General features: G+C 61.1%; 44 protein-coding genes (2 of these 44 only partly in view). 22 read left to right on the top strand and 22 right to left on the bottom strand.

Features of this window, described 5'->3' with window-relative positions:
- The 12 genes from M0814_RS14415 to M0814_RS29085 form a co-directional block, all read right to left on the bottom strand.
- A protein-coding gene (locus tag M0814_RS14415) for a carbamoyltransferase (RefSeq protein ID WP_003221021.1) crosses the window boundary here: on the bottom strand, positions 1–480 show its start. The gene continues 1278 nt to the left of window position 1, outside the view; only the first 480 of its 1758 coding nucleotides appear in the window; the start codon lies at positions 478–480; its stop codon lies off the left edge, out of view.
- Between the two features lie 224 nt (positions 481–704).
- On the bottom strand, positions 705–1559 hold the full coding sequence (locus M0814_RS14410; protein WP_003221019.1) for a DUF3800 domain-containing protein: 855 nt from the start codon (positions 1557–1559) through the stop codon (positions 705–707).
- Positions 1560–1564: 5 nt separating this feature from the next.
- A complete protein-coding gene (locus tag M0814_RS14405) occupies positions 1565–1900 on the bottom strand; it encodes a YceK/YidQ family lipoprotein (RefSeq protein ID WP_103485545.1) in 336 nt (111 codons plus the stop codon).
- Positions 1901–2113: 213 nt separating this feature from the next.
- Positions 2114–3565, bottom strand: coding sequence for a lipopolysaccharide kinase InaA family protein (locus M0814_RS14400; protein WP_103485546.1), 1452 nt, complete (start codon positions 3563–3565; stop codon positions 2114–2116).
- Positions 3565–4317 (bottom strand): lipopolysaccharide kinase InaA family protein, encoded by a 753-nt coding sequence (locus tag M0814_RS14395; protein WP_003221013.1) that lies wholly within the window; start codon positions 4315–4317, stop codon positions 3565–3567. The genes M0814_RS14400 and M0814_RS14395 overlap by 1 nt, the downstream gene beginning before the upstream one ends.
- Positions 4314–5048: a lipopolysaccharide kinase InaA family protein gene (locus M0814_RS14390; protein ID WP_003221011.1), complete on the bottom strand. Its 735-nt coding sequence runs from the start codon at positions 5046–5048 to the stop codon at positions 4314–4316. The genes M0814_RS14395 and M0814_RS14390 overlap by 4 nt, the downstream gene beginning before the upstream one ends.
- Positions 5048–5854, bottom strand: a complete 807-nt coding sequence (gene rfaP, locus M0814_RS14385; RefSeq protein ID WP_103485547.1) for a lipopolysaccharide core heptose(I) kinase RfaP — start codon at positions 5852–5854, stop codon at positions 5048–5050. Before rfaP ends, M0814_RS14390 begins: the two co-directional genes overlap by 1 nt.
- A complete protein-coding gene (locus tag M0814_RS14380) occupies positions 5855–6976 on the bottom strand; it encodes a glycosyltransferase family 4 protein (protein WP_103485548.1) in 1122 nt (373 codons plus the stop codon).
- The gene (waaC, locus tag M0814_RS14375; protein ID WP_103485549.1) at positions 6976–8037 is read right to left on the bottom strand and encodes a lipopolysaccharide heptosyltransferase I; all 1062 of its coding nucleotides are present in this window, start codon (positions 8035–8037) and stop codon (positions 6976–6978) included. Before waaC ends, M0814_RS14380 begins: the two co-directional genes overlap by 1 nt.
- Before the next feature lies 1 nt (position 8038).
- Positions 8039–9073, bottom strand: coding sequence for a lipopolysaccharide heptosyltransferase II (waaF, locus tag M0814_RS14370; RefSeq protein ID WP_103485550.1), 1035 nt, complete (start codon positions 9071–9073; stop codon positions 8039–8041).
- Positions 9074–9403: 330 nt separating this feature from the next.
- Positions 9404–12343, bottom strand: coding sequence for a bifunctional [glutamate--ammonia ligase]-adenylyl-L-tyrosine phosphorylase/[glutamate--ammonia-ligase] adenylyltransferase (gene glnE / locus M0814_RS14365; protein ID WP_103485551.1), 2940 nt, complete (start codon positions 12341–12343; stop codon positions 9404–9406).
- Complete coding sequence (locus M0814_RS29085) at positions 12340–12465, bottom strand: hypothetical protein (protein WP_256198919.1); 126 nt, start codon at positions 12463–12465, stop codon at positions 12340–12342. Before M0814_RS29085 ends, glnE begins: the two co-directional genes overlap by 4 nt.
- Before the next feature lie 262 nt (positions 12466–12727).
- Between M0814_RS29085 and aceE the strand changes: the two genes are divergently transcribed.
- From aceE to msrA, 5 genes are all read left to right on the top strand, one after another.
- On the top strand, positions 12728–15373 hold the full coding sequence (gene aceE, locus M0814_RS14360; RefSeq protein ID WP_003220999.1) for a pyruvate dehydrogenase (acetyl-transferring), homodimeric type: 2646 nt from the start codon (positions 12728–12730) through the stop codon (positions 15371–15373).
- A gap of 11 nt (positions 15374–15384) precedes the next feature.
- On the top strand, positions 15385–17340 hold the full coding sequence (gene aceF, locus M0814_RS14355; protein WP_103485552.1) for a dihydrolipoyllysine-residue acetyltransferase: 1956 nt from the start codon (positions 15385–15387) through the stop codon (positions 17338–17340).
- 274 nt (positions 17341–17614) lie between these two features.
- A complete protein-coding gene (locus M0814_RS14350; protein WP_103485553.1) occupies positions 17615–19012 on the top strand; it encodes an alkaline phosphatase D family protein in 1398 nt (465 codons plus the stop codon).
- Between the two features lie 239 nt (positions 19013–19251).
- The gene (locus M0814_RS14345) at positions 19252–21948 is read left to right on the top strand and encodes a GGDEF and EAL domain-containing protein (protein ID WP_003220992.1); all 2697 of its coding nucleotides are present in this window, start codon (positions 19252–19254) and stop codon (positions 21946–21948) included.
- A gap of 205 nt (positions 21949–22153) precedes the next feature.
- Positions 22154–22819 carry a peptide-methionine (S)-S-oxide reductase MsrA gene (gene msrA, locus M0814_RS14340; protein ID WP_103485554.1) on the top strand — a complete coding sequence of 222 codons (666 nt, stop codon included), beginning with the start codon at positions 22154–22156 and terminating at the stop codon, positions 22817–22819.
- Between the two features lie 126 nt (positions 22820–22945).
- Here the strand turns inward: msrA and rlmJ are convergent, their stop codons facing one another.
- The gene (gene rlmJ, locus M0814_RS14335; RefSeq protein ID WP_003220988.1) at positions 22946–23785 is read right to left on the bottom strand and encodes a 23S rRNA (adenine(2030)-N(6))-methyltransferase RlmJ; all 840 of its coding nucleotides are present in this window, start codon (positions 23783–23785) and stop codon (positions 22946–22948) included.
- 330 nt (positions 23786–24115) lie between these two features.
- Between rlmJ and M0814_RS14330 the strand changes: the two genes are divergently transcribed.
- Positions 24116–24529 carry a hypothetical protein gene (locus tag M0814_RS14330; protein WP_003220987.1) on the top strand — a complete coding sequence of 138 codons (414 nt, stop codon included), beginning with the start codon at positions 24116–24118 and terminating at the stop codon, positions 24527–24529.
- 97 nt (positions 24530–24626) lie between these two features.
- On the opposite strand, the gene M0814_RS14325 is transcribed toward M0814_RS14330, so the two are convergent.
- The 4 genes from M0814_RS14325 to putP all read right to left on the bottom strand — a co-directional run bounded on the left by M0814_RS14325 (position 24627) and on the right by putP (position 29827).
- Positions 24627–24947 carry a hypothetical protein gene (locus M0814_RS14325; RefSeq protein ID WP_103485556.1) on the bottom strand — a complete coding sequence of 107 codons (321 nt, stop codon included), beginning with the start codon at positions 24945–24947 and terminating at the stop codon, positions 24627–24629.
- A 331-nt stretch (positions 24948–25278) separates the two neighbouring features.
- Positions 25279–25983 carry a DUF4123 domain-containing protein gene (locus M0814_RS14320; RefSeq protein ID WP_103485557.1) on the bottom strand — a complete coding sequence of 235 codons (705 nt, stop codon included), beginning with the start codon at positions 25981–25983 and terminating at the stop codon, positions 25279–25281.
- Positions 25973–27988, bottom strand: coding sequence for a type VI secretion system tip protein VgrG (locus M0814_RS14315; RefSeq protein ID WP_103485558.1), 2016 nt, complete (start codon positions 27986–27988; stop codon positions 25973–25975). Before M0814_RS14315 ends, M0814_RS14320 begins: the two co-directional genes overlap by 11 nt.
- Positions 27989–28342: 354 nt before the next feature.
- A complete protein-coding gene (gene putP / locus M0814_RS14310) occupies positions 28343–29827 on the bottom strand; it encodes a sodium/proline symporter PutP (protein WP_103485560.1) in 1485 nt (494 codons plus the stop codon).
- A 457-nt stretch (positions 29828–30284) separates the two neighbouring features.
- On the opposite strand from putP, the gene putA reads away from it, so the two are divergent.
- Positions 30285–34238, top strand: a complete 3954-nt coding sequence (gene putA, locus M0814_RS14305) for a trifunctional transcriptional regulator/proline dehydrogenase/L-glutamate gamma-semialdehyde dehydrogenase (protein ID WP_103485561.1) — start codon at positions 30285–30287, stop codon at positions 34236–34238.
- A 260-nt stretch (positions 34239–34498) separates the two neighbouring features.
- Positions 34499–36301 (top strand): acyl-CoA dehydrogenase, encoded by a 1803-nt coding sequence (locus tag M0814_RS14300; protein ID WP_103485562.1) that lies wholly within the window; start codon positions 34499–34501, stop codon positions 36299–36301.
- 142 nt (positions 36302–36443) lie between these two features.
- On the opposite strand, the gene M0814_RS14295 is transcribed toward M0814_RS14300, so the two are convergent.
- The 3 genes from M0814_RS14295 to M0814_RS14285 form a co-directional block, all read right to left on the bottom strand.
- Positions 36444–38381 (bottom strand): methyl-accepting chemotaxis protein, encoded by a 1938-nt coding sequence (locus M0814_RS14295; RefSeq protein WP_103485563.1) that lies wholly within the window; start codon positions 38379–38381, stop codon positions 36444–36446.
- Positions 38382–38480: 99 nt separating this feature from the next.
- Positions 38481–38783, bottom strand: a complete 303-nt coding sequence (locus tag M0814_RS14290) for a cell division protein ZapA (RefSeq protein WP_003220971.1) — start codon at positions 38781–38783, stop codon at positions 38481–38483.
- A complete protein-coding gene (locus tag M0814_RS14285) occupies positions 38780–39010 on the bottom strand; it encodes a hypothetical protein (protein WP_003220969.1) in 231 nt (76 codons plus the stop codon). Before M0814_RS14285 ends, M0814_RS14290 begins: the two co-directional genes overlap by 4 nt.
- Positions 39011–39287: 277 nt before the next feature.
- Between M0814_RS14285 and M0814_RS14280 the strand changes: the two genes are divergently transcribed.
- The 4 genes from M0814_RS14280 to selO all read left to right on the top strand — a co-directional run bounded on the left by M0814_RS14280 (position 39288) and on the right by selO (position 47878).
- The gene (locus M0814_RS14280; RefSeq protein ID WP_103485564.1) at positions 39288–40913 is read left to right on the top strand and encodes a methyl-accepting chemotaxis protein; all 1626 of its coding nucleotides are present in this window, start codon (positions 39288–39290) and stop codon (positions 40911–40913) included.
- A 322-nt stretch (positions 40914–41235) separates the two neighbouring features.
- On the top strand, positions 41236–42978 hold the full coding sequence (locus M0814_RS14275; RefSeq protein WP_003220963.1) for a potassium/proton antiporter: 1743 nt from the start codon (positions 41236–41238) through the stop codon (positions 42976–42978).
- A 34-nt stretch (positions 42979–43012) separates the two neighbouring features.
- Entirely contained in the window at positions 43013–46366 is a 3354-nt protein-coding gene (gene mscK / locus M0814_RS14270; RefSeq protein WP_103485565.1) for a mechanosensitive channel MscK, read from the top strand.
- A gap of 48 nt (positions 46367–46414) precedes the next feature.
- Positions 46415–47878: a protein adenylyltransferase SelO gene (gene selO / locus M0814_RS14265; RefSeq protein WP_103485566.1), complete on the top strand. Its 1464-nt coding sequence runs from the start codon at positions 46415–46417 to the stop codon at positions 47876–47878.
- Positions 47879–47884: 6 nt separating this feature from the next.
- Here selO and M0814_RS14260 read toward each other — a convergent pair whose 3' ends face one another.
- Positions 47885–48232: a transcriptional regulator gene (locus M0814_RS14260; RefSeq protein WP_177434720.1), complete on the bottom strand. Its 348-nt coding sequence runs from the start codon at positions 48230–48232 to the stop codon at positions 47885–47887.
- Between the two features lie 372 nt (positions 48233–48604).
- Between M0814_RS14260 and trxC the strand changes: the two genes are divergently transcribed.
- Positions 48605–49039, top strand: coding sequence for a thioredoxin TrxC (trxC, locus tag M0814_RS14255; protein WP_103485567.1), 435 nt, complete (start codon positions 48605–48607; stop codon positions 49037–49039).
- A 113-nt stretch (positions 49040–49152) separates the two neighbouring features.
- On the opposite strand, the gene M0814_RS14250 is transcribed toward trxC, so the two are convergent.
- The gene (locus M0814_RS14250) at positions 49153–49923 is read right to left on the bottom strand and encodes a ParA family protein (protein ID WP_103485568.1); all 771 of its coding nucleotides are present in this window, start codon (positions 49921–49923) and stop codon (positions 49153–49155) included.
- 351 nt (positions 49924–50274) lie between these two features.
- Between M0814_RS14250 and M0814_RS14245 the strand changes: the two genes are divergently transcribed.
- The 9 genes from M0814_RS14245 to M0814_RS14205 form a co-directional block, all read left to right on the top strand.
- Positions 50275–51003, top strand: a complete 729-nt coding sequence (locus M0814_RS14245; RefSeq protein ID WP_103485569.1) for a beta-ketoacyl synthase chain length factor — start codon at positions 50275–50277, stop codon at positions 51001–51003.
- Positions 50979–51785 carry a lysophospholipid acyltransferase family protein gene (locus tag M0814_RS14240; RefSeq protein ID WP_103485570.1) on the top strand — a complete coding sequence of 269 codons (807 nt, stop codon included), beginning with the start codon at positions 50979–50981 and terminating at the stop codon, positions 51783–51785. The genes M0814_RS14245 and M0814_RS14240 overlap by 25 nt, the downstream gene beginning before the upstream one ends.
- The gene (locus tag M0814_RS14235; RefSeq protein WP_003220949.1) at positions 51769–52044 is read left to right on the top strand and encodes a phosphopantetheine-binding protein; all 276 of its coding nucleotides are present in this window, start codon (positions 51769–51771) and stop codon (positions 52042–52044) included. Before M0814_RS14240 ends, M0814_RS14235 begins: the two co-directional genes overlap by 17 nt.
- Before the next feature lie 9 nt (positions 52045–52053).
- Positions 52054–52308: an acyl carrier protein gene (locus M0814_RS14230; protein WP_003220947.1), complete on the top strand. Its 255-nt coding sequence runs from the start codon at positions 52054–52056 to the stop codon at positions 52306–52308.
- A complete protein-coding gene (locus M0814_RS14225; protein ID WP_103485571.1) occupies positions 52305–52850 on the top strand; it encodes a hypothetical protein in 546 nt (181 codons plus the stop codon). Before M0814_RS14230 ends, M0814_RS14225 begins: the two co-directional genes overlap by 4 nt.
- The gene (locus M0814_RS14220) at positions 52847–54526 is read left to right on the top strand and encodes an acyl-CoA synthetase family protein (protein WP_103485572.1); all 1680 of its coding nucleotides are present in this window, start codon (positions 52847–52849) and stop codon (positions 54524–54526) included. Before M0814_RS14225 ends, M0814_RS14220 begins: the two co-directional genes overlap by 4 nt.
- A 128-nt stretch (positions 54527–54654) precedes the next feature.
- Entirely contained in the window at positions 54655–55389 is a 735-nt protein-coding gene (locus M0814_RS14215) for a glycosyltransferase family 2 protein (protein ID WP_103485573.1), read from the top strand.
- Positions 55386–56333 carry a glycosyl transferase gene (locus tag M0814_RS14210; protein ID WP_103485574.1) on the top strand — a complete coding sequence of 316 codons (948 nt, stop codon included), beginning with the start codon at positions 55386–55388 and terminating at the stop codon, positions 56331–56333. The genes M0814_RS14215 and M0814_RS14210 overlap by 4 nt, the downstream gene beginning before the upstream one ends.
- Positions 56314–57671, top strand: partial view of an aromatic amino acid ammonia-lyase gene (locus M0814_RS14205; protein ID WP_103485575.1) — the 5' portion only. The gene runs 193 nt beyond the window's last position; only the first 1358 of its 1551 coding nucleotides appear in the window; it begins with the start codon at positions 56314–56316; the stop codon falls past the right edge of the window. Before M0814_RS14210 ends, M0814_RS14205 begins: the two co-directional genes overlap by 20 nt.

The following is a 57671-nucleotide window of genomic DNA, read 5'->3' as shown; positions in this document are numbered from 1 at the left end:
CTTGCCGTCGATGCCGAGGATCGCGGTTTTCTCTTTGAAACCCGAGCAGTGGTAGGCGCTGGAGGCGTGAGCCAGGTGATGCTCGACCGGCTCGATCTTGATCTTCTTCGGATCAAAACCCAGTTGCTCCAGGCACCAGACGATCTTGTTGCGATAGCGCTTGTAGCGACGGTTGCCCATCAGGATCGCATCGAGGGCGCGATCCGGCGCGTACCAGTAGCGCTTGGCGTAGTGCCAGCGGGCCTTGCCGAACAGGCTGATCGGGGCGAACGGAATCGCCACCACGTCAACGTCGGACGGCTTGATACCGGCCTGTTCCAGGCAGAACTTCGCCGATTCGTAGGGCATGCGGTTCTTTGCATGCTTATCGCGGACGAAGCGCTCTTCTTCAGCCGCCGCCACCAGCTTGCCGTCGATGTACAAGGCGGCTGAAGGGTCATGGCTAAGGGCGCCGGACAGGCCAAGAATCGTCAATGCCACAGGGTCTAGCCTCTTTAGTCTGCATTCAGGCGCGATGCGCCTTGAAAATTGATGTGCCCTCGCACCGGGCGAGAGACAGCTAAAGGGCGGGATTATAGCGTAAAAGCGCCGACAAGCCTCTAGCGGAACTGGCCGCCTTTGCGTTGACACTCCCGAGCCTCTCAACATAGACTTCCGTGCAAATGGGCTGGGGGATCCCGGTCGGCGCTAATGCCTCGGTGAGATCACCGGGGCTTTTCGCTTTCTGGGGGAGGGAAAACCTTCAACCCCCAGTTCTCGAAACCTTTCCCAACTTTATTCCGCCCACCACTGCAATAGAACTTGCGCCTTAGCACGTCAAAGGCTCGATTTTCCTGACCCGCCCTCAAAACACTCATGCCGATGGGCCTTGCAACAAGATCAGCCAGCTGCAATCCGGTGGAATTGACTTGTTTTGTGGCGAAGACGATGTCAAACGGCAGTTGAACCCCCAGTCGGTTAGACCCGCCACAAACCCTGCGAAACTCCAACTCAAGCTCGTTATCCTCCCGCTTGCCTCGCCGCTCGAAAATCACATGCGTTAACACCTTATGTTGATGCTTTTCCTGCAAAAACTCATGCAGCGTTTCCAGACAAAAACCGAGAGCCAAGTGGTAGGGGTTGTCAGCAGATGCCTGCTTTTCACGCAGCAAGACCTTGTCGATGACGCAACTGATAAGGACGAAATTGATGGCCTCGATAATGCCGGTCAATTCGTCGAGAAAGGCATGCTTGTGCACTCTCGAAGTGAACAGGCTGGAGAACGCTCCTTTTTCTTTTCGAATCTCGAGCTCATGCAGCACGATCAGATCGTGCCCCATATGGTTGAACTTGAATTTCTGGACAGCCGGAATGACCTTTTCGCAGTAATGCCTTTTGTGAAAGACGCAAAAAGCAAGCACGAATATCGGGTAATAGGGATCCAGCTTCTGCATCCCTTGATCACCGCTTTCATCAACATAGACGATGTAGTCGCTGTATCTCCCGGACGGATACAAGAGCGCTGCCGCTTCTAGAATCGTTTGCGACTCGCTCTGGTTTTCAAAAAGAGAAAACTGCAAAACAGCTACCCGCGATCCGATCGCCAATAGATGCCGATATTGCCATCCACGACCTGTTGATAAATCGTATACGGCAACACCACCGTATCCAGCACCCCGGACAACGGCAGGTCCAGCAGCACGAACGGCACCAGCACGCCGGAGGGGTCAGGGGGCGCGTGGAGTACGCAGAAGTCGAACGCCAGACCGCTGTAGATTCGCGGAATCGATTGGCAGTAGGTTTTCTGTTTGCGCATGTCGCGGGCGACGTCGGCGTCCATTTGCATTACCGAGGCGGCGGTGCCGCAGCCGGATAAAAGCCATGCGCAGGTGCTCAGTGTTACGGCGTTTTTGATGGTCAAGGTTTGCCCTCCGAAGTGGTCAGGGCAAGCTAGCATCGGGGCTGGAGCGGGCACAGTTCATGGCTTCTGGAGAAGCTGTAGGACAAGTCAGTGGAGTTTGTCCGTCATTGCTCAAGGGCAGTTTTTTGAGGTTTTAAAGCCTTATCGCGAGCAGGCTCACTCCTACAAGGGAATGCATTTCCATGTGGGAGTGAGCTTGCTGGCGAAGGCGGCTCAGGCCGCGCTGGAGATTTCTTTGGGCAACCGCTGATCGATCACCCGATACAACGCGCTGCTCTCGGGCCAGTTGCGCATGAACCGCGCCCGATCTCGCGCATAGGCCGGCGCGAAACTGCTGACAGAGGTGTGCTGACACATTGAGTCCAGATCGATCAACGCCCAGCGATCCTCCTGCCAGAACAGGTTATGCCCCTTGAAGTCGCCATGACTGATGCGTTCGGCGATCAACCGTGCGAACAGCTGATCCAGGGCCTGCAACTCGGACTCCGGCGCCGCACCGCTTTCAACATACGGCGCGAAGCGCTCGATGATGTCCGGGCCCGGCAGAAACTCGGTCACCAGATAGGCGCGGCTGCGCAGCCACAGAAAACGCTTTTCCAGCACCGCCAGCGGCTTCGGCGTAGCGATGCCGAGGAACGCCAGGCGATTGCCTTCGCGCCATGAATGCCAGGCGCGGCTCGGGCGCCAGAAACGCTTGAGCCAGTGCGCAAAGCCCTTGATGTTGTAGCGTTTGATCACCAGCGTGCGCCCGGCCACCTCGACCTTGCCGACGCTTGCCGCACCACCGGTCTTGTACAGATGCCCCTGATCAAGCAGCTCATCAGCCTGCTCCAGCACCGGCAGCATCGCCGCCTCTTCCTCGCGACGAATAGCCCGCAGGCCAAATGCTCCGCGCTGCACACTGAACAACGTGCACTCGCGGCCTACCTTGATCAGGTAATCCTTCAGGCGCCAGGCGCGCACCTTGGCGATCTGTTTCTGCAGGGCTTCCAGCGGCAACGCATGCTCGCTGTTGCTCAGCAGGTAATACACCAGCAATTCTTCGGTGAACGGCTCCAGTGATTTGGGCAACTGGGCGAAAAACACCCCGAGGTTTTCCAGTACTTTCTGCCGCGACAACGGCTGGCCCGCGGTCTCGGCGCAGATCCCGGCGCCATCGATCAGGTACAGCTGACTGCCATGGCGCAGCAGGTTGTCCAGGTGCAGGTCTTCCTGCCACAGGCCTTTGCCATGCAGTTGACCGATAGCGCCCAGCGCTTCGGCCAGAACCGCCGATTGCTCGTCCGCCAGCAGCGGCAGTGATTCGACTTGCTGCCAGGCATCACCGAGGCTTACGGCGCCTTCGAGGAATTCGAACAGCAGCCAGCCGCCCTCGCCGTCCTTCAGCCCATCGGCCAGCAGCAGCGGCGTGGTCAGGCCCTGTTCGGCGAGCAACTTGACGCCCGCCAACTCGCGCTGAAAATGCCGCGCAGCCTTGCTGCCCACCAGCAATTTGGCCAGCACCGGCCGGCCGCGCCACACCCCGGCACCGACATAACGCTGCCCCGGCAAAACCCGCAGCAGGCTCAGCAACTGCAAATCTGCAGGACCGGCGGCATCGGCCAGCGTGATCGTCAGCGGCAGACTCGGCGTGCGCCCGGCATTTTTCAGTTCGGACAACTGCATCAACGGGCCTCCTTGCGACTGCGCCGCGCGGTCAGTCGCGAAACCCAACTGTCGACCAGCGAACTGTCCAGCGGCTGATCGAGATACGCCGCGAGCAACTCGCGCAGTTGCGCCTCGCTCCATTCAGGCGCACGACGCAGCAGCGGCTCCAGATCCTTGACCCGATCACGCATGCCGAACAGCAGTGGTCGGGTCTTTTCCAGGTCGATCAACTGCGCCCGGTAGGCGTCGCCATCAGCCTGCAAAAAAATGTGTTTTGGATAAAAGCAGCCGTGCACCTGACGCACGCCGTGCAGGCGGCGCGCCAGTTGTCCGCAAGCCTTGAGAATCGCTGATTGCTGCACGCTGGTCAGTTCCGACCAGCGTTGCAATAACGAGTCGAGATCGTCCCAGCCATCGAGGGCACGGGTCAGCAGGATTGCTTGAACATCGCCCTTGACCTTGCGCTCACCGAAAAACGCCGCTTGCAGCGCCGGAATCCCCAGCTTGTTGTAGCGGCTGATATTGCGGAACTCGCGGGCGAAACTCGGCTCGCCGAACGGCGCGTGCAAGGTGCGGGTCAGGTAGTTGCTCTGGCGCTTGAGGTAGTAAGCCTGCCCTTCCAGCTCCAGACGAAACACGCTGCTCCAGCCACCGCCATCGGTGTTGGGTTCGTCCACGGCTTCGAGCTGTTTGGCCCAGAGCGCGTCGAAAGTGCCGAGGCCATGACGCTCAAGCAGCGCCCGGTCTTCAGCGGCCAGGAAATCAGTCATTCACGTCCCTCGAAAAATCTCACCACGTGGCGAATCCGTTTCTTGTCGGCAGCATTGAGCCGATCACGTCCGCGGTATTGCAGGTAGAAGCGCAGGCGCTGGGTATTCGACAGGTGATATTTGGCCACCTTGTCGAGGCAGGCCAGATCCTTGGTGATCCGGTATTTAAGCCAGAAGCCGCGCCAGAAATCGCCGTTCGGGCAGTCGATCAGAAACACCTGTTCCTGATCGTCGATCAGCAGGTTGCGCCACTTCAGGTCGTTGTGGGTAAAACGGTGATCGTGCATGGTCCGGGTGTAACCGGCCAGTTGCCGGCTGATGCCATCCACCCACAGGCGATCCTTGAGTTTCGGATCGTTGCGCTCGGCCAGCGCCGAGAGGTCTTCGGTGTGCGGCAGCTCGCGGGTGATCATCGCGCCACGGGCATAGGCCGCGCCACGTCGTTCCAGGCCCCAGGCCACCACTTCGGCGGTGGGAATGCCCCACTTGGCGAAACGCTTGAGGTTCTGCCACTCCATCTTCACCCGTGGCTTGCCCAGGTAACGGCGCAAGCCTTTGCCGGCGCCGACGTAGCGTTTGACGTAGTAGTTGACGCCGTTGCGCTGCACGCGAATGACTTCGGACAGCGGATCACGGGTCAGGCGCTCGCCCTGCAGGGCAAACACCGCTTCGAGACTGCCGAAATCTTCAGTCAGTTCGCCGTATTGCGGTTCAAGCGTCCAACCCGCCATCAGAGCGCATCCCCGTAACGCTGTTTGCGCGCATAGAGCTTGTTGGCCTTGCCTTCGAGCCAGCTCAGCAGCGGCGCTTCTTCCGCCAGGATCTGCCGCAGCGGTTGCTGGAAGTAGCCTTTGAGGAAACGCAGCTTGTCACGACGGGTCAGGCCGATGTCCAGTGCCGAAAAATACAGCGCCGCCAGATCCTTGTTGCGCCAGCGCTGAGTAATTCTGGGGCGGGTCTGGGCGCGGTGCAGGTCGATCACCGAGAGTTTGAAAGCGTCCGGGGTGATCGGCTTGTCGGTGTGCAGCAGAAAGTGGCAGATGTAGCAGTCGCGGTGGTTGACCCCGGCGCGGTGCATCATGCCGGTCATGCGCGCGACTTCAGCGATCAGCGCGCGCTTGAGTTTCGGCTGCGGCGGCTGCTTGACCCAATCGATGCTGAAGTCTTCGAGGCTGATGGTCGGCGCCAGTTCTTCGGTGACAATGAACGAATGCTGATCCGCCGGGTTGCTGCCCTTCTCGCCGTAAGCCACGGCGGTCATGGTCGGCACGCCGACTTCCTGCAGACGTTGGATCGCCTGCCACTCCTGACCCGCGCCGAGCACCGGCAGCTTGGCGGTCAGCAGGTTCTTGAAGATCTCGCCCCAGCCGATGCCACGGTGGATCTTGACGAAAAATCCGTTGCCGTCGACTTCCGTGCGCAGCGTGCGGCGAGCTTCCAGCTCGCGGTAGACCTCGCCCTGCAAGCCTTCGACTTCGGCGAACGGGTCGCGCCCGGCCCAAAGGCTCTTGAACGGTTCAGCCAGCATCAACTTCATTTAAGCGTGCTCCGCCAGAATCACATCGGCCGCGTGCTGCGGCATGCTGTAGAGGTCGGCCGTCTCGGCGAAGGCCAGACCATTGCGGCTCCAGGCCGCGCGTGCAGAGGCGTCGCCCAACATCTCAGTCAGGTATTGCGTCAGTTGCGCCTGATCGAACGGCTCGTCCAGTACTCGCCCGGCATCTGCCTCGGCAATGTAATGGGCGTAACCGCAAACCGCGCTGACCAGCACCGGCAAACCGGCGACCAGCGCTTCGAGCAGCACCGTACCGGTGTTTTCGTTGTACGCCGGGTGGATCAACAGGTCGGCGCCGAGCAGGAACCGCGGAATATCGCTGCGGCCCTTGAGGAACGTCACGTTGTCGCCCAGGCCCAAAGTGGCACTCTGCATCTGGAACAATTTGGGGTCATCCTGGCCGATTACAAACAGCCGGGTGCGCTTCTTCAGCTCGGCGGGCAGTGCGGCCAGCGCCTTGAGGCTGCGATCGACACCCTTGGTCTTGAACCCGGAGCCGATCTGCACCAGCAGCAATTCGTCGTCCGTGAGGTTGAATTCGGCGCGGAAACCGGCGCGAATCTCGTCGGCATCCGCCGGCCGACGACGATCCTGGGCGATGCCCGGCGGCAGCAGGTGGAAGCGTTCAAGCGGCGTGCCGTAGTGTTTGATGAACAGCGGCTGCTGCACTTCGGAAATCATCAGCACTTCGGTTTTCGCATCTTTGGCGAACACCGCGCGCTCGTACTCGGCGAAGTGCCGGTAGCGGCCCCAACGGCGGTACAGCGAATGGCGCAGGTTCTGCGCCTTGTCTTCGAAGCAGCCGTCGGCGGCGTAGTAGACATCCAGCCCCGGCATCTTGTTGAAGCCGATCAGGCGGTCCACCGGACGCTTGGCCAGATCCGCCTCCATCCACGCGCTGAGTTTCTCGTTGCGCCGATGGTTGAAGAACGCCTTGACCGGCGCCACCAGCACTTCGAAACCGGGCGGCACGTCGCCTTCCCAGATCAGCGTGTAGACACGAATCTGGTGGCCGCGTTTCTGGCATTCGAGGGCGATGCGCATGAAGTCGCGCTGCAAGCCTCCGAACGGGAAATATTTGTACAGGACAAAAGCCAATTGCATCAGCGCAGCTCCTCAGCCATTAACAACGTGCTCAGTCGGCTGGCGACACGCTCGGGATTCAGACGCGTGAAGCACAGGGGCTGCTCGCGTTTCAGGTCAAACTGACGGGCATCCTGCGCGGTCGGTTGATACGTACATTTCTTTTGCAGGCAAGGGGCGCAGGGGAAATCACTGGCCATGTGAATCTGCACCTTGCCGTAGGCGCCGGTCAGGCCCGGATTGGTCGGGCCGAACAGCGAAATCGTTGGCACATCCAGCGCGGCGGCGAGATGGCCGAGGCCAGTGTCCACCGCTACGCAGGCCTGGGCGCCGGCCAGCACTTTGCCGACCCCGGCCAGATTCAGCTTCGGCAACACTTCGGCGTGCTTGAAGCCAGCGGCGATGCGCTCGGCGCGGGCCTTCTCCAGCGGGTTGCCCCACGGCAGTTTGACCCCGACGCCCAGATAGCCAACGCGCTCGGTCAGCTCGCGCCAATAGGCTTCCGGCCAGTGCTTGGTGTCCCACGTGGTGCCGTGGAGGAACACCACGAAGGCGCTCTTGCGCGGCAATTCCACCAGCCGCTCGACGTTGAGGCCGTAATCGCCCAGACCTTTGGGCAGGTCATAACCGAGGGCGATAGCGAACAACTGGCGCACCCGCTCAACGGCATGCTGCCCACGGGCCACCGCCAGTTTGCGGTCGTAGAAACGTGCGGCGATCGGCTCGCGCGCCGAGCCTTTATCGAGGCCGGCCACCGGGGCTTTGACATAGCGCGTCAGCCAGGCACTTTTCAGCAGGCCCTGAGCGTCGATCACCAGATCGTATTTATGGGCGCGCACGCTTTGCTTGAAGCGCTTCCACTCGCCGCTCTTGATCGTCTGCCAGAGGTTCTTGCGCCAGCGGCGGATCGCCACCGGAATCACTTTGCCGACGGCCGGGTGCCAGGTAGGGATCTCGGCAAAGCCTTCTTCCACCACCCAGTCGAACTTGATCCCGGGAATGGCCCGGGCCGCGTCGGTCAGCGCCGGCAACGCGTGAATCACGTCGCCCAGCGATGAAGTCTTGATCAGCAATACCCGCAACTTAATGAACCTCGACCACAGTACCCTGCAATTTCTGCAAGGCATCGTTGACCGCGTCCGGCATCAGCTGGCGCAGGCAGTTGTAATGGCCGAAACGGCAGGTGCGGTCGAAACACGGGCTGCAATCGAGACCCAGCCGAACGATTTCGACGTGTTCGGCCAGCGGCGGGGTGAAACCCGGCGAAGTGGAGCCGTAGACCGCCACCAGTGGACGGTTCAGTGCTGCCGCTACGTGCATCAGGCCGGAGTCGTTGGACACCACCGAATCGGCGCAGGACAGCAGGTCGATGGCCTCGGCCAGCGAGGTGCCGCCGCTGAGGTTGACCGACTCTTCACGCAGGCCGGGAATCAGCCGTGCGCGAATGTCTTCGCCCACCGCGTGGTCGTTCTTCGAGCCGAACAGCCACACCTGCCAGCCTTCGCGAATCCGCGCTTCGGCGACCTTGGCGTAATGCTCGGACGGCCAGCGTTTGGACTCACCGAACTCGGCGCCGGGGCACAGGGCCAACACCGGGCGGTCGAGGGTCAGGCCGAATTTGGCCAGCGCCGCTTCGCGGGTCACCGGATCGATTTGCAGGCTCGGACGCGGATACGGTTTCGGCAGCTCGGCGTTCGGCTCGTAAGCCAGGGCCATGAAGCGCTCGATCATCAGCGGATAACGTTCTTTATCCAGCGTACGCACGTCATTGAGCAGGCCGTAACGGAATTCGCCACGCCAGCCGGTGCGCTGCTTGATGCCGGCGAAAAACGGCACCAGCGCCGATTTGAGCGAGTTCGGCAGCAGGATCGCCTGATCGTACTGACCGGCCAGGGACTTGCCGATCCGCCGGCGTGTGGCCAATTCCAGCACGCCATGGCCGAGCGGAAAGCTCAAGGCCTTGCGCACTTCGGGCATGCGCTCAAGGATCGGCCGGCTCCACTCGGGGGCCAGCACGTCGATTTCGCATTGCGGGTGGCGCTGCTTGAGACACTGAAACAGTGTCTGCGCCATCACCATGTCACCGACCCAACTGGGCCCAACGATCAGAATATTCATGTGGTTTCCATAAACGAACCGGGGAGGCATTTACGCCTCCCCGCCTCGAGAATTCTACAAACACTGTAGATCTGCTGTGGGAGCGGGCTTGCTCGCGAAAGGGTCTTCACATCCAACATTATTGTCGTCTGATACTCCGCTATCGCGAGCAGGCTCGCTCCCACAGGGTTTCGCATCCGGCCCTGCATCTGCCATTCAACGCAGATCCACTGTGGGAGCGGGCTTGCTCGCGAAGGGGCCGTCACATCCTGCATCGGTGGTGACTGACACTGCGCTTTCGCGAGCAAGCCCGCTCCCACAGGGGCCATCAGGTGTTTCAAATATCCGGTTTCAGCTTAGCCCCAACTCTTTCCAGATCCGCAATACCTGCCGGCGCTCCTCGACAAACTGGTCGCCTGCAATCACCCCGGCGTCCTTCTGCAAGGCCTGTCGGTGAGCGGCGGAGCGGTAGGCTTTATAGGCCTCACGCAACAGGCTGGCATCTTCGGCAGGCATCAGCCCTTCGTGTTCCAGCTCTTCCAGAATGCGGATGTTATCGGTCCAGCGCAGCAATGGCGGGTGGCTTTGCGACCACGCCAGGGCCGCGTATTGCACCATAAATTCAATATCGACGATACCTCCGGCGTCCTGCTTGAGGTCGAACGGCGCTGTGGCCTCGAAGGCATTTGCCGCCGTGCCGGCCGCTGTGCTCTTGCTGCCGAGGTTATCGCGCATCTTGGCGCGCATCTCGCTGACTTCCTGCTGCAGCTTCGCCAGATCCCGCGCCTTGCCCAAAACCTGCGCGCGGACTTTCTCGAAGGCCTGACCGACATCCTGACTGCCGACCAGCACCCGCGCCCGCACCAGCGCCTGATGTTCCCAGGTCCAGGCTTCATTTTCCTGATAGCGCTCGAAAGCACCGAGCGAACTGACCAACAGCCCCGACGCGCCGGACGGCCGCAAACGCATGTCCACTTCATACAACTGACCGGAGTTGGTCTGCGCCGTCAGCAAGTGAATGATCCGCTGCCCCAGCCGGGTGAAGAACTGCGCGCCATCAATTGGCTTCGGCCCATCGGTTTCCGCCTGCGGATCGCCGTCATGGATGAACACCAGATCCAGATCCGAACCATGCCCCAGTTCCAGCCCGCCGACTTTCCCGTAACCGACAATGATGAAGCCGGGATCGCACAGGGTGCCATCAGTGCGCAGCGGCGTGCCGTACTTGGCCACCGTCTGACGCCAGGCCAACGCCAACACTTGCTCAAGAATCGCCTCGGCCAGCCAGGTCAGGTAATCGCTGACTTTCATCAACGGCAGACTGCCGGCGATTTCCGAGGCAGCGACGCGCAAGCGGTGCGCCAGTTTGAAGTGACGCAGGGCTTCCATCTGCTGTTCGAGGTCGTCTTCGGGAATCCGCGTCAGGCGTTCGCGCAACTCGGCAGCCAGTTCCGGCGCCAGGGGCGGCTTGAACAGCCGGCCTTCGTTGAGCAATTCGTCGAGCAGCAGCGGGAAACGGGTGATCTGTTCGGCGATCCACGGGCTGGCCGCGCACAGCGTCAGCAAGCGTCGCAGGGCACCGGGGTTTTCCGTGAGCAACACCAGATAGGCCGAACGTCGGGCGACCGCTTCGACCAGCGGTAGCACCCGCTCCAGCACCAGATCCGGGTTGTCATGCTCCACCGCCTGGGCCAGCAGGCGCGGGATAAACGCATCAAGACGCTCGCGACCCAGCCGCTGCATCGCGCGCAATTGCGGACTGCCACGCAGGCTCGCCAGCGCTTTCAGGGCCTTGGTCGCATCGGCGAAGCCGCCCTCTTCGAGCTGCCGGCAAGCGGCCTCTTCATCCTGCGCCTCTTCCCACAGCGGCAACCACTCACCGCCGACCACCACTTCGCAGTCGGCGCCCTCTTCTTCATCGGGATCGGCGATCACCTGCGCGAAGTGCCAGGCCACGCGACCGCGCCAGAACATCAGTTTTTCGTGGAAAGCTGCCCAATCGGCAAAACCGAGCATGAACGCGATCCGCGCCTGATCCTGAGCGCCGTCCGGCAACATCTGGGTCTGGCGGTCGGCAATCGCCTGGATCGCGTGTTCGGTGTAGCGCAGGAATTCGTAACCTTCGCGCAGTTCGCCGATCACCGCCGGCGGCAAGTAACCCTGCCCTTCCAGCGTGCTCAGCACCTTTAATAGAGGACGCTGTTGCAGGCTCAAATCGCGCCCGCCGTGGATCAACTGAAAGGCCTGAGCGATGAACTCGACTTCACGAATACCGCCGGAGCCGAGCTTGATGTTGTCGGCCATGCCCTTGCGCCGCACTTCCTGCTGGATCAGCTGCTTCATGGTGCGCAGCGCTTCGATCGCCGAGAAATCCAGATAACGCCGGTAGACGAACGGCCGCAGCATATCGAGCAACTGCGCGCCGGCCGTCTGATCGCCGGCCACCACCCGCGCCTTGATCATCGCGTAGCGTTCCCAGTCGCGGCCCTGGTCCTGGTAATACTGCTCCAGTGCATTGAAGCTCAGCACCAACGCGCCGGACGAACCGTACGGGCGCAGGCGCATGTCGACGCGGAACACGAAACCGTCGACCGTCATCGGGTCGAGGGCCTTGATCAGGCGCTGGCCGAGACGGATGAAGAATTCCTGATTATCCAGCGCGCGTTTCACGCCGACGGTTTCGCCGCCCTCGGGGTAGGCGAAGATCAGGTCGATGTCCGACGACAGGTTCAGCTCGACCGCGCCAAGCTTGCCCATGCCGAGGATGACCATCTGCTGCGGCAGACCGCTGCGCCGACCGGTCGGCGTACCGAACTGCTGGCAATGGCGGCTGTACAGCCATTGGTAGGCTTGATCGATGGTGGCGTCGGCCATGTCCGACAGGTCGCGGCAGGTCTGTACCAGATCAGCCTGGCGGTTCAGGTCACGCCAGATGATCCGCACTTGATGGCGGGCACGCTGGCGACGCAGGACGCGCCCGAGTTCGTCTTCGCTTTGCGCGGCAGCCACCGCTGCGGCAATCTGCGCGCAGAGTTCACCCGGCGCGAACGGCCGGTCGAGTTCGCCGGACTGCACCAGCGACAGCAACATCAAAGGGTCACGAACGCTCTGTTCAATGACGAAATCGCTGGCGGCACTGACGCGGGCGAATTGCGCCCAGCGTTCCGGCGTCCAGTTCGAGAAGCCGTGATCGTCTTCCAGCGCGGCGACGGCCGTACGGAACGACTGCTCGGATCGAGTGACCAACGGCAGGAGAATGGCGGGCAGTTCGGCAAGCACGGGCAGGGTCATGGTCTATCCTTGATCGGCGTGTAAATGGCCGCTTGTAGTGTTTGATGAAAACCCGCTACGCGAAGGACTGTCGAACAAAAGTTAGAAATAGCTGAAATTTCTTCTTCTTTGGCATCCAGCATCAAACTTTCACCTTTTTCGGATGGTAATCGACCAACCTTAACGATTATTCTCACAACGCAGTCGGAGGCCACAAGCCTTTCCTCTGTAGTTTTACTACTCGTCTATACAGGCGAAAGGCTGAAATGCTCAAAGATTTGTAGTAAAACTACACGCCGCCGGAACAACCTGTCGGCAATCCAAGAATTTTAAATCGTCTGCCCACAAGGCCAGTCGCAAACTCAGGCAACCGATTCTGGAAGCCTTTCCGCCCTGGAGCAAGCCATGCAAGACCTCGATCCCGTCGAAACCCAGGAATGGCTGGACGCCCTGGAATCGGTTCTCGACAAAGAAGGCGAAGACCGTGCTCACTATCTGATGACCCGTATGGGTGAACTGGCGACCCGCAGCGGTTCGCAGCTCCCTTACGCCATCACCACGCCTTACCGCAACACCATCCCGGTAACCCACGAAGCACGCATGCCTGGCGACCTGTTCATGGAACGCCGCATTCGCTCGCTGGTGCGCTGGAACGCGATGGCCATGGTAATGCGTACGAACCTGAAAGATTCTGACCTGGGTGGTCACATCTCCAGCTTCGCTTCCAGCGCGACCCTGTATGACATCGGCTTCAACTACTTCTTCCAGGCCCCGACCGACGAACACGGCGGCGACCTGATCTACTTCCAGGGCCACACCTCGCCAGGCGTTTACGCCCGTGCGTTCATGGAAGGCCGCATCACCGAAGACCAGATGAACAACTTCCGCCAGGAAGTCGACGGTCAGGGCCTGTCGTCCTATCCGCACCCTTGGCTGATGCCTGACTTCTGGCAGTTCCCGACCGTATCCATGGGTCTGGGTCCGATCCAGGCGATCTACCAGGCACGCTTCATGAAGTACCTGGAACACCGCGGTTTCATTCAGCCGGGCAAACAGAAAGTCTGGTGCTTCCTGGGCGACGGCGAGTGCGACGAGCCGGAATCCCTGGGCGCAATCTCCCTGGCCGGCCGCGAGAAGCTGGACAACCTGATCTTCGTCATCAACTGCAACCTGCAGCGCCTCGACGGCCCGGTTCGCGGCAACGGCAAGATCATCCAGGAACTCGAAGGCGTGTTCCGCGGTGCTCAGTGGAACGTGACCAAAGTCATCTGGGGCCGTTTCTGGGACCCACTGCTGGCCAAGGACGTCGACGGCATCCTGCAACGTCGCATGGACGAAGTCATCGACGGCGAGTACCAGAACTACAAAGCCAAAGACGGCGCGTTCGTTCGCGAGCACTTCTTCAACACGCCTGAACTCAAGGCGATGGTTGCCGATCTGTCCGACGACGAGATCTGGAAACTCAACCGTGGCGGCCACGACCCGTACAAGGTCTATGCGGCGTACCACGAAGCGGTCAACCACAAAGAACAACCAACCGTCATCCTGGCCAAGACCATCAAGGGTTATGGCACCGGTGCCGGCGAAGCGAAAAACACTGCGCACAACACCAAGAAAGTCGACGTCGACAGCCTGAAGTTGTTCCGCGACCGCTTCGACATCCCGGTCAAGGACGAAGAGCTGGAGAACCTGCCGTTCTTCAAGCCAGAGCCAAACAGCGCCGAAGCCCGCTACCTGAGCGAGCGCCGTGCTGCACTGGGCGGTTTCGTACCGCAGCGCCGCGCGCAGAGCTTCAGCGTACCGACGCCGGACCTGGACACCCTGAAAGCCATCCTCGATGGTTCGGGCGACCGTGAAATTTCCACCACCATGGCTTTCGTGCGGATCCTCGCGCAACTGGTCAAGGACAAGGAAATCGGCCCGCGCATCGTGCCGATCATCCCGGACGAAGCCCGTACCTTCGGTATGGAAGGCATGTTCCGTCAGCTGGGCATTTACTCCTCCGTCGGCCAGCTCTACGAGCCAGTCGATAAAGACCAGGTGATGTTCTACAAGGAAGACCAGAAAGGTCAGATTCTTGAAGAAGGCATCAACGAAGCGGGCGCCATGAGTTCCTTCATCGCTGCCGGTACTTCGTACTCCAGCCACAACCAGCCGATGCTGCCGTTCTACATCTTCTACTCGATGTTCGGCTTCCAGCGTATCGGTGACCTGGCCTGGGCCGCCGGCGACAGTCGTACCCGTGGCTTCCTGATCGGCGGCACCGCCGGCCGTACCACCCTGAACGGTGAAGGCCTGCAGCACGAAGACGGTCACAGCCACCTGCTGGCCGCGACCATCCCGAACTGCCGCACCTACGATCCAACCTACGGCTACGAGCTGGCGGTGATCATTCAGGACGGCATGAAGAAGATGACCGAAGAGCAACAGGACATCTTCTACTACATCACCGTGATGAACGAGTCGTACCAGCAGCCAGCCATGCCGGCCGGTGCCGAAGAAGGCATCAAGAAAGGCATGTACCTGCTCGAAGAAGACACCCGCGATGCGGCGCATCACGTACAACTGATGGGCTCCGGTACCATCCTGCGTGAAGTGCGTGAAGCGGCGAAGATTCTGCGTGAAGAGTTCAACATCGGCGCTGACGTATGGAGCGTCACCAGCTTCAACGAACTGCGTCGCGACGGCCTGGCCGTAGAGCGCAGCAACCGTCTGAAGCCTGGCCAGAAGCCTAAGCAGAGCTACGTTGAAGAGTGCCTGAGCGGCCGTAAGGGTCCGGTCATCGCTTCTACCGACTACATGAAGCTGTTCGCCGAGCAGATCCGTCAGTGGGTACCGTCCAAGGAATTCAAAGTCCTGGGCACCGACGGTTTCGGCCGCAGCGACAGCCGCAAGAAACTGCGTCATTTCTTCGAAGTCGACCGTCATTTCGTGGTGTTGGCAGCCCTGGAAGCACTGGCTGACCGTGGTGATATCGAACCTAAAGTCGTGGCTGAGGCCATCGTCAAGTTCGGCATCGACCCGGAAAAACGCAACCCACTGGACTGCTGAGGAGACATTTTGTGAGCGAACTCATTCGCGTACCTGACATCGGCAGCGGTGAAGGTGAAGTAATTGAACTGTTTGTGAAGGTCGGCGACCGTATCGAAGCCGACCAGAGCATCCTGACCCTGGAATCGGACAAGGCCAGCATGGAAGTGCCGGCCCCGAAAGCCGGCGTCATCAAAAGCCTGAAAGTGAAGCTGGGCGACCGTCTGAAAGAAGGCGACGAACTGCTCGAGCTGGAAGTCGAGGGCGCCGCTGCTGCGGCCCCTGCTCCTGCTGCTCCGGCCAAAAAAGCCGAAGAAAAACCGGCTGCGGCCCCTGCCGCCGCCGCGCCAGCCGCTGCGCCTGCTGCCGCTTCGGTGCAGCAAGTGCACGTGCCGGACATCGGTTCGTCGGGCAAGGCCCAGATCATCGAGATCCAGGTCAAGGTTGGCGACAAGGTCGAAGCTGATCAATCGCTGATCACCCTCGAATCCGACAAGGCGAGCATGGAAATCCCGTCGCCTGCCGCGGGCGTGGTCAAGGCCATCAGCGTCAAGCTCAACGACGAAGTCGGCACTGGCGACCTGATCCTCGATCTGGAAGTGGCGGTTGCTGCGGCCCCTGCTGCTTCCGCTCCGGCTCAGGCTGCTGCGCCAGCCGCTGCCGCTGCGCCTGCTCCTGCAGCAGCCCCGGCTGCTCCAGTTGCCGACAGCGTTCAGGACATCCACGTTCCGGACATCGGTTCGGCCGGCAAGGCCAAGATCATCGAAGTGTTGGTCAAGGCTGGCGACAGCGTTGAAGCCGACCAGTCGCTGATCACCCTCGAATCCGACAAGGCAAGCATGGAAATCCCATCGCCTGCCGCTGGCGTGGTGGAAAGCGTTTCGATCAAGCTGGACGACGAAGTCGGTACCGGCGACCTGATCCTCAAGCTGAAAGTCAAAGGCGCAGCGCCTGCTGCTGCCACGGCTCCAGCTGCCGCTGCTGCAAGCGCTCCGGCACCTGCCGCTGCTGCTCCGGCTGCCGCTGCACCTGCGGCTACCGCTCCGGCCGCTGCTCCGGCCAAGCCTGGTGCCAAAGTTCACGCCGGCCCGGCCGTGCGTCAACTGGCCCGTGAGTTCGGCGTTGAGCTGAGCGCTGTAGGCGCGAGCGGTCCGCACGGTCGCATCCTCAAGGAAGACGTGCAGGTTTACGTCAAGGCGATGATGCAGAAGGCCAAGGAAGCGCCGGCTGCTGGCGGCGCAACCGGTGGCGCGGGCATCCCGCCGATCCCGGTCGTGGACTTCAGCCGCTTCGGTGAAATCGAAGAAGTGCCGATGACCCGCCTGATGCAGGTCGGCGCTGCCAACCTGCACCGCAGCTGGCTGAACGTGCCGCACGTGACGCAATTCGACTCGGCGGATATCACCGAGCTGGAAGCGTTCCGCGTTGCGCAGAAAGCAGTCGCAGAGAAGGCCGGCGTCAAGCTGACCATCCTGCCGCTGCTGCTCAAGACCTGTGCGCACCTGCTCAAGGAACTGCCGGACTTCAACAGTTCGCTGGCGCCAAGCGGCAAGGCGATCATTCGCAAGAAGTACGTCAACATCGGTTTCGCGGTAGACACTCCTGATGGCCTGCTGGTACCGGTCATCAAGAACGTCGACCAGAAGAGCCTGCTGCAACTGGCTGCAGAAGCTGCTTCGCTGGCTGAAAAAGCCCGCACCAAGAAGCTCTCTTCGGACGAGATGCAAGGCGCCTGCTTCACCATTTCCAGCCTCGGCCACATTGGCGGCACCGGCTTCACGCCGATCGTCAACGCGCCGGAAGTGGCGATCCTCGGTGTTTCCAAGGCAACCATCCAGCCAGTCTGGGACGGCAAAGCCTTCCAGCCGAAACTGATGCTGCCACTGTCGCTGTCCTACGATCACCGTGTGATCAACGGCGCCGCTGCTGCACGCTTCACCCAGCGTCTGGGCAGCCTGTTGGGCGACATCCGCACCATCCTGCTGTAAAGCGTTCGGCCCTCCGGCAACGGAGGGCCGATTGCGTTTCACGTTTTCGAGCGCCACACGCTCGTACCTCAACCCCGTCAGTTTGACGGGGCTTTTTTTTGCCCAGAGAAAAGTACAGCGCCTCTTCCTACAAGTTCGGTTTACTTGAACTACGAACGCAGTCCACTTCGCCTCGATATTTTTCGTCGACCGCCAACTAATCTTTGCCTCCCGATCAAATAAGCAACTTCCTGCGTTATTTATCAAAACCAGACTTACTCGAATGGATTCGAATATGTTCAAACCAACTATCGGCCCGATTATCGGCCACACCACAACTAATCATGCCCGCATATTCATGCGCGCAGACAATCAAGGCAACGCACCGGTATTTGCCGCCATTCGCCATCGGACTGCAGGAACACAACAGTGGTCAGCAGGCACTTTCGCCGAACCCAGCGCACTGCGCGACATGACCGAAGTGTTCACCCTCAATAACTTGAGCAGCGACACCGAATATGAATACCAGACCGGCTGGTTCAGCCCGATGAATCCGGTACATACCGTGGACAGTGTCGCCGAACTGCCGCTGCAGTGGCCCCGGGAAATCTATCGATTACGCACCCGCTCCAGCAAAGCCCTGCAGCCAAGGGCCTATATCGTCGGCTCCTGCCGTTACTTGCGCATGACCGCCGGCATCCCGTCGCTGCCGCAACTGGGTGACCGGATCTTTGCTTCCATCAATCAGTTGATCGAAGGCGCGCAACCACCGATCAGTGCCACGTTAATGACGGGCGATCAGATTTATGTCGACGACCTCAATCTGTTCGCACCCGATCGTGAATATAAGGAAATCCTCAGCAAGTACCGTGCGGCATTCTCTCAACCCAACATTCAGCGCTTGATGTCCGGCACATCGACTTACATGATCCTGGATGATCACGAAATCGAAGACAACTGGCCGGCGAACGCCAGCAAGTCAGATCAAGCGTTATATCGCAATGCCATGGCCGCCTATGAAATCTATCAAGCCAGCCACGGACCTGCGCACGAACTTACAACTAACAAAGAGGTGAATCGCGTAAAGCTCGAGCACTACTGGTATCAATTCAGTGACGGTGACATCGAATGGTTCGTGACCGACAGCCGCACTCGACGCAACTTGTCAGCCGATGATCGCCGCATACTGGATGAGGTGCAGGAACAGGCGCTGCTCAAGTGGCTGATCAACAGCCCGGCGCGAGTGAAATTCGTGGTGACCAGCGTAATGTTCTACCCGGATCGCAAACTGTATGGTGAGGATGCCTGGAAAGCCTTCCCGGAGCAGCGCTTGCGGCTGCTGGAAACCATCCGCACCCGACGCATCAAGAATGTCGTGTTTGTCTCGGGCGACGTGCATGGCTCGCTGACCTCGCGCCTGACCCACAGCGCAGACCCGGACTTCGAAGTGCACACCATCGTTTCCTCGCCGTTTTGCAACAGCAAGCTGTTGCCCTATGCCAAGGCGTCGACGTTCATCCTCGATCAACCGCTGGCGCGCACGGCAGCAGGCGATTATCAACATGAATTGACCAGCAGAGTGGTCAGCGAAGACAACTTCGCCCATGTGGTGGTTGAGGCCGGAAAAATTCAGGTCAATTACCATGATCGCGACGGCAAACGCCTGCAATCGATCGAAATCAACCTGCGCTGAAGCCCTGAACAAAATGCCGTTCCCGCGCGCCAGGCGCTCTGGAACGGCACTCGCGGCGCACATCCGTATTACTTTTTGCCGCGCGCTGGAGAAATGCCCTGCGCGGCCGACATATTCTTATAGCACTTGGCCTTCATCTCTCTTGTCAGTCGGTGCCGCAATGATGCAACCTTGCCGCAGGCAACAGTAAAGAGGGCGCGAGCCCGGCGCGTTCAGCATATTTCCAAGCGAGTTCCTTCATGAAGAGCCAACCCGATGCCGCCAGCCGTATGGCGGTCGAGGTAGTGACGCAGCTGCCTGTGCCCTCGCGGCTCGGCATGCTGCGTTTCGAGCGCTTGAATGAAGCGAGCTGGGCGATGCTGTTTCTCGACCCCAACTGCGAACGCCAGTTCGGCCAGCCGGCCGTCGAATTGTGTGCGTTGGTCGGCTCGCCTTACGCCAGCCTGATGGAACCCGAAGCGCGCTATCAACTGCACGACACCATTCAGCAACAACTGCGCGACAGCCCGCATTATCTGGTGCGCTACACCCTGCACACCGCCGCTGGTGCGCTGAGCATCCTAGAGCTGGGCGAGGCCTATAAGCAGCACAATCGGCACTTGCTGCGCGGTTATCTGCTGGCGGTCGATGATGTGTTCGACGGCGCGCCAGCGGTGCCCTGCGTCGACCTCGAAACCCAGAATTCGCGCCTGCAGATCGCTTTGGAACTGAACCAGCGCGCTCAGCAGGAACAACTGCAGCACCTGGAGCGGGTACGCGCCCAGCAGGATCTGATTCTGTTGCTGGCTCGCCAGCGCTACAGCAGCCACAACTCGCTGCAGGAAGCTGCCGAGCTGATCACCCGCAGCGCCTGCGATATCTATGAGATCGACTGTGCCAGCCTGTGGAACCTCGAAGGCAGCCTGCTGGTGCCGATTTCCGCGTATCACCGCGCTACGCAGGAATACATCCTGCCGGAGGTGATCGACATCAGCGGTTTCCCCGATTACATGGAAGCCCTGCACGGCAGCCGCGCCATCGACGCGCACAATGCGATGCGCGACCCGCGTACCCGCGAGATGGCCGAAGCCCTGCGCCCGCGCGACGTCAACGCGATGCTCGACGCCAGCATCCGGGTCGATGGCCAAGTGGTCGGCGTGCTGTGTCTGGAGCAGACCGGCGTCACCCGCGCCTGGCAGTCCGACGAAATCGCCTTTGCCGGTGAGCTGGCCGACCAGTTCGCCCAGGTCATCAACAACCATAACCGGCGTACCGCCACCAGCGCTCTGCACCTATTCCAGCGCGCAGTCGAACAAAGTGCCAACGCCTTTCTGCTGGTCAACTGCGACGGCGTGGTCGAGTACGTCAATCCGAGCTTCACCGCCATCACCCAGTACTCCACCGAGGAAGTCCATGGCCAGCGCCTGTCGGAGCTGCCGGCCCTGGAAAACCTCAGCGAACTGCTGTTCGACGCGCCCTCGGCGCTGGCCAAGAGCAACAGCTGGCAGGGCGAATTCAAGAGCCGGCGCAAGAACCTCGAACCGTACTGGGGCCAGTTGTCGATCTCCAAGGTGTATGGCGACAACCGCGAACTGACGCACTACATTGGCATCTACGAAGACATCACCCAGACCAAACTGGCGCAGCAGCGCATCGAGCGTCTGGCGTACACCGACAACCTGACCAACCTCGGCAACCGCCCGGCGTTTATCCGCAATCTGGATGAACGCTTCGCCCGCGATAGCGATACCCCGATCAGCCTGCTGCTGGTGGACATCGACAACTTCAAGCGGATCAACGACAGCCTCGGTCACCAGACCGGCGACAAGTTGCTGATCAGCCTCGCCCGCCGCTTGCGCAACAGCCTGAGCCCGAGCGGCAGCCTCGCGCGGTTCGCCAGTAACGAATTTGCGGTGCTGCTCGACGACACCGACCTCGCCACCGGCCAACAGATCGCCAACCAGTTGCTGGCGACCCTCGACAAGCCGATGTTCGTCGACAACCAGTTGATCAGCGTCACCGGCTCGGTGGGCCTGGCCTGCGCGCCACTGCATGGCCGCGATCCGCAAACCCTGATGCGCAACGCCGGCCTCGCCCTGCACAAGGCCAAGGCCAATGGCAAACACCAGGTTCAGGTGTTCACCGAAGCGCTGAACGCCGAAGCCAGTTACAAACTGTTCGTCGAGAACAACTTGCGCCGCGCCCTGACCCAGAACGAGCTGGACGTGTTCTACCAGCCCAAACTGTGCCTGCGCAGCGGTCGCCTGCTCGGCATGGAAGCGCTGCTGCGCTGGAATCACCCGGAACGCGGCATGATTCGCCCGGACCAGTTCATCAGCGTCGCCGAAGAAACCGGCCTGATCATCCCGATCGGCAAGTGGATCGCCCGCCAGGCCTGCCGCATGAGCAAGGCCCTGACCGCCGCTGGCCTGGGCAATCTGCAAGTGGCGATCAACCTCTCGCCGAAACAGTTCTCCGATCCGGATCTGGTCGCGTCCATCGCCAATATCCTCAAGGAAGAAGCGCTGCCGGCCAATCTGCTCGAACTGGAGCTGACCGAAGGCCTGTTGCTGGAAGCCACCGAAGACACTCACTTGCAGCTCGATCAGCTCAAGCGTCTGGGCCTGACCCTGGCCATGGACGACTTCGGCACCGGTTACTCGTCGCTCAGCTACCTGAAGAAATTCCCGATCGACATCATCAAGATCGATCGCAGCTTCATCCACGAAATCCCCGACAACCAGGACGACATGGAAATCACCTCCGCGGTGATCGCCATGGCCCACAACCTGAAGCTCAAAGTCGTGGCCGAAGGCATCGAGACCGCCGAACAACTGGCGTTCCTGCGCCGCCACCGCTGCGACGTCGGCCAGGGCTACCTGTTCGACCGGCCGATCCCCGGCGGTGAGCTGATTCAGGCGCTCAAGCGCTACCCGCGCGGCCCACTCTGCCTCTAACCCCCACCGATACCCCTGTCGATGAATTCCACTTGTGGGAGCGGGCTTGCTCGCGAATGCAGTTTGTCAGGCAATGTTGATGTCGACTGACACACCGCATTCGCGAGCAAGCCCGCTCCCACATTTGAATAGTGCGAAATCCGGCATCATTCGGCACACTGACGGTCTGACTTTTTACATCCCATCCTGACTGAGAGGAACGATCATGGTTCTGCGCTCGGAAATTCTGGTGAACAAAAACGTGCTACCGACCAAAGAACAAGCGCTGCCCGGCCGCGAAACCGCGATGACCCTGCCTGAAAAGCATTTCGTCTTCGAAGAAACTCCCTTGCTCGGTCCATTCTTTCAGGACGTCGACTTTGCGATCTTCGGTCTGGGTTGCTTCTGGGGGGCGGAACGCCGTTTCTGGCAGCGCGAAGGCGTGGTCAGCACCGTGGTTGGCTACGCCGGCGGCTACACGCCGAACCCGACCTACGAAGAAGTCTGCTCGGGCCTGACCGGCCACGCCGAAGTGGTGCTGGTGGTGTATGACAAGACCAAAGTCAGGTACGAAGAGCTGCTGGCGATGTTCTGGGAACTGCATAACCCGACGCAGGGCATGCGTCAGGGCAACGACATCGGCACCCAATACCGCTCGGTGATCTACGCCACTTCGCCTGAACAACTGGATGCGGCGCTGAAGAGCAAAGCGGTGTATCAGGCTGAACTGTCGAAGGCTGGCCTGGGCGAAATCAGCACCGAGATCGAGCAGGCGCCGACCGTGTACTTTGCTGAGGCGTATCACCAGCAGTATCTGGCGAAGAACCCTGAAGGCTACTGCGGGATTGGCGGCACCGGCGTGTGCATGCCACCGAGCCTGGCGGGTAACTAAACCCTTAAAGCAAAAGATCGCAGCCTTCGGCAGCTCCTACAGGTCCGTGATTGTCCGCACATAAGTGGACGACACTGAATCCTGTAGGAGCTGCCGAAGGCTGCGATCTTTTGCTCTTGCCGTTGATCAGCTTTCAGCAATCAACCAATCCATCTGCCACCCACCCTGAGTCTGCCCAAGCTTCTTCGACAACCACGGCAGCAGCTCACGCAATTCTTCCTCCAGCCCCCACGGCGGATTGGCAATCGCCATCCCGGAGCCGTTGAGGCTGTTAGGCGTATCCAGCGGATGCACCAGCAGTTCCACGCGCAGCAACTTCGGCGCGCCGGTACCGGCCAGATCCTGATAGAAACGGCGCAACGCACGCTGATCCTTCACCGGATACCAGATCGCCGCCACGGTTTGGCGCATCCGGCCAATCGCTTCTTTCAGCGACGCCGCACACTTTTGCATCTCGTCGAGCTGCTCGAACGGCGGATCAATCAACATCACCGCGCGTTTCTCCTGCACCGGCAACATCGCCCGCGCCACATGCCAGCCCTCGCCCAGATGCACCTTGACCCGACGATCGCCGGCCATGTTCTCTTTAAGCTGCACGCCGTCTTCCGGGTGCTTCTCGTTGAGCATCACCCGATCCTGCGGCCGGGTCAGACGCCGCGCCAGCTCCGGCGAACCCGGGTAGTAGCGCAACTGGCCATCCGGGTTCATCTCGTGCAGCACCTTCATGTAGTCGGCGGTCAGCGCCGGCAGATCCGGCTGATCCCACAAACGCGCGATGCCTTCCAGGTACTCGCCGGTACGGTTGGCCTGATCACCCTGCAGGTCATACAGACCGATGCCGGCGTGCGTATCGAGATAGGCAAACGGCTGCTCCTTGCGCGACATCAGCGCGATGAGGCGGGTCAAGGTCAGGTGTTTGAACACATCGGCGTGATTGCCGGCATGGAAGGCGTGACGATAATTCATGGCTGCTCCTGCGAAGGGCGCAAAGTTTACCTTTTACCGGGCGGCAAGTCAGGGGTTGGCGGCCGAGCGGACAAAAGCCGGCCCTCACCCTAACCCTCTCCCGGAGGGAGAGGGGACTGACGGTGGTGATCTTGCGAGTTACATCGACCTGAATGATCAGCGTGATCTCAGGCTTGGCCAACTGACGTTCACCACCGAAGGCGCAGGTCGGCGTACATCACCCAGACAACTCGGTCAGTCCCCTCTCCCTCTGGGAGAGGGCTAGGGTGAGGGGCTTTGCTTTTATGGCGTTAAACTGGCGAACCATGAACGACAGGAAGTCAAAAACTCATGCAATATCTGATCATCTGCTTATTCAGCCTGCTTAGCCCATACCTCGCCCTTGCCGACGAAACTCACATTGAACAGGCACGCCAGTCACTAAAAAACTACGGACTGAGCCACTGCATTCTGAAGCCATTCAACGAACGCTCCGCGCTGGAAAAAGACATCGCACTGTCCGCCAATGCCTATTCGTTCATGGGCAAAGGCATGCATACCATTTTGCAAAATGAAGACACGCTCCAGGTGCTGCACGATCCCTACAAAGAAACCCGAAACTACGTGTTGGCGGCTTACGAGCAGAAACCTTCAAACAGTAAATACTCGAATGAAAAAGTAGTGTTTTTTGGGTGCATGAAGGTCTACAACTCCGAGGCGTTCGACCGCTTTATCAAAACTCAGGATGCGTATATCGCTGATTGAGCCAAATTCCAAAGATCGCAGCCTTCGGCAGCTCCTACACAGGATTGGCGTCCCCCCCTGTAGGAGCTGCCGAAGGCTGCGATCTTTTGCTCTTTTTTCAGGCCGGCATCGCGCTCAAGCGTTTGCCGATGACATCCAGCACATCGCAACCGTCACGCAGTGGAATGGCGCAGAGCATGGCGAAGTCGCTGAGGATGATCGAGTCGCATTCGACCGAGCCGCGCATGCACATGTTTTCCAGCACCTGGATCACGGCGCGGATGCGGTGGTTGGCCGCGTCCATGAGGATATCGAGGGGGACTTGGGTGTCGATGAACAGGGTGGGCATGTCGCTGCAATTGCCGGTCAGGGCCATGAAGCGGTTGTCGGGATGGGGGATGATTTTTTCGTAGGGTGGGTCGGGTTTAAGCGCTGTCATCTTTTGAACCTCTGGTAGTGAAATGAGCTTCCACCATCTCCCTCCTACAGGTTTGGGTGGCAGCCATGCGCGGGGTAGGAGAACCGAGACCAGAGAACTCGGCCACGCCAAAGCGTGCCCGCGCATAACCGCCGCAAATGATCTTACGGACGCACATAGACTGCCGCAAACCGGGCGACGACGTTTATGCGCTCTTCTAGTATCAGGGCTCCTACACCCTGTCGCCGCATCTGCGGTGACAATGCAAGACTATCCCTGCTACCCAACGCCCACCAGTTCATGAAAGCCGCCGCAACTCGAAGGAAACGTCCGAAGCCTTCGCCCGGAAAACTCACTCCAGTTCTGCCAGCAAATACTCCACCAATGCCGATGGCGACGATTCTTCCGACGCTGAAACCTGAAAAAACTGCCGAACCTTGCAGCGCAACACAGCCTCGGGAAACGCCTCATGCAGCGCCGGATGCTCCTCGCTCAGCCACTGCAGCGCATTGCCGATCCGTACTGCATTCCCTGCTGAAGCCAGTACAGACTCAGGCACCTTCCACCAGGGAAACACCCGCCCCGAAACCTGCGCCCTGCCCCCGATATCCACGGCCTGTCCATTGATCAAGCCGCGCGAGATCACCGGTATCAACTGCGCAGATTGCACTTCGTCGGACTGTAGGATCGGCAACAGAAACCGCCCATCCCAAAACCGAAAAAACACCGCTGTGCCGCCCGGCATCAGCACTTGAGTCAAACTGCGAAAATGCTCAACTACCACCTCAAGGCTCGCGGAAGACACCGCCAACCACCCCCAGTCGCGAGACTCGGTAGAGGCTACCCAATCGAGAAACTCACTGTCCGCCGCGACAATTCCCACGAAGGGCATCACCGCGTCCCACTCGGCGTAGATCGTGTCAGCCCAGATCGGGCTCGGTGCAACCAACGGAGGCCTGGCGTCGCTGGCGTTACTCAAGACCGCGAACAGTTGTTCCGAAGATTTCAGCGGTTCACGCGCCAACCACGCTGAAGGCGTGAGGCACTCAGGCTGCACAGACACCGTCCTTGCAGCGCTCGCACTCTTCGCAGAATGGTGCATCACCTTTAAAGCTCATGATTTGCGCAGCAGTGAGCATGGCCGTTGGTGCGGCTGCGAGTTTTGCCGGCAATCCCGGCACTCCCGGCGCTGCACTCATCGCCGCCATTGGCGCACCACCGACCATGATCGGCACGCTGCTGAAAATTCCTCCGGGGCCGATGCTGATCCACTGCCCGCCCGCCTGAATCGTTGCGCTCGCGCCACCGTCGATCACCACTTGTTGCCCGGCACTGACGTGGATTTGTCCGCTGGCACTGGTGGCCTGACTACTCACCCGAATATGCCGATCACCAATAACCGTCAGGTGATCATCCTGTTTCACTTCGGTCTGGCGCTGACCGTGGGTAATGCGCTGCTCGTCAGCCTTGAGTTCATGGCTGGCAAGTCCGGTGACGACGATGCTGCGCTGGTTGTCGACCTGAACCTGTTGGTCATGCAGTACATGCTGAGTCCAGTTGCGCTGGGCGCGCAGGTAGATTTCTTCGGCGCCCTTTTTGTCCTCGATGCGCAGCTCGTTGTAACCGCCGCCACCGGGACTGCTCTGGCTGCGAAAGATGCTGCGGGTCTGGTCGGCGGGCAGGTCCAACGGCAGCGGAGTTGCCGCGTTTGGTAGGCAACCCATCACCAACGGCTTGTCGGCATCGGCGTCGATGAAACCGACCAGCACTTCCATGCCGACCCTTGGGATCAGCACGCTGCCGTAATGGTCATGCGCCCAACCCGTGGCGACGCGCAGCCAGCAACTGGAATGCTCGTTGAGCTCGCCGTCACGATCCCAGGCCAGTTGCACCTTGACCCGGCCGTACTCGTCGCAGTGGATTTCCGTGTCTTGCGGCCCGGTGACCACGGCCGGTTGATAGCCGGGCATGCGCGGTTTTTCCGGCCCCAACGCCGGGCGAAAGAACACCTCCCACGGCGTGGCAAGAAAGGTATTACGGTAACCCTGGAATGTTTCCCCATCGCTGGTCACCGATTCCTCCAGCACTTGCGGCTGTCGGCCATGGTGCTCGATGGCGGTGAGCAGCCACAGGTCATTCCAGTCCTGGCGCGGATGCTCGCTCAGTTGCAGGAAATGTCCGCAAACCAGTGCGGATACGTCGCTGATGCCCTCAGCCTGACGGTAGTCGGCGACATGCCTTTCCAGCGTACGTTGCGCCAGTTGCCTGCCGGTTTCTCGATCGTTGAATTGGCCGGGAAAGTGATAGTCCTCGAGCACCGGGCGCTGCTCACTGTCGCTGCGGCTTTGCAGTTGCAGTCGCGGCTTTTCGAAGTTGTAGTCGCGCCGGGTGACCACGCTGGTGCGAGTCTCCACCCGGACGTTGAAGCGCTTGATGGCCGGCGCCGTCGACGCCATGCCGCTGCCCGGCAAATACAGCGTCGGCTCGGCCAGGCGCGGGAACACCGTTTGATCGTCGCCGAACACCAGCACATGTCCATCCGGGCTGTGCTGAAAGTGGTAATGAATACCGACCTCGGCACACAGCCGCTGAATGAACGCCAGATCGCTCTCGGCGTACTGCACACAATATTCACGCACCGGGTAATCGCTGCCGAGGCGGAACTCGAAGGCATCGCGCAGGATTGCGTGATCCTTGAGGATCTGCGCGACGATCTGCGGAACCGTCTGATGCTGAAAAATCCGCTGGTTGATGCGGTGACCGAGGTAGGTCAGACGCGGCACCAGGCTCAGGTGATAGCGCGTCAGACGTTTCCCGGAATCGCCCTGCCCGACCCGATAAATCTGACCGTGAATGCCACTGCCATCGGCATCGAAGCCAAGAAACGCCTGACAGTGCAGCAGGCTTTCGAGATCCAGATCGGGGCGCTCACTGACCAGCTCCAGCTCGAAACGAAAGGGTTGGCTGATGGCTTCCTTGCCCGTGAACTCAAGGACTTTGAGGTCATGCTGGGCGCCTTCGAGGGTCAACGTAAAACGCGGTTGATTGGCAGGCGCGAACATCCGATGTCTCTCTGCAGAATGAGGGCGGGCGATTCTGCATGAGGGGCAAGGGGTGTTGGGTGGGAGACAGGAAAATCAGATTTGCCCTACTTTTTCTGGCGAAAAAGCCTTCGCAAATCGGTGCATCCGACTACAGACAACCCTCTCAAAATCACCACCGAACAACTGTGGGAGCGGGCTTGCTCGCGAAAGGGCCGTGTCAGTCGACATTGATTTCATTTGACCCACCGCATTCGCGAGCAAGCCCGCTCCCACAGGGGATCTACGCTGAGTCAGGGATATTGCAGGCATAAAAAAACGGCCCGCCTCCTTGTAGGAAGCGGGCCGTTTTCCTGTGAGCCGCAGCTCAGTGCATCACTTGTTCAGGTGGAAATCCTTTTCCGCTGCCTGGAAGCGCTGCACCATGCCAGCGGTCGGCGCGCCGAGCTTGCTGACGATGTAGATCGCCAGGCTGGCGAAGATGAAGCCCGGGATGATTTCGTACAGCCCCACCACCTCGAAATGCTTCCACACCACCACGGTGATGGCGCCGACCAGAATGCCGGCCAGCGCGCCGTTGCGGGTCATGTCTTTCCAGATCACCGAGATCAGCACCACTGGACCGAACGCGGCACCGAAACCGGCCCAGGCGTAGGACACCAGGCCCAGCACGCGGTTTTCCGGGTTGGCGGCCATGGCGATAGCAATCAGCGCCACCAGCAACACCATCGCGCGGCCGACCCAGACCAGTTCAACCTGGGAAGCGGATTTGCGCAGAAAGGTTTTGTAGAAGTCTTCGGTGAGGGCGCTCGAGCACACCAGCAACTGGCAGCTCAAGGTGCTCATCACAGCCGCGAGAATCGCCGACAGCAAGACACCGGCCACCCACGGGTTGAAGAGGATTTTCGCCAGTTCGATGAACACCCGCTCGTGGTTCTCGGTCACGGGACCGGCCACTTCCGGGTGCGCCGAGAAGTAGGCGATACCGAAGAAGCCCACGGCGACGGTGCCGCCCAGGCACAGGATCATCCAGGTCATGGAGATGCGACGGGCGTTGGCAATCGACTTCACCGAGTCAGCGGCCATGAAACGCGCAAGGATGTGCGGCTGACCGAAGTAACCCAGACCCCAGCCCATCAGCGAGATGATGCCGATGAAGGTGGTGCCCTTGAGCATGTCGAAGTTGCTTGGATCCTGGGCTTCAATGGCCAGGAACGTGGTATCGACGCCGCCGGTGGCCAGCAGCACGATGATCGGCGTCAGCAGCAGCGCGAAAATCATCAACGTGGCTTGAACGGTATCGGTCCAGCTCACCGCGAGGAAACCGCCGACGAAGGTGTAGGCAATCGTCGCCGCAGCACCGGCCCACAGCGCCGTCTCGTAGGACATGCCGAAGGTGCTTTCGAACAGACGGGCGCCGGCCACGATGCCGGATGCGCAGTAAATGGTGAAGAACACCAGAATCACGATCGCCGAGATGATGCGCAGCAGGCCGCTCTTGTCTTCAAAACGGCTGGAGAAGTAGTCCGGCAGGGTCAGGGCATCGCCGTTGTGCTCGGTCTGCACGCGCAGACGGCCGGCGACAAACAGCCAGTTCAGGTAGGCGCCGACGATCAGGCCGATGGCGATCCAGCTTTCCGACAGACCGGACATGTAGATGGCACCCGGCAGGCCCATCAGCAACCAGCCGCTCATGTCGGAAGCACCGGCGGACAGAGCCGTCACGACGCTGCCCAGGCTGCGGCCGCCAAGAATGTAGTCAGAGAGGTTGTTGGTGGAGCGATAGGCCATGAAGCCGATCAGCACCATTGCTGCGATGTAGATCACGAAGGTGATCAGTGTTGGATTGCTTACGCTCATTAAGTTACGCCCTGGCTTTGTTTTTATGTTGCAGCGGTGATTGATCGTCCACAAACGACGACGTTTGGCAGACGAAACGGGATCCCGCGCATTTAGGACTGATGTTTCCCCAGGAAAGCCACCAGCCGATGCACCGGGTATTCCCGGTTGCACCTTGGGCGCGAATGCTATGCAACAAAGCAAAAAAGGTGCAACCAGTTTCTGGCAATTAAGTTGCACCTAGTCGGATATACCGATAAATACGCGGTTTTTGCTCCCTTTTAGCGCAGTCCAGGCGCTTCGCTAGAAGCAAAAGCACCAAGCCAGAGCGGCACTTCAGTACCAGAAAATAATTCCTGACGAAGCGTTTATTTTTCCGACAAAAAAAGGGTTGCACCCGGTTGCACCTCACTCAGCGCACGGCTAATCTTGCCGCCAGCTGATGCCACGCAACTGTGGCAACCATGAGGATAAAAATATGGCTACCACCACCCTTGGGGTCAAACTCGATGACCCGACCCGCGAGCGCCTGAAGGCTGCCGCGACCTCGATTGATCGCACCCCGCACTGGCTGATCAAGCAGGCAATTTTCAATTACCTGGAAAAACTCGAGGGTGGTGCAACCCTGACCGAGCTGAACGGTTTGACCACCAAGGACGCCGACGACGCCGGTGAAGTCCAGAACGATCACGCCCACCAGTGCTTCCTCGAATTCGCTGAAAGCATCCTGCCGCAATCGGTACTGCGCGCTTCGATCACCGCCGCTTACCGTCGCCCAGAGCCGGAAGTGGTGCCGATGCTGATCGAGCAGGCGCGCCTGCCGGCACCGATGGCCGAAGCCACCAACAAACTCGCCGCGTCGATTGCGGAAAAACTGCGTAACCAGAAAAGTGCCGGCGGTCGTGCAGGCATTGTTCAGGGCCTGCTGCAGGAATTTTCCCTGTCGTCCCAGGAAGGCGTGGCGCTGATGTGCCTGGCCGAAGCGCTGCTGCGCATCCCGGACAAGGGCACTCGCGATGCACTGATCCGCGACAAGATCAGCACCGGCAACTGGCAGCCGCACCTGGGCAACAGCCCGTCGTTGTTCGTCAACGCCGCGACCTGGGGTCTGCTGCTGACCGGCAAACTGGTATCGACCCACAATGAAGCCGGCCTGACTTCGTCGCTGAGCCGGATCATCGGCAAGAGCGGCGAGCCGATGATCCGCAAGGGCGTCGACATGGCCATGCGCCTGATGGGCGAGCAGTTCGTCACCGGCGAAACCATCGCCGAAGCACTGGCCAACGCGAGCAAGTTCGAAGCCAAGGGCTTCCGTTATTCCTACGACATGCTCGGTGAAGCGGCGCTGACCGAACATGACGCGCAGAAGTACCTGGCGTCGTACGAACAAGCCATCCACTCGATCGGCAAAGCCTCCCACGGTCGTGGGATTTATGAAGGCCCGGGCATTTCCATCAAGCTCTCGGCCCTGCACCCGCGTTACAGCCGTGCGCAATACGAGCGCGTGATGGACGAGCTGTACCCGCGCCTGCTGTCGCTGACCCTGCTGGCCAAGCAATACGACATCGGCCTGAACATCGACGCCGAAGAAGCCGACCGCCTGGAGCTGTCGCTGGATCTGCTCGAGCGCCTGTGCTTCGAGCCGCAACTGACCGGCTGGAACGGCATCGGTTTCGTGATTCAGGCTTATCAGAAGCGTTGCCCTTACGTGATCGACTACGTGATCGATCTGGCCCGCCGCAGCCGTCATCGTCTGATGATCCGTCTGGTGAAAGGCGCGTACTGGGACAGCGAAATCAAGCGCGCCCAGGTCGAAGGCCTGGAAGGCTATCCGGTCTACACCCGCAAGGTGTACACCGACGTTTCCTACATTGCCTGCGCCCGCAAACTGCTGGCGGTGCCGGAAGTCATCTACCCGCAGTTCGCCACGCACAACGCCCACACCCTGTCGGCGATTTACCACATTGCCGGTCAGAACTATTACCCGGGCCAGTACGAATTCCAGTGCCTGCACGGCATGGGCGAACCGCTTTACGAGCAGGTTGTAGGCAAAGTTTCCGAAGGCAAGCTGAACCGTCCGTGCCGCGTGTACGCACCGGTCGGTACTCACGAAACCCTGTTGGCGTACCTGGTACGTCGTCTACTGGAAAACGGCGCCAACACTTCGTTCGTCAACCGCATCGCCGACCAGTCGATTTCGATTCAGGAACTGGTGGCCGATCCGGTGGCCCAGATCGAGCAGATGGCGACCGTGGAAGGTGGTTTCGGCCTGCCGCACCCACGCATTCCGCTGCCGCGTGACCTGTATGGCTCCGAGCGCGCCAACTCCAGCGGCATCGACATGGCCAACGAACATCGTCTGGCCTCGCTGTCCTGCGCCTTGCTCGCCACCGCGCACAACGACTGGAAAGCCGCGCCGATGCTCGGTTGCGCTTCCAGCAACGAAGCGCCGGCACCGGTGCTGAACCCGGCGGATCACCGCGATGTGGTCGGTCACGTGCAGGAAGCCACCGTCGAAGATGTCAACAACGCGATCCAGTGCGCCCTTAACGCCGCACCGATCTGGCAGGCCACCCCGCCGGCCGAGCGCGCGGCGATTCTGGAGCGTGCCGCTGACTTGATGGAAGGCGAGATCCAGCCACTGATGGGCCTGCTGGCCCGTGAAGCCGGCAAGACCTTCGCCAACGCCATCGCCGAAGTCCGCGAAGCGGTCGACTTCCTGCGTTACTACGCAGTGCAGGCGCGCAACGATTTCAGCAATGACGCCCACCGCCCATTGGGCCCGGTGGTGTGCATCAGCCCGTGGAACTTCCCGCTGGCCATCTTCAGTGGTCAGGTCGCTGCCGCACTGGCCGCCGGTAACCCGGTCCTGGCCAAACCGGCTGAGCAGACTCCGCTGGTCGCCGCGCAAGCCGTGCGCCTGCTGCTGGAAGCCGGGATTCCCGAAGGCGTGCTGCAACTGCTGCCGGGTCGCGGTGAAACCGTCGGTGCCGGTCTGGTCGGTGATGAGCGCGTCAAAGGCGTGATGTTCACCGGCTCCACCGAAGTCGCGCGCCTGCTGCAACGCAACATCGCTGGCCGTCTCGACAGCCAGGGCCGTCCGATTCCGCTGATCGCCGAAACCGGCGGCCAGAACGCGATGATCGTCGATTCTTCGGCACTGACCGAACAAGTGGTGATCGACGTGGTGTCCTCGGCCTTCGACAGCGCCGGTCAGCGTTGCTCGGCACTGCGCGTACTGTGCTTGCAGGAAGATTCCGCCGACCGCGTCATCGAAATGCTCAAGGGCGCGATGGCGGAAAGCCGTCTCGGCAACCCTGAGCGTCTGTCCGTGGACATTGGCCCGGTGATCGACGCCGAAGCCAAGGCCGGCATCGACAAGCACATCCAGGCCATGCGCGACAAAGGTCGCAGCGTGTACCAGGTGGCTATCGCCGACAGCGAAGAAGTCAAACGCGGCACCTTCGTCATGCCGACCCTGATCGAGCTGGAAAGCTTCGACGAGCTGCAACGCGAGATCTTCGGCCCGGTGCTGCACGTGGTGCGCTACAAGCGCAAGGACATCGACCAGTTGATCGGCCAGATCAATGCGTCCGGTTATGGCCTGACCCTCGGCGTGCATACGCGTATCGACGAGACCATCGCCAAGGTGATCGACAACGTCAACGCCGGTAACGTCTACGTCAACCGCAACATCGTCGGTGCCGTGGTCGGTGTGCAGCCATTCGGCGGCGAAGGCCTGTCGGGGACTGGCCCGAAAGCCGGTGGTCCGCTGTACCTGTACCGCTTGCTGTCGACCCGTCCTACTGACGCGATCGAACAATCCTTCGCTCGCGGTGATGCAGCCGTCGCCCCGGACGTGCGTCTGCGTGATGCCATGAGCAAACCGCTGAATGCCTTCAAGGCTTGGGCCGAGAGCAACCAGTACGCCGAACTGAGCACCCTGTGCGTGCAGTACGCCGCTCAATCGCAAAGCGGCATCACCCGCGTGCTGTCCGGCCCGACCGGCGAGAAGAACAGCTACGCGATCCTGCCGCGTGAACACGTGCTGTGCCTGGCGGACGTCGAAGGCGATCTGCTGACCCAACTGGCGGCGGTATTGGCTGTCGGCGGTTCGGCGGTATGGCCGGAGTCCGACATCAGCAAGGCCTTGTTCGCCCGCCTGCCGAAGGAAGTTCAGGCGCGGATCAAACGGGTTGCCGACTGGCACAAGGATGAAGTGGTATTTGATGCCGTACTGCATCACGGTCATTCCGACCAGTTGCGTGGTGTCTGCCAGCAGATTGCCAAACGTGCCGGTGCGATCGTTGGCGTTCAGGGCTTGTCCCAGGGCGAGACCAATATCGCGCTGGAGCGTCTGGTGATCGAGCGGGCATTGAGCGTCAACACCGCGGCGGCGGGGGGTAATGCGAGCTTGATGACCATCGGTTAAACCCGAGAAGTCAGGCAACCGCGATGGTTGCCTGACAATCAAATCCCAATGTGGGAGCGGGCTTGCTCGCGAAGGCGTTGTGTCAGTCGACATCTCCAGTGACTGATCCACCGCATTCGCGAGCAAGCCCGCTCCCACAGTTGTTTTGGGGTATTTGTTAAGTCGGTGCTCGGCCCTGACATCACCGTTATCAATCATCGTATTCAGCCTTTATCAGCAAGCCTAGACTCGGCCCAACCCCCATTTTCAGGTAGGCCGCCATGTCCGAGACGCTGCTCAGTTCCCGCAATCTGGCTTTCGAGCTGTACGAAGTCCTCGATGCCGAGGGCCTGACCCGGCGTGAGCGCTTTGCCGAGCACAACCGCGAGACCTTTGACGCGGCCATCGGCACCGCGCGCAGCATTGCCGAGAAATACTTCGCGCCGCACAACCGCAAGGGCGACGAGAACGAGCCGCGCTACGAGAACGGCCAGGCGATTCTGATTCCCGAAGTCAAACCGGCGGTGGACGCGTTCCTCGAGGCGGGTTTCCTCAATGCCGCACGAAGCTTCGAAGCCGGTGGCATGCAACTGCCGACGCTGCTGTCGCAAGCCTGCTTTGCCCACTTTCAATCAGCGAACGCGGCGACCACGTCCTACCCGTTCCTGACCATGGGCGCGGCCAACCTGATCGAAAGTTTTGGCAGCGACGAGCAGAAACAGCGTTTCCTGCAACCGATGATCGACGGGCGCTTCTTCGGCACCATGGCCCTGACCGAACCGCACGCCGGCTCGTCGCTGTCGGATATTCGTACCCGCGCCGAGCCGGCGTCTGACGGTACTTATCGGCTCAAGGGCAACAAGATCTTCATTTCCGGCGGCGATCACCCGCTGTCGGAAAACATCGTGCACATGGTGCTGGCCAAGCTGCCGGATGCGCCTGCGGGCGTTAAAGGCATTTCGCTGTTCATCGTGCCGAAGTTTCTGGTCAACGATGACGGCAGCCTCGGCCAGCGCAACGATGTGCTGCTGGCTGGGTTGTTCCACAAGATGGGCTGGCGCGGCACCACTTCCACCGCACTGAATTTCGGCGATAACGGCGAGTGCGTCGGCTATCTGGTGGGCAAGCCGCACCATGGCTTGAGCTACATGTTCCAGATGATGAACGAGGCGCGGATCGGCGTTGGCATGGGCGCGGTGATGCTCGGCTACGCCGGTTACCTGTACTCGCTGGAGTACGCCCGCGAACGCCCGCAAGGCCGAGTGCCGGACAGCAAGGATCCGAGCACCGCGCCGGTAGCGATCATTCAGCACGCGGACGTCAGACGCATGCTGCTGACGCAAAAATCCTACGTCGAAGGGGCATTTGACCTTGGTCTGTACGCGGCACGGCTGTTCGATGACACCACAACACTGGAGAACGAAGCCGAGCGCAAACAGGCCCATGAGCTGCTGGATTTGCTGACGCCGATCGTCAAGTCCTGGCCGTCGGAGTTCTGCCTGAAAGCCAACGAACTGGCGATCCAGATTCTCGGCGGCCATGGCTACACCCGCGAATACCCGGTTGAGCAGTACTACCGCGATAACCGTCTGAACCCGATCCACGAAGGCACCCACGGCATTCAGTCGCTGGACTTGCTCGGGCGCAAACTGGCGCAGAACGGCGGCGCTGGGCTCAAGCAACTGATCCGCCTGATCGCCAACACTGCCGAGCGCGCGACCGCGTACGAATCGTTGACCGCACTGCGTGAGCCACTGGAGCAATTGGTGGCTCGCCTGCAAACAGTCACCATCGGCCTGCTGACCGATCTGGCGCAGGGCAAGGTCAACAGCAGCCTGGCAAATTCGGCGCTGTACCTGAAAGTATTCGGGCACACGGTGATTGGCTGGCGCTGGCTGGAACAGGCGATTCGCGCGGAGGAAGGCTTGGCCAAGGGCAATGCGGCGGATGCCGACTTCTATAAGGGCAAGTTGCAGGCGGCGCGGTACTTCCTGACATGGGAAGTGCCGGGTTGCCAGCATGAGCTGGCGTTGCTGGAGGTGCGGGATGATACGTGTCTGGCGATGCAGGATGCGTGGTTCTGATCCGGATTTTTTGTCGCTGCTGATGCCGTCTTCGCGGGCAAGCCCGCTCCCACAGGGTCCTGTGGCGTTCACATATTAAGTGACCTGTCACAAGACCTGTGGGAGCGGGCTTGCCCGCGAAGAGGCCCGAACTGACAACACATCAGCTCAACTTGAACCCACCCATCTGTCGCGCCAGATCATCCGCCAGCTTCTGCAGCATCTGACAATCCTCGCGACAGGCGCGAACCTCCCCCGCCGTGGCCCGGGCCAGATCGGAAATCCCCTGCACATTGCGGTTGATCTCCTCGGTCACTGCCGACTGCTCTTCCGTGGCCGTGGCCACTTGATGGTTCATGTCGCTGATACGCTCGACCTGTCCGGTAATTGCGGTCAACGATGCGCCGGTACGCTGGCTCGATTTAACCCCGGTGCCGGTCGCCGCCTGCCCGGTGCGCATCGATGACACGGCATTCTCTGCGCCTTGCTTGAGGCTGCCGATCATCTGCTGAATCTCGTCGGTGGACGCCTGCGTCCTGCGCGCCAAGGTGCGCACTTCATCCGCCACCACGGCGAACCCACGGCCCATGTCTCCAGCCCGCGCCGCTTCAATCGCCGCGTTGAGCGCCAGCAAGTTGGTCTGCTCGGACACCCCGCGAATCACCGCCAGCACCGAATCAATCGACGCCACCTGCTGCGCCAGCTCACCCACCGCGCCGGCCGCCAGGCCGATCTCGTCGGACATGCTTTCGATGTGGCGGATCGAGCCGCCAACCACTTCCCGCGCCTGCATTGCTTCATCGCGAGCAGTTTGTGAAGCCAGCGCGGCGTTGCCGGCGTTCTGCGCGATTTCCTGCACGGTCAGGCCCATCTCGTGCACCGCCGTGGCGACCATGTCGGTCATTTCCTGCTGACGGCCGGAGCGTTCGGCGGTGTTCTCCACCACTTTCGCCACTTGGCCGACCGCGGTGCGCAGACGTTCGCTGGTGGTCAGCACTTCGCCGATCAGCCCGCGCTGGCTGTCGAGAAAGCGGTTGAAGCCGCGCGCGAGATCACCCAGTTCATCGGCGCGGCTGGAATCTAACCGATGGGTCAAATCTCCACCGCCGCTACCGATTGCTACCAGCGCGGCTGTTACCTGACGAATCGGTCGCACCAGCCCTTGGGCCAGCCACACCACCAGCGCCAGGCACACCAGTGCCACCGCCAGACCAATGCCGCCGCTCATCCACATCGCCTTGCGGGCTTCGGCGTAGATCTGCGCCTGCGGCACTTCGGCCACCAGCGTCCAGCCCAGATCGCGCAGCGGCAGGCTGAAGGCGAGGAAGTCTTCGCCATCGCGCTGGAAGGAACTGTTAGCGGCAACTTTTTGACCCATGACCGCTTGCGCCGCCGACGCACCGATCTGCTCCGTGAGGGTGCGCTTGCCACTGAACTGCGCCTCGGGATGGACCTGGATCAAACCGTCGGAACGCACGAGATAGACCTTGCCGCGCTCGCCAAAGCTGAAGTTGTGGATCAGCTCCGACAGCTCTTTCATGCTCAGGCCCAGCCCCGCGACGCCGACCACTTTGCCGGCCTGCTCGACCTTCAAGTCGATGAACAGCGCCAATTCTCCGGTGGCGCCATCGTTATCGATGTTCAGAGTGCGCGGCTGGTTGCTGTCGAGGAAGGCATAGAACCAGGCATCGGCCGGTTTGGCCCGACTGAGGGTGCGATCCAGGCCTTTTTCGGTGATGTAGTGGTTGGAGTCGATGCCGATGATCAACGCGGTGAAGGCTTTATGTTCGGCGCGGATGCCTTCCAGATACTGCGCGAAGGCCGCCGTTTTGCTGCTGTCTTCACCCGAGGCCAGCCAGTCGCGCACCATGCTGTTGCTGGCGATGTCTTTGGCGGCGGTCAGCGGTTGGACGAGGATGCGTTCGATGTCGTTGCGCGTCGCTTCGATGCTCGACGGCAGCGCTTGTTCGACCAGATAGCTCTGGGCGAGGCGGTTGACCACCAGGGTATAAATGCCAACCACGATCAGGATACTGACCAGCAGGGCGGTGCCCATGCTGAGAATCAGCTGCCATTGAATACTGCGTCGCCACAACTGCATGGAGCACCCCCAAAGAATAAGTGGCCGAAACAATGCAACAGCCGTGCCGATTGTATACAACCCAATCGACAATCTATTCTTTGGTTGTGCGCAACCCCATCAGCCCTGATTGATGGTCTTGGCGATGGTTTCGACCGTGGCGCTGACTTGCTCTTGGTAACGGTCGAGTTCTTCCTGGTGCTGCTTCTTCATTTCGATCTGCTGCGAGCACAGGTTCATCGCGGCCAGCACCAGCAAACGGTCACCGATCAGCGTCGGGTATTTGCGTTTGGTGTCGGCCAGTGCAGCCTTGAGCATCAGTGCGGCATCCAGCAGGGTCTGTTCTTCCCCGGCCGGTGCCTTGATCGAATAGTCCTCCCCGAGAATGGAGATGACTTTTACCCCTGCGGTGCCGTGGTTCATGCGCTGACAGGACCTGCGTTGACGCGATCAACCAGGGCCTGGATGCGCGCTGCGGTGGCGCCGTGCTTCTCTTCCTGTTCCATCAGGCTCAGTTGCAGGCTTTCGTTTTCATCCTTGGCCTGGGCCAGTTCCGTGGACAGGGTCTGGTTGGTTTGCGTGAGGGTCTGGTTCTGTTGCACCAGGTCGCTGACGAGCTGTTCCAATTGGCTGAGGGATGCTTCCAACATTTTGATCTTCCAAGCGTTTTTCAAAGGGCGCGTACGATAAAGAAAAGTCACTGCGGATGCCAGGGTTATACCGGCGCAAGGCCTTGATTTTCCTGGTGGCCGACCGTTCTCGCGAGTTTAAAAGACTGTGATCTGCCGATCTGGTTCCTGCACTTCGTCGCTCAGGCCCATCTGCGACAAATACGCACAGCGCCTCAAGACTTTAGTCGTATGACCGATAAGTCATCCAACAGCAGTCTCAGCCCGCATGGATGCGGCCCTTTTTGGTATCCGCGCCATGTCCCTTCGCAACATGAATATCGCCCCCCGGGCGTTCACCGGCTTCGCCCTGATCGGCGGCCTGATGCTGATTCTCGGCGTGTTCGCCCTGAACCAGATGAGCAAAATCCGCGGCGCTGCCGAGGACATCACGTCCAGCAGCGTGCCGAGCATCAAGAACCTCGACGAGTTCACCCAATTGACCTTGCGCCTGCGGGTGCTGTCCTACCGCTTGTTGGTCAACCGTGAGCCGGACGTGCAGCAGAAGACCGTTGAGCTGCTGGAAACGCGCAACCAGCAGATCCGCGCCGCCCAAGCGGCCTACGAACCACTGATCGCCAGCCCTCAGGAGCGCGCCGCCTACGACCAGTACGTGCAGCTGCTCGGCCAGTACCGTCAGATTGAAGACCGGATGAAGAGCCTGTCGCGCAACAATCAGGTGGACGAGCTGCGCAACCTGCTCAACACCGAGTTGCTGAACAACTCCGAAGCGATGAACGGCGTGCTCAATCGCCTGATGCAGCTCAACGGTGAGCAGATCAGCCAGACCAACCAACAAGCCGCCGAGCAGTATTCCTCGGCGTTCAATCTGGTGGTCACCCTGTTGGTCATCGCCACCGGTCTGACCTTCCTGTTCGCCTGGCTGCTGACCGTCAGCATCACCAAGCCGATCTCCAAAGCGCTGGACGCGGCGGAAACCATCGCCGAAGGCAATCTGACCCAGCCGATCCACGTCGACGGCACCGACGAAGCCGGACGTCTGTTGGCGGCCATGGCCAAGATGCAATCGAAGTTGCGCGACACCCTGCAGCGCATCTCCGGCTCGGCCACCCAGCTTGCATCTGCAGCGGAAGAGCTGAACAGCGTCACCGACGAAAGCGCCCGTGGCCTGACCCAGCAGAACAACGAAATCGAACAGGCCGCCACCGCTGTCAACGAAATGACCAGCGCCGTGGAAGAAGTCGCGCGCAATGCGGTGAGCACTTCGGAAGCCTCGAAGAACGCCACCACTTCGGCCGGCGATGGCCGTGACCTGGTACAGGAAACCGTCAGCGCCATCGAACGCATGAGCGCCGATGTGCAGAGCACCGCGACCCTGATCGGCGATCTGGCGAATGAATCCCGCGACATCGGCAAGGTGCTGGACGTGATTCGTGGCCTGGCGGATCAGACCAACCTGTTGGCCCTGAACGCGGCGATTGAAGCGGCCCGTGCCGGTGAAGCCGGTCGTGGTTTTGCCGTGGTCGCCGATGAAGTGCGTGCCTTGGCGCATCGCACCCAGCAGTCGACCAGCGAAATCGAACGCATGATCGGCAGCATCCAGAGCGGCACCGAACACGCCGTGGATTCGATGCGCAACAGCACCGAGCGTGCCGAATCGACGCTGAACATCGCCCGTGGTGCCGGGATGTCGCTGGACACCATCAACACCGCGATCGTCGAGATCAACGAGCGCAACCTGGTGATCGCCAGCGCCGCCGAAGAGCAGGCGCAAGTGGCCCGCGAAGTCGATCGCAACCTGGTGAACATCCGCGACCTGTCGGTGCAATCGGCCACCGGCGCGAATCAGACCAGTGCGGCGAGCAACGAGCTGTCGCGCCTGGCGCTGGATCTGAACAATATGGTTGGGCGCTTCAGCCTGTAAATTTTCAGATCAAGGTCAAAAGCCCCTCACCCCAGCCCTCTCCCAGAGGGAGAGGGGGAAAGGGAGCACATTGGGGGCTTTGCAGATTTTGAGTTCGGCTCGATATTGCAGGTCGGTGTAACTTGAACAAACCCCGCGGTCGGTCCCCTCTCCCTCCGGGAGAGGGCTAGGGTGAGGGTAGCGATCCCCAGCCGAACCCATACCTCAAATCCCATAGCGTAAAAAGCTTTTTGACAGCATCACATTTCAACAGGTTAGAATCGCTGGCACGCAGACTGCATGGTCAGTTTGTGCCCGTCTTTACGCTTCTGGAGTACTGCCTTTGAATGCGACGACCATCAACAGCCTGTTCTTGATCGGCGCGTTGCTGGTAGGTGCGAGCATTCTTGTCAGCTCACTTTCCTCCCGTCTCGGCATCCCCATTCTGGTGATCATCCTCGCGGTCGGCATGACCGCCGGGGTCGATGGCGGCGGGATCATTTTCGATAACTACCCGACGGCCTATCTGGTCGGCAACCTCGCACTGGCGGTGATCCTGCTCGACGGTGGCTTGCGTACCCGGGTTTCGAGTTTCCGCGTGGCCTTGTGGCCGGCGCTGTCGCTGGCGACGGTCGGGGTGTTGATCACCACCGGACTGACCGGCATGGCCGCCGCGTGGCTGTTCGACCTGAACCTGATTCAGGGCCTGCTGATCGGCGCCATCGTTGGCTCTACGGACGCCGCCGCGGTGTTCTCGCTGCTCGGCGGCAAGGGCCTCAACGAACGGGTGACCGCCAGCCTGGAAATCGAATCCGGCAGCAACGATCCGATGGCGGTGTTCCTCACCGTGACCCTGATCGACATGCTCGCCAGCGGCCAGACCGGCCTGCACTGGAGCCTGCTCGGGCATCTGGTGCGCGAGTTCGGCATCGGTGGCGTGATCGGTCTGGGCGGCGGCTGGCTGATGCTGCAACTGGTCAACCGGATCAACCTCGCCACCGGCCTGTACCCGATTCTGGTGATCGCCGGTGGTCTGGTGGTGTTCGCCCTGACCAACGCCCTGCACGGCAGCGGTTTCCTCGCGGTGTACCTGTGCGGTCTGGTGATCGGCAACCGCCCGGTGCGCAGCCGTCACGGCATCCTGCACATGCTCGACGGCATGGCATGGCTGGCGCAGATCGGCATGTTCCTCGTGCTGGGGCTGCTGGTCACCCCGCATGACTTGCTGCCGATCGCCCTGCCCGCGCTGGGTCTGGCGCTGTGGATGATTCTGTTCGCCCGGCCACTGTCGGTGCTGGTCGGCCTGCTGCCGTTCAAGGCGTTCCATGGCCGCGAGAAAGCGTTTATTTCCTGGGTCGGCCTGCGTGGCGCGGTCCCGATCATTCTCGCGGTGTTCCCGTTGATGGCCGGGCTGCCGAATGCGCAGCTGTACTTCAACCTCGCGTTCTTCATCGTGCTGGTGTCGCTGCTGGTGCAGGGCACGAGCCTGCCGTGGGTGGCCAAACTGCTCAAGGTGACGGTACCGCCGGAGCCTGCGCCGATCTCACGTTCGGCGCTGGAAGTGCACATCACCAGCGAGTGGGAGCTGTTCGTTTACAAGCTCGGCGCCGAGAAATGGTGCATCGGCTCACCCCTGCGTGAGCTGAAAATGCCCGAAGGTACGCGCATCGCGGCCCTGTTTCGTGGCCAGCAACTGCTCCATCCGTCGGGTAGTACGGTGCTGGAAGTGGATGATTTGCTGTGTGTGATCGGCCATGAACACAACCTTCCGGCCCTCGGCAAACTGTTCAGCCAGGCGCCTCAACGTGGTCTGGATCTGCGCTTCTTCGGTGACTTCGTACTCGAAGGAGACGCCCAGCTTAAAGCGGTTGCAGCGCTTTACGGGTTGCCGGCCGAGGGCATCGATCCGGACATGACGCTGGGTGCGTTCATTGCCCAGAAGGTCGGTGGTGCACCGATCGTTGGCGACCAGGTGGAGTGGAACAACACCCACTGGACGGTTGCGGTCATGGACGGGAACAAGATCGGCAAAGTGGGCGTCAGATTCCCCGAAGGAAGTCGCCCGGGTCCCGGTCTCTTCCTCTAAACTGCGTCCACTATCACTTGCTTGACCGGTCTCTATGCCTACCCTGCGCTCTTTCTTTTTCGCGGCCCTGCTGGGCCTGAGTCTTTCCGTCGGCCCGCTGTATGCCGCCGAACCACCGTCCAGCGAAGCCGTGCAGGCCAGCCTGGACAAACTGGCCGACAGCAAACTGCCGGATGCCGATAAAAAGACCCTGCAGACGGTCCTGCAAAATACCCTCAATCAGCTCAACAACCGGCGTGACTACGACCAGAAGCTGATCGACCTCAAGCAACAACTGGCCTCCGCCCCGCGGCAGACCATCGAGAACACCCGCGAACTGGCACGCCTCAAGGCCACGGCGGTGGTACCGATGGCGCAGCGCTTCCCCAGGGAGTCGATTCCGCAGTTGGAGCAGATCCTCACGGATCGCTCGACCCAGCAAAGCGATCTGCAAAAAGCGCTGGCCGATGCCAATAGCCTGATCATCACCGCCCAGACCCGTCCCGAGCGCGCCCAGGCGGAAATCTCCGCCAGCCAGACGCGCATCCAGCAGATCAACACCATCCTCAAGTCCGGCAAGGACAGCGGCAAGACCGTCAGCGCCGAACAACGCGACCAGTTGAACGCCGAACTGGCCGCGCTGAACGCGCTGATCCCGCTGCGCCGTCAGGAACTGGCGGGCAACAGCCAGTTGCAGGATCTGGGCAACAGCCAGCACGATCTGCTCTCGGAGAAATCCGACCGTCTCGACCGCGAGATCCAGGAACTGCAGACCCTGATCAACCAGAAACGTCTGGCGCAGTCGCAGGAAACCGTTACCCAGCAATCGATCGAGGCGCAGAAGGCCGGCGGCAGCAGCCTGCTCGCCAGCGAAAGCGCGGCCAACCTCAAGCTTTCGGACTACTTGCTCAAAAGCACTGACCGCCTCAACGAAGTCACCCAGCAGAACCTGCAGACCAAACAGCAACTCGACAGCCTGACCCAGAGCGACTCGGCCCTCGACGAGCAGATCAACGTGCTCAAGGGCAGCCTGTTGCTGTCGAAGATTCTCTACAAGCAGAAACAGGCGCTGCCACGACTCAAGGTCGACCGCGATCTGGCGGACCAGATCGCCGACATTCGCCTGTATCAGTTCGAAGTCAGCCAGCAGCGCGAACTGCTGAGCAACCCGGCGACCTACGTCGACAATCTGCTCTCCACCCAGCCGCCGGAGCAAGTCACCCCGCAGCTGCGCAGGAGCCTGCTGGATCTGGCCAATACCCGCGCCGATCTGCTGGAGCGCCTGAACCGCGAACTGAGCGCGGTGCTCAACGAATCGATCACCCTGCAGCTCAATCAGAAACAACTGCTGAGCACCGCGCAAAGCCTGCGCGCGACCCTTGACGAGCAGATGTTCTGGATTCCCAGCAACAAGCCGCTGGACGCCGAATGGCTGCGCGGCGTGCCGGAGCGTCTGCAACGTCAGGTAGACACCCTGCCGTGGGCCTCAAGCCTGAGCGAACTGACCGACGGTCTGACCCAGCGTCCACTGCTGTTCCTGCCGCTGGCCCTTCTGATCGGCGCGCTGCTGTGGCGGCGCAAACATCTGTATGCGCGGCTGAACAAGGTTCACCAGGACATCGGTCACTTCAAGCGCGACAGCCAGTGGCACACGCCGCAGGCGATCCTGATCAACATTCTGCTGGCGATGCCGGTAGCCCTGGGTCTGGGCTTGTGCGGTCTGGCCCTGCAAATCGACGCCCGCGGGCAAAACGCCAACATGGGCGCGGCGCTGCTGCAAATGGGCCAGGCATGGCTGGTGTTCTACACCGCCTACCGGATTCTCGCGCCGGGCGGCGTGGCCGAGTTGCACTTTCGCTGGGAAAAACCACAGGTCGAATTCCTTCAAGGCTGGGTACGTCGCCTGGGTCTGGTGGTCATGGCACTGGTGGCGGTCGTGGCCGTCGCCGAGCTGCAACCGGCGGCGCTGGCAGACGACGTACTGGGCATGCCGGTGGTGCTGACCTGCTATGCGCTGATGGCATGGCTGCTCAGCCGCCTGTTGATCAGCAGTCCGGCCCATGAAAACGCTTCGCTGTTCCGCAAGGCCGTGGGCATCATGTTCACCCTGCTGCCGATCGCCCTGTTCGTCGCGGTGTGCTTCGGCTACTACTACACCGCGCTGAAACTCAGCGACCGGCTGATCAACACCCTGTACCTGCTGATGTTCTGGCTGGTGATCGAAGCCACGTTCGTGCGTGGTCTGGCGGTTGCCGCACGCCGTCTGGCTTACCAGCGCGCCCTGGCCAAACGCCAAGCCGCGAAAGAGGCCGGCGACGGCGAAGCGGTGATCGAAGAGCCGACCCTGGACATCGAAAAGGTCAACGAACAGTCGCTGCGTCTGATCCGTCTGGCGCTGCTCGGTGGCTTCATCGCCGCGCTGTACTGGGTCTGGGCCGACCTGATCTCGGTGTTCTCGTACCTCGACAACATCACCCTCTACGAATACACCAGCGGCACCGGGGCGAACATGAGCATGGTGCCGATCAGCATCGGCGACATGCTCGGTGCACTGATCATCATCGGCATCACCTTCGCGCTGGCGCGCAACTTGCCGGGTCTGCTCGAAGTATTAGTGCTGTCGAAACTCAATCTGGCGCAGGGCAGCGCCTATGCGACCACGACGCTGCTGTCTTACGTGATCGCCGGCGTCGGTTTTGTCTCCACGCTGTCGACCCTCGGCGTCAGTTGGGACAAGTTGCAGTGGCTGGTGGCGGCGCTGTCGGTCGGCCTCGGTTTCGGTATGCAGGAGATCTTCGCGAACTTCATCTCCGGCATCATGATCCTGTTCGAACGCCCGGTGCGGATCGGCGACACCATCACCATCGGCAACCTGTCCGGCACGGTGAGCAAGATCCGCATCCGCGCCACGACCATCACCGACTTCGACCGCAAGGACATCATTGTCCCGAACAAGACGTTCATCACCGGGCAACTGATCAACTGGTCGCTGACCGACACCATCACCCGCGTCACCCTGAAACTCGGCGTGGATTACGGCTCCGATCTGGATCTGGTCAAGGAGCTGCTGCTCAAGGCCGCCCGGGAAAACCCGCGCGTCCTCAAGGAACCCGAGCCGCACGTGTACTTCCTCAACTTCGGCGAAAGCACCCTCGACCACGAATTGCGCATGCACGTGCGCGACCTCGGTGACCGCAACCCGGTGATCGACGAAGTGAACCGCTTCATCAACCGCGAGTTCAAGAAGCAGCACATCAACATCTCGTTCCGCCAGATGGAGGTGTATCTGAAAAACCTTCACGGCCAGGAATACAAGTTGGTGCCGGTCGAGGACGACAGCAAAACCATCGTACCGATCAGCGGCGAGCAAAAGCCGCTGCAAGAGCCGCCGCCGGCCAAACTCGACTAACCGGTCTAATCCCAGCAGAATGCTCGGACATTCTGCTGGAGCCGGCCCTTGAAAGCCCTCGACGAACTGACCTTCGACAATCGCTTCGCTCGCCTGGGCGACGCGTTCTCCGCCCACGTGCTGCCCGAACCGATCGACAACCCGCGTCTGGTCGTCGCCAGCCCGGCGGCCCTGGCCTTGCTCGATCTCGAACCGACGACGGCTGACACTCAGGAATTCGCCGAACTGTTCGGCGGCCACAAGTTATGGGCGGATGCCGAGCCACGGGCGATGGTCTATTCCGGGCACCAGTTCGGCGGCTACACGCCGCAACTGGGCGATGGTCGCGGCTTACTGCTGGGCGAGGTTTACAACAACGCTGGCGAGCACTGGGACCTGCATTTGAAGGGCGCCGGGCAGACACCGTTTTCGCGCATGGGCGATGGCCGCGCGGTGTTGCGTTCGTCGATCCGCGAATTCCTTGCCTCCGAGGCGCTGCACGCGCTGAACATCCCGTCTTCGCGCGCGGCCTGCGTGATCGGCTCCGACACTCCGGTGTGGCGCGAAAAGCAGGAACGCGCGGCGATGGTGCTGCGTCTGGCGCCGAGCCATGTGCGCTTCGGCCACTTCGAATACTTCTACTACACCAAGCGTCCCGAGCAGCAGAAACAGCTCGGTGAGCACGTACTGGCGATGCACTATCCCGAATGCCTGGAGCAGCCTGAGCCGTATCTGGCGATGTTCCGCGAGATCGTCGAGCGCAATGCCGAACTGATCGCCAAGTGGCAGGCCTACGGCTTCTGTCACGGCGTGATGAACACCGACAACATGTCGATCCTCGGCATCACCTTCGACTTCGGCCCGTTCGCCTTCCTCGACGATTTCGACGCCAACTTCATCTGCAACCACTCCGATGATCAGGGCCGCTACTCGTTCAGCAACCAAGTGCCGATCGGCCAGTGGAACCTCAGCGCCCTGGCCCAGGCCCTGACGCCGTTCATCAGCGTCGAAGCCCTGCGCGAAACCCTCGGCCTGTACCTGCCCCTGTTCCAGGCGCACTACCTCGACCTGATGCGTCGTCGCCTCGGTTTCAACAGCGCCGAGGACGACGACCAGAAACTGCTCGAAGACCTGTTGCAACTGATGCAGAACAGCGGCGTCGACTACACCTTGTTTTTCCGCCGCCTCGGCGACCAGTCCGCAGAGCAAGCTGTCGCCCGCCTGCGCGATGACTTCGTCGACATCAAAGGCTTCGATGCCTGGGGCGAGCGCTACGTGGCCCGGGTTGCCCGCGATAGCGACAGCAATCAGGAACAACGCCGCACACGGATGCACGCGGTCAATCCGCTGTACATCCTGCGCAACTACCTGGCACAAAAAGCCATCGACGCCGCCGAACAAGGCGACTACTCCGAGGTGCGCCGGCTGCATGCGGTGCTGAGCAAACCGTTCGACGAACAGCCGGGGATGGAGGGTTATGCCGAGCGGCCGCCGGAGTGGGGCAAGCATCTGGAGATCAGTTGTTCGTCTTGAGACAGACTAGATGAATACGTCTACAGGCACCTTGAAGTAGTCGGCCAACCAGCGAACCTGCCGCAGGTTCAATTTGCGCTTGCCGTTCAGAATTTCTGAAACAACGGATTGAGTACCCACACCCGGCAGATCGCTTTGAGTCAGACCATGTTCGCGCATCATGTAGCCGAGGACCTCTTCTCCGCTCGCATCGGCCATCGGATGGTGTGTGCGATCCCACTCGGCAATCCAGTCACTGATGATGTCCAGCAGACTCGCGAGTGGGTGCGAGCCATCATCACCGGTTATCTCAAGGATCTCTTCGACGGCCTGAACCAAGGCGTCGTAGTCATCTTCATTTTCTGGCCGACGCAGCGGACGAGGAAAGAAATCCGGATTTTGGTCAGCACCGGAATCTAGCCAAACATTCTCGAAACCAACAAAGTCCCCGGCAAGCGAGTAAATCGCGCGGGCATTTAAGTCTTTAACAAACTCAGATCCTTCTAAAAGCTGTGAGAGCGAAAGACGTTTGCCCGTTGTGAAGGCCATAGGGATGGAGTCCAAGAGTTATTCCATTCAGGTCGGCACAAGATATCAATTGGATCAAATACGGATAATCAGACTCGGCCCCGACGCGCGTAGGTCCTTTCCTTAAGTGACGATGGTAATGACCTACAGACCAATTCCTTGATAATCGCGACTTTGCCTCCAGATCAGACTTATAGACTTCCTGCCCGAGAGCCCATCATGTCTGAACCACTCCTAATCCCCTGCCCCGCCTGCAACGGCCTCAACCGCATCCCCGCCGAACGCCTGGGCGATCAGCCGAAGTGCGGGCGCTGCAAATCCGAGGTGCTGTTAAGCAAGCCGTTCGAACTCAAGCAAGGCGACTACGCCAGCCAGATCAAAGGTGATCTGCCGTTGTTGGTGGATGTGTGGGCGGACTGGTGTGGGCCGTGCAAGTCGTTTGCACCGGTGTTCGAGCAAGCGGCGGCGCAGTTGGCGGGCAAGTGCCGGTTGGCCAAGCTCGACAGCGAAGCCAATCAGCAGTTGTCGGCGCAGTTGGGGATTCGTTCGATTCCGAGCCTGATTCTGTTCAAGAACGGTCGGGAAGTGGCACGCCAAAGTGGGGCATTTCCGTTGCCACAGTTGATGGCGTGGCTGCGTAGCCAGGGCATCTGACCCTCCAGAGAACCCAATGTGGGAGCGAGCCTGCTCGCGAAGGCGTCCGTTCAGTCAACAGAGATGTTGAATGTGCTGGCCTCTTCGCGAGCAGGCTCGCTCCCACAGGAAAATCAGTGGTCTTCGAGCAGGTTGTGCAGCTCAACGAACTGCTGCGTCAGTTTGTGCCGTGGGTCGAGGTGGATCAGCGGGGTGCTGGCCTGGTGCGACTCGCGCATGCGCACCGAGCTGTTCAGGTACACCGGCAGCACCGGCAAGCCCTCGGCAATCAGCTCATCGAGTATCTGCTGCGGCAGGCTGGCCCGGGCCTGGAACTGGTTGACCACGATGCCTTCGACTTCCAGCCCTTCGTTGTGGTCTTCCTTCAACTCTCCGATTTCCGCTAGCAGGCCGTACAGCGCCTGGCGCGAGAAGCTGTCGCAATCGAAGGGAATCAGCACACGATCAGCGGCAATCAGTGCCGATACCGCGTAAAAGTTCAGCGCGGGAGGGGTGTCGAGATAAATCCGGTCGTATTCGCCATCCAGTTCATCCAGCAACTTACGCAGCTTGTTGATCTTGTGCTTGGCCTCAAGCTTGGGCTGCAGATCGGCCAGTTCAGCGGTGGCGGTGATGATGTGCAGGTTGTCGAACGGGGTTTCGTAGATGTCGGCCTGGTTTTTCTTCGAGAACGGCCCGGAAGACAGGGTCTGCTTGAAGAAGTCGGCAATGCCCATCGGTATGTCATTCCCGGTGAGCCCCGTCAGATACTGAGTGGAGTTGGCCTGGGCATCGAGGTCGACCAACAGCGTGCGATAGCCCTCGCTGGCACTCACCGCCGCCAGATTGCAGGCAATGCTGGATTTGCCCACGCCACCTTTCTGATTGAACACCACGCGCCGCATGACAAAACCTCCGTGTATCAAAGAATGACCGAGTGTAGTTGCCTGTGCGTGCGCTTCGCTACCTTCAACGACACGGACTACAGAGTCAGGCGCAAAAATCAGCGGGAACAGAGGGCAAAAACCTCCCGTGTGCGCTGATAGGCCCGACAGACAAATCCCCCACGATCCGGATAATGGCCAAGTGACAGTTTTTCTGCGAACCACTCAGTACATTTCGTTGAGCAAAACGTAACCAACATTTGCTACACACTCGTCGCACCGGGATAATGCGCGCCACCCGGCGCCAAGTGCCACGTCAGGTCAGCCGCGGCTTTGGCGACTCAAAGCGTCATAAAAGCCCGCAGGGGCGGGATGAACTCCGTGATCAACTTCAACATCGCCCAATGGCGCGCGTGGGCCCCGGGGCTCGACAGCGTGGACGCGTGGCAGGCCTGGAGCCGACAACCGGTCGTGCTCCCGGGCAGCGATGTCGCGCCCGATGTGTCGTTTCTGCCGGCGATGCAGCGCCGTCGGCTCAGCCGCCTGGCGCGCATGGCGTTCAGTGTCGGCTGGCCGCTGGCCGACGGACGGGAGAACCTGCCGCTGGTGTTTGTTTCGCGACACGGCGAAACCCCGCGTACCTTCGAGATCCTCAGTGATCTGGCCAAGGACGAGCCGTTGTCGCCGACCCAGTTCAGCCTGTCGGTGCACAACGCAATCATCGGTCTGTGGTCGATCATGCGCGGCGAAACCAGCGAAATGACCGCCCTCGCGGCGGCGGGCGACGGCCTGGAACATGGCATCCTCGAAGCCGCTGCCCTGCTCGACGAAGGCGCTCCGGCGGTGCTGCTGATCATCACCGAAGAGCAGCCGCCCCAGGCCTATTCGCAGTGGATCGACGACGTCCCGTTCCCTTATGCGCTGGGCCTGCTGCTCACTCCCGGTACCGACTGGCGGCTGACCCTGAACAGCGGCCAGGAAACAGTGTCCAAAGCGCACTGGCCACACGCGCTCAATCTGTTGCGCACCCTGCTCGGCCAGCAATCCCATTGCCAACATGCCTGGAAAAATCGTGTATGGACCTGGCAACGCAACCCGTGACCGCGAAGAACCGCGACGCCTATTACTGGCGCTTGCTGGCCACCGCCGCCAGTTTCGCTCTGTTCGGGCTGGGCGGGCTGTGCCTGCGCCTGCTGGTGTTCCCGTTGCTCGGCTATTTGCCGGGAGACGCGCTCAAGCATCGCCAGCGCGCGCGGCAGACCGTCAGTCGGCTGTTCTGGTTTTTCGTGCGGTTCATGGCCCGCAGCGGCGTCCTGACCTACGACATTCAAGGGGCGGAACGCCTCGGCCGGCCGGGGCAGATGATCATCGCCAACCACCCGTCGCTGATCGACGTGGTGTTCCTGATCGGCCTGGTACGTCAGGCCAATTGCGTGGTGAAGAAAAGCCTGTGGGAAAACCCCTTCACCCGCGGCCCGCTGCGCAGCACCGAATACATCAGCAATGACGGCAGCATGGACATGCTCGATGCCGCGGCCGAATCCCTGCAAAACGGCCAGACCCTGATCATTTTCCCCGAGGGCACGCGCACTCAACCCGGTCAGGCGCCAGCCTTTCATCGGGGGGCGGCGGCGATTGCCCTGCGCGGTGCGAAAATCCTTACGCCAGTGGTCATCAAGGTCAATCCGACCACCCTGACCAAGGCCGAACCCTGGTATCGCATCCCTCACCGCCGCGTGCACTTCAGTTTTCGTATCGGGGCCGATATAGATCCACAGACTTTCGCCACGCAAGGCCCTGCACCGCAGGCCTCGCGCAAGCTCAATGATTATTTGCACTCTTACTACATTAAGGAGCTCGCCGAAGATGAGCGATCTGAATAACCCTGGCCTGGTGCGCGACATCAAACTGCTGATCATCGATGCCCTGGGCCTCGAAGACATCAGCGTCGACGACATCGGCGACGAACAGACGCTGTTCGGCGAAGGCCTGGGCCTGGATTCCGTCGACGCACTGGAACTGGGTCTGGCGATCCAGAAAAAGTACGGCATCAAGATCGACGCCGACGCCAAAGACACCCGTAACCACTTCACCAACGTGGCGAGCCTTGCGGCATTCGTCACGGCAAAAAAGGCAGCTTGAGACCGGACCATGCAAACTCGTGACGACATTTTCAACACCCTGCGCGATGCCTTGGTCGAGCTGTTCGAACTGGATCCGGCGCGGATCAGCCTGGAGTCCAACCTGTATCAGGATCTGGAAATCGACAGCATCGACGCGGTCGACCTGATCGATCACATCAAACGCCAGACCGGCAAGAAAATCGCCGCCGAAGAATTCAAATCGGTGCGCACTGTCGGTGACGTGGTCGAGGCGGTCTACCGTCTGGTTCAACCGGCCGCATGAGCCGATTGATCGGCCTCGGCCTGCTGTTGGCGGGGCTGCTGTACCCCTTTGCGGTGTATTTCGGCATGGAGCACTTCGCCCCGTGGCAGTTCGGACTGCTGCTGGGCGGCCTGTGGCTGGCGCGCGCGCTGACCGGCGAGCGCAAGCCCGGCAGCCGCTGGATGGCCTGCGTGGCGACCGTGTTCTGCCTGCTGCTGGCGCTGTTCGACAGTCCGCTGTTGCTGCGCTGGTATCCGGTGTTGATCAGCGGCTTCATGCTGGTGCTGTTCAGCCTGAGCCTGAAATACGGGCCGCCGATGGTCGAGCGCCTGGCGCGACTGCGCGAGCCGCACCTGCCGCCCGAGGCGATCCGCTACACCCGCCAGGTCACCGTGGCCTGGAGCGTGTTTTTCTTCTGCAACGGTTTGTGCGCCGCGCTCCTGACCCTGTGGGCGCCGCTGCATTGGTGGATGTTGTACACCGGCCTGATCTCCTACGGATTGATCGGCCTGATGTTTGCCATTGAATGGCTGATACGACAACGGGTAAGAGGCCGTAAATGAACTGGATAAAACTTGAGCAACTGTTGCTCAAGGCCCTGCCGGAGCGCGCGATCAGCGCCGCCCCGGCGCTCGACCACACGCAACTGCGCGAGCAGGCGCTGAGCGTTGCCGCCGGCCTGCAGGCACGCGGCGTGCAGCGCATGGCGGTACATCTGGAAGATGCCGCCGACCTCGCCATCGCCCTGCTCGGAGCCTGGCGCGCGGGTGTCAGCGTCCTGCTGCCCTCCGATCTGCAAGCGCAGACCCGCCAGCGCTGGTCGAGTGAGGTCGATCTGTGGTTGAGCGATCACCCCGATGATGCTCACTTGAGCGATCTGCTGCAGCCGGCCCTGCCCGGCGCCGAACTCGATCTCGTGCAGTGCCGCCTGAGCCTGTGCACCTCCGGCTCCAGCGGTGAACCCAAGCGCATCGACAAGACCCTGCGCCAACTGGCCAACGAGGTCGAGGCACTGGAGCAACTGTGGGGCGCGGATCTCGGTGAAGCCTGGATCATCGGCAGCGTCGCCACCCAGCACATCTACGGTTTGTTGTTCCGGGTGCTGTGGCCGCTGTGCGCCGGACGTCCGTTCGGGCGCAAGCAACTGGCATTTTCGGAAGACCTGCAGCGCGCCAGCCGCGAACACCCGGCCTTCGCCTGGGTCGCCAGCCCGGCGCTGCTCAAGCGCATGGGCGACAACCTCGACTGGCCGGCCCTGAGCGCCGTGCGCCGGGTGTTTTCCTCCGGCGGTGCGTTACCGGCAGACGCAGCACAGAGTCTGCAGCAACGCCTGCACCAGTGGCCGACGGAAATCCTCGGCAGCTCGGAAACCGGTGGCATCGCCTGGCGTCAGGGCGCCAGCCTGTGGCAGCCCTTCGCCGGGGTTGAACTGAGTCAGGACAGCGACGGCGCCCTGCTGATCGCTTCACCGTACTTGCCCGCCGGGCATGTCGAACACACCGCCGACGCCGCGCGTATCGCTGCCGACGGGCGTTTCGAACTGCTCGGGCGGCTGGACCGCATCGTCAAACTCGAAGAGAAACGTATCTCCCTGCCGATGCTGGAACAGGCGCTGATCGCCCACGACTGGGTCGCCGAAGCACGCCTGGGCGTGGTTCAGGAAAACCGTGCGGTGCTGGGTGCCTTGCTGGTGCTCAGCGACGCGGGCCTGTTTGCCTTGCGTGAACAGGGCCGTCGCAGCCTGACCGAAGCCCTGCGCAAACACCTGAGCCAGCATTGCGAAGCGCTGGCCTTGCCCCGGCGCTGGCGTCTGGTGCGGCAACTGCCGCTGAACAGCCAGGGCAAGCTACCGCAGGCCGACATCGAAGCGCTGCTGCTGGCGCCACGGCCGAAAGCCCCGGAGGTGCTGGAACAGCTCGAAACCGACGGCGAGTGGAGCCTGCAATTGAGTGTTCCGCCGGACCTGGCCTACTTCAGCGGTCACTTCCCCAAGGCCCCGGTGCTGCCCGGCGTGGTGCAAGTCGAATGGGCTCTGAAACTCGGTCAGCAACTGCTGAACCTGCCCGGCAAATTTGCCGGCATGGAAGTGCTGAAATTCCAGCAACTGGTGCGCCCGGGCGATGAAATCCAGCTACACCTGCGTTTCGATCCCGAACGCGGCAAGCTGTATTTCGCCTACCGCAACGACACCGCGACCTGCTCCAGCGGGCGAATCCTGCTAGGAGCCGCCGATGCATAACCTGTGGCGAGGGAGCTTGCTCCCGCTGGGCTGCGAAGCGGCCCCAAACTCGGTTCACGAAAAACTGCGAGCGAGTGCTGCGTACTCGAGCGGGAGCAAGCTCCCTCGCCACAGTGGGGATGTGGTCAATGCATAACCCTTGCGCCGTGATTCCGGTCTACAACCATGAAACCGCGATCGGCACCGTGGTCGACGCCCTGCTCGCCCAAGGCCTGCCGTGCATTCTGGCGGATGACGCCAGCACCCCGTCCTGCGCGCGAGTGCTGGATGCGCTGGCCGAACGCGACCACGTGCATCTGGTGCGCCTGACCCTCAATCAGGGCAAGGGCGGCGCGGTGATGACCGGTCTGCGCGAAGCGGCGCGGCTGGGCTTCACCCATGCCCTGCAGGTTGATGCCGATGGCCAGCACGACCTGCACGACGTCGCCCGTTTCGTCGAGGAATCCCGCGCCCACCCGGACGCGATGATCTGCGGTTATCCGCTGTTTGACGAGAGCGTGCCCAAGGGCCGTTTGTACGCGCGTTATCTGACCCACGTGATGGTCTGGATCAACACGCTGTCGCTGCAGATTCGCGATTCGATGTGCGGCTTTCGCGTCTATCCGCTGGCCCCGACGCTGGCGCTGATCGACTCGGCGCGGGTCGGCAAGCGTATGGATTTCGACTCCGACATCCTCGTGCGCCTGTCGTGGCGCAACCAGCCGATGCGCTGGCTGCAGACCAGCGTGCATTACCCGCTGGACGGCGTCTCACACTTCCGCCTGTTCCATGACAACGCGCTGATTTCCAGCATGCACACCCGGTTGTTCTTCGGCATGCTGCTGCGCCTGCCGGTCATCCTCTGGCGCCGGTGGCGAGCATGAGCATCGAGACCGACAAGAAGCACTGGGCCGACCGCGAAGAGCGCGGCAGCTTCCTGCTGATGAAATTCACCGCGTTCGCCGCCAAAGTGCTTGGCCGGCGCCTGCTCAGTCCGCTGCTGTACGGCATCGTCCTGTACTTCTTCCTGTTCGGCCGCACCGCGCGCAACAGTGCCTGGCAATACCAGCAACGGCTGGCTGACTGGAGCAACCGCGCCGAATTGCGCCCGAGTTACTGGCGGGTGTTCCGCCAGTTCATGGCGTTCGCCGATTCGCTGCTCGACAAGCTCGACGTGTGGAACGGCAAGATCCGTATCGAGCAGATCGAAATCATCGACCCGGCACTGCTGCGCAATCAGTTGCGCGGCAGTCGCGGGCAACTGCTGGTCGGCGCGCATCTGGGTAACCTCGAAGTGTGCCGGGCGCTGGCGGAGATCGGCGAAAAGGTCACCATGAACGTGTTGGTGCACACCAAGCACGCCGAGCAGTTCAACCGCTTGCTGGGCGAGGCCGGGGCGACCAATCTGCGCCTGATTCAGGTCAGCGAACTGGACCCGGTGATCATGCTGCAACTGCACGAACGCCTGGAGCGCGGCGAATGGCTGGCGATTGCCGGCGACCGCGTGCCGTTGCACGGCGGGCGCAGCGTCAGCGTGGACTTTCTCGGCCACCCCGCAGCGTTTCCGCAAGGCCCGTGGCTGCTCGCCGGCTTGCTCAAATGCCCGGTCAATCTGCTGATGTGCCTGAAACAAGCGGACGGCCACTATCGCCTGACCCTCGAACCGTTCGCCGACAGCGTGACGTGGACGCGCCGCGAGCGCGAGCAGGTCATTCATCAGTGGGCCACCCGCTACGCGCAGCGCCTGAGTCACTATTGCCTCGAAGCCCCGCACCAATGGTTCAACTTTTACCCTTTCTGGAAGACCGATGACGACGCCAACCCATGAGCCGGTAACCTTCGGCGAACGCCCTTTGCGCATCGAAGACGTGCTGGCCCTGGCCAACCGTCAGGCGCCCGTGCAGTTGCAGAGCGACACCGCCTACCGCGAGCGCATCGCCAAAGGCGCGCGGTTTCTCGATTCGCTGCTGGACAAGGAAGGCGTGATCTACGGCGTGACCACCGGTTACGGTGATTCCTGCGTGGTCGCGGTGCCGCTGCATCACGTCGAGGCACTGCCGCGTCATCTCTACACCTTCCACGGCTGCGGCCTCGGCAAACTGCTCGACCCGCAAGCCACCCGCGCGGTGCTGGCGGCGCGGTTGCAGTCGCTGTGTCACGGCGTGTCCGGGGTGCGCATCGAACTGCTGGAGCGCCTGCACGCCTTCCTTGAACACGACATCCTGCCGCTGATCCCCGAAGAAGGTTCGGTCGGTGCCAGCGGCGATCTGACGCCGCTGTCCTACGTCGCCGCCACCCTGTCCGGCGAGCGCGACGTGCTGTTCCGTGGCGAACGCCGGCAAGCGGCCGACGTGCATCGCGAACTGGGCTGGACGCCATTGGTGCTGCGTCCGAAAGAAGCGCTGGCCTTGATGAACGGCACGGCGGTGATGACCGGCCTCGCCTGCCTCGCCTTCGCCCGCGCCGACTATCTGCTGCAACTGGCCACGCGCATCACCGCGCTCAACGTGGTCGCGCTGCAAGGCAATCCGGAACACTTCGACGAGCGTCTGTTCGCCGCCAAGCCGCATCCGGGGCAGATGCAGGTTGCCGCATGGCTGCGCAAGGATCTGGCGATCGACGCGCCGACCGCGCCGCTGCATCGCCTGCAGGATCGCTACTCGCTGCGCTGCGCCCCGCACGTGCTCGGGGTGCTGGCCGACAGCCTGAACTGGCTGCGTGCGTTCATCGAGACCGAACTCAACAGCGCCAACGACAACCCGATCATCGACGCCGAAGCCGAGCGCGTGCTGCACGGCGGGCACTTCTACGGCGGGCACATCGCGTTCGCCATGGACAGCCTGAAAAATCTGGTGGCCAACGTTGCCGACCTGCTCGACCGTCAGCTCGCGTTGCTGGTCGACGAGCGCTACAACCACGGTTTGCCGAGCAATCTGTCCGGCGCCCCGGCGGATCGCGCCATGATCAATCACGGTTTCAAGGCCGTGCAGATCGGCACCAGTGCCTGGACCGCTGAAGCCCTGAAAAACACCATGCCGGCCAGCGTGTTCTCACGCTCCACCGAGTGCCATAACCAGGACAAGGTGAGCATGGGCACCATCGCCGCCCGCGACGCGATCCGCGTGCTGGAACTGACCGAACAGGTCGCCGCCGCCACGTTGCTCGC

The sequence above is a fragment of the Pseudomonas sp. MWU12-2020 genome (genome assembly GCF_023100605.1).
Lineage (GTDB): Bacteria > Pseudomonadota > Gammaproteobacteria > Pseudomonadales > Pseudomonadaceae > Aquipseudomonas > Aquipseudomonas fluorescens_H.
This window is presented reverse-complemented; position numbering and strand designations above follow the sequence as displayed.

Bases quoted from the DNA above. Each gene is read 5' to 3' on its own strand.
- M0814_RS14330 (WP_003220987.1), top strand. From the start codon at position 24,116: ATGCAATATCTGATCATCTGCTTATTCAGCCTGCTTAGCCCATACCTC.
- M0814_RS14395 (WP_003221013.1), bottom strand. From the start codon at position 4,317: ATGACTGATTTCCTGGCCGCTGAAGACCGGGCGCTGCTTGAGCGTCAT.
- M0814_RS14345 (WP_003220992.1), top strand. From the start codon at position 19,252: ATGAAGAGCCAACCCGATGCCGCCAGCCGTATGGCGGTCGAGGTAGTG.
- M0814_RS14230 (WP_003220947.1), top strand. From the start codon at position 52,054: ATGCAAACTCGTGACGACATTTTCAACACCCTGCGCGATGCCTTGGTC.
- M0814_RS14390 (WP_003221011.1), bottom strand. From the start codon at position 5,048: ATGGCGGGTTGGACGCTTGAACCGCAATACGGCGAACTGACTGAAGAT.
- rfaP (WP_103485547.1), bottom strand. From the start codon at position 5,854: ATGAAGTTGATGCTGGCTGAACCGTTCAAGAGCCTTTGGGCCGGGCGC.
- M0814_RS14300 (WP_103485562.1), top strand. From the start codon at position 34,499: ATGTCCGAGACGCTGCTCAGTTCCCGCAATCTGGCTTTCGAGCTGTAC.
- M0814_RS14220 (WP_103485572.1), top strand. From the start codon at position 52,847: ATGAACTGGATAAAACTTGAGCAACTGTTGCTCAAGGCCCTGCCGGAG.
- M0814_RS14250 (WP_103485568.1), bottom strand. From the start codon at position 49,923: ATGCGGCGCGTGGTGTTCAATCAGAAAGGTGGCGTGGGCAAATCCAGC.
- aceE (WP_003220999.1), top strand. From the start codon at position 12,728: ATGCAAGACCTCGATCCCGTCGAAACCCAGGAATGGCTGGACGCCCTG.
- mscK (WP_103485565.1), top strand. From the start codon at position 43,013: ATGCCTACCCTGCGCTCTTTCTTTTTCGCGGCCCTGCTGGGCCTGAGT.
- rlmJ (WP_003220988.1), bottom strand. From the start codon at position 23,785: ATGAATTATCGTCACGCCTTCCATGCCGGCAATCACGCCGATGTGTTC.
- M0814_RS14245 (WP_103485569.1), top strand. From the start codon at position 50,275: ATGAACTCCGTGATCAACTTCAACATCGCCCAATGGCGCGCGTGGGCC.
- putP (WP_103485560.1), bottom strand. From the start codon at position 29,827: ATGAGCGTAAGCAATCCAACACTGATCACCTTCGTGATCTACATCGCA.
- msrA (WP_103485554.1), top strand. From the start codon at position 22,154: ATGGTTCTGCGCTCGGAAATTCTGGTGAACAAAAACGTGCTACCGACC.
- M0814_RS29085 (WP_256198919.1), bottom strand. From the start codon at position 12,465: ATGCTGGATGCCAAAGAAGAAGAAATTTCAGCTATTTCTAACTTTTGT.
- M0814_RS14240 (WP_103485570.1), top strand. From the start codon at position 50,979: ATGGACCTGGCAACGCAACCCGTGACCGCGAAGAACCGCGACGCCTAT.
- M0814_RS14210 (WP_103485574.1), top strand. From the start codon at position 55,386: ATGAGCATCGAGACCGACAAGAAGCACTGGGCCGACCGCGAAGAGCGC.
- M0814_RS14215 (WP_103485573.1), top strand. From the start codon at position 54,655: ATGCATAACCCTTGCGCCGTGATTCCGGTCTACAACCATGAAACCGCG.
- putA (WP_103485561.1), top strand. From the start codon at position 30,285: ATGGCTACCACCACCCTTGGGGTCAAACTCGATGACCCGACCCGCGAG.
- M0814_RS14295 (WP_103485563.1), bottom strand. From the start codon at position 38,381: ATGCAGTTGTGGCGACGCAGTATTCAATGGCAGCTGATTCTCAGCATG.
- trxC (WP_103485567.1), top strand. From the start codon at position 48,605: ATGTCTGAACCACTCCTAATCCCCTGCCCCGCCTGCAACGGCCTCAAC.
- M0814_RS14290 (WP_003220971.1), bottom strand. From the start codon at position 38,783: ATGAACCACGGCACCGCAGGGGTAAAAGTCATCTCCATTCTCGGGGAG.
- M0814_RS14235 (WP_003220949.1), top strand. From the start codon at position 51,769: ATGAGCGATCTGAATAACCCTGGCCTGGTGCGCGACATCAAACTGCTG.
- M0814_RS14280 (WP_103485564.1), top strand. From the start codon at position 39,288: ATGTCCCTTCGCAACATGAATATCGCCCCCCGGGCGTTCACCGGCTTC.
- M0814_RS14315 (WP_103485558.1), bottom strand. From the start codon at position 27,988: ATGTTCGCGCCTGCCAATCAACCGCGTTTTACGTTGACCCTCGAAGGC.
- waaF (WP_103485550.1), bottom strand. From the start codon at position 9,073: ATGAATATTCTGATCGTTGGGCCCAGTTGGGTCGGTGACATGGTGATG.
- glnE (WP_103485551.1), bottom strand. From the start codon at position 12,343: ATGACCCTGCCCGTGCTTGCCGAACTGCCCGCCATTCTCCTGCCGTTG.
- M0814_RS14380 (WP_103485548.1), bottom strand. From the start codon at position 6,976: ATGCAATTGGCTTTTGTCCTGTACAAATATTTCCCGTTCGGAGGCTTG.
- M0814_RS14225 (WP_103485571.1), top strand. From the start codon at position 52,305: ATGAGCCGATTGATCGGCCTCGGCCTGCTGTTGGCGGGGCTGCTGTAC.
- M0814_RS14350 (WP_103485553.1), top strand. From the start codon at position 17,615: ATGTTCAAACCAACTATCGGCCCGATTATCGGCCACACCACAACTAAT.
- M0814_RS14285 (WP_003220969.1), bottom strand. From the start codon at position 39,010: ATGTTGGAAGCATCCCTCAGCCAATTGGAACAGCTCGTCAGCGACCTG.
- M0814_RS14400 (WP_103485546.1), bottom strand. From the start codon at position 3,565: ATGCAGTTGTCCGAACTGAAAAATGCCGGGCGCACGCCGAGTCTGCCG.
- M0814_RS14325 (WP_103485556.1), bottom strand. From the start codon at position 24,947: ATGACAGCGCTTAAACCCGACCCACCCTACGAAAAAATCATCCCCCAT.